Genomic DNA, 57,671 nt, shown 5'->3' with positions numbered 1-57,671 from the left:
CAGAGCCTGTCCCGCAGCCAGCGCAGGTGCCGGGCGTCGTCGGCGTCCACGGTGGTCGCCAGCTTGACCTCGATCGCCAGAACCTTGCCGTCTGGCCGCTGGATGATGATGTCCACCTCGCGGTCGCCCTTGGCGGTGCGCAGGTGAAACACCTGCGCACGTGCGGCGTCGGCGTAGGTGCGCACGCTGGATGTCACGAGGTTCTCGAACAGCCGGCCGAGGACGGACTTGGTCGCCCCCTTGACCGGAGGCAGGGTCGTGGAGCCTGATTCACCGCGTAGCAGGCGGGCCTCGTCCAGGTGCAGCAGTCGGGTTGCCAGGGCCGTGTCGGTCAGCTGGTGGGTCTCCTTCGAGGCCAGAGCAGGTAGGGCCGGATGTCCGGGCCAGGCAGGTACCGGCTCGAGCAGCCACAGGCTCTCCAGGGCCTCGCGCCACGCGATGGTGGTGTTCTTGGAAGGCTGGGAGTCCTTGGCGAACGCCGCCGCAGAGACGATCTTGGTGTAGTCGGTCTGCGTGCAAGTCGCCGCGGCGTAGGCAGCCAGCCAGGACATCAGGGCGGCGGGCCGACGCACGGTATACCCCTGCTCGGGGAACTCCTTGGTCACGACGTTGTCGAGATAGGCGTCGAGCTCGACCTCCCGCACCGGGGTGGGCAGAGTGCGCAGGTGGGGCAGTCCGGACGCGGTGATCTCCCGCACGTAGTCACGCAGGACCACCTCCGTGGCCCCCGTGAGGTCGGATCCGCCGTCGAGCAGGTCGGCCAAGGACACGGATGGTTCCTGGAGTCTGCGCTCGGCGAGGCTCAGCGGGCGCATGCGCAGCGGCACGATGCGTCCGGCCCCGGAGTGGATCTGCGCGCCCTGGGGGACCGAGGACCCCGCAAGGATGAAGTGTCCGGGCGGGCTGCCAGCGTCCACGGCGCGTTTGACCATGTCCCACACGGCAGGCAATCGCTGCCACTCGTCGACCAGTACCGGGCCGGGCGCGCTGGTCAACACACCGGGGTCGGCGGCGACGATCTCGCGAACCTGGTCATCGGAGAGGTCGTAGACCGTACGGGCCCGTTGGCTCGCGGTGGCGGTCTTGCCCACCGCCTTGGGGCCCTGCAGGGCAAGAGCCCGCAGGTGAGGCTGAAAGTCGTCGAGGAAGCTGTCCACGACGCGCCGCGCGTACTGGCTGCTCACGCCGTCTATGCAACCTTCTCAACCAGTTCTAGTCAACGTTTCTGACGCTTCCTACTGAACTTTTCTTACCCGAGCGACTCGACGCCTCGCCGAGCCGAGGTCACCGTTCGGGTCGGCATCGGCCGCTGACGTGCTTCAACGCCATCGCCAGAGAGCGTAGGTCGGCAGCGCCGGATGCATTCGCCGACGGCGACGGCCTCACGTTCAGTCTGTGGACCAGATGCAGGGACTCGTGCGAGGCGCTCGTACTGCTGCGCGGCCGGCGTCTTGCCAGGTCATCGGCGTTCTCGCCGTTCTGCACGATGATTCTCGCCAATCCGCAGCGATCGCCGGCCACGCACCTCAGGCCCGGCCGAGCCGCACCATCCCCCGCACCCCGGCCTCCGACACCGCCTTGAACCGCGCGATCGCCGCGACCACCTCGTCCCGCTCGCGATCAGCCGCCGTCACCCGCGTGGGGTTCAGCGGCGTCGAGTGCGACCACGCCGCCACGTCCGGCTCGGCCATGTAGGCCGCCGTCGCCAGGGCTCCGGCCGCCTGGATGCCGACCCACTCGGACGGAGTCGAGAACAGCGGGGTGGAGCGACACACTGCGTTGAGCTCCGCATCGCTCCACGCCGGCCGCGTCGCCTCGACGTACCCCACCAGCGCGGCCCCGAAGCACGGGAACCCCGCCCGCACGGGCTGCAGCACCATCCGCCCGGCAGACCAGATGGGCACGGCGGGCCGCTGCCGCAATCCCTGCGCCGCACAGTGCACGACGACGGCGCCCGCCCCGACCCGCACGTCCCCGCGGTCGAGCGACACCAGCCCCGGCGACACCCGCCGCACGTGCCCGAGCCGCACCACGTTCTCCACGGTCCGCAGCAGCTCGAGCTCCCAGCGCGCGAGCGTCGGCACGCGCGCCATGGTCGGCGTGACCCCACGATCAAGACGCAGCATCACGCCGTCGTCCTCGAGCCGCAGGAAGAACTCGTCCACCGAGGCCGCCGCGGCCCCCGCCTCCATCATCGACGCCGCCATCCCCAGGAAGATCGCCGGGTCAGGCTGCACCACGGCCCGGTTGAGCATCCACGGGTCGCGCGGCCGCACCCAGCAGATCGCGTCCGCAGACACCCCGCGCCCGAGCAGCCACACGATGGCATCGGTCGCCGTCTTCCCCGACCCGACCACCACGAACGACTCGGCCGACACGACCGACGGCAGCTCGCCCACCGGCACGCACGTCACGCCGTCGGACACCTCGAAGGGCGGCGGCTCCAGCGCGGGGATGCGCGGCGACAGGTACCGGGCATCGACGACGCGCCGCCGGACGCGCACGTCCCGCTCGGCGCCGGAACCGAGCGCGACCACCCGTCCGTCGTCGGACACGTCATGGCCGCCGAGAAACGTGAACCGGCCGCTGGGCTCGAACCGCTCGCGCCGCACGCGCTCGTAGTAGGCGCAGACCTCGGCGCCCGTGGCGCGCTCGCGCAGGCCGGCCTCCGGGCCGGACGTCTGGATCGCCCCGCCGAACGGCGTGGACGCCACCCCGTAGAACGGCGACGCCTGGTGCAGCCGGACGAACGGGTAGGCGTCCCGCCAGTGGCCGCCGACGTCGTCACGCCGGTCGACGAGCGTGACGTGCGCGTCGCTGTGGTCCAGCACCGCGTCGGTGAACGCCATGCCGGCGGCCCCCGCGCCGATCACGAGGTAGTCGGTCTCCCGGGCCTGCGCCATGAGGCCAGTGTCTCTCAGCGGGCGAGGTCGTGGAACGGCCCCTTCCAGGATCGCTCCACGACCGGGCGACCGTCAGTCGAAGCTGACGCGGAACGTCGCCTTCGCGTACGTGTCGTCGGCGCTGGTGGTCATGCCTGCCGCGCGCAGCGGCTCGAGGTAGCCGAGGGCCGTCGGGTCGGACTCCAGGACGGGACGCAGCACCTCCGTGAGCCGGTCGAGGTCCACGTACAGCACGCTGCTCACGTCCTCAGGACTGACGACGCTGCGGTAGGCGTCGGTGGACCCGAGGCCGCCGTCGCCGGCCAGCTCGTCGGCGTACGCGCCGTTCGTCGCGAACACGAACCCGTCGTCGGCGGGCGACGTGGCCAGCGGGTCCATGTCCGACTCGGTCAGGAGGCTGTCGATCCGGCCGGAGAGGTCCTGCAGGGCGTCGGTGTCGCCGACGGTGCGCAGGCCCGCCGAGACGTCGTCCATGCCTTCGACCGCGTCGAGCGACTCCAGCCCGCGGGAGTCGACGGCGAGCACGACCTGCTCGCCGACGAGCGTCTTGAGGTCGTCGGGCAGGCGGAGGTCGTACTCCTCCTCGAGGAGGGCCACCATGCCGTCGAAGTCCGGCTGGCCGGCCCCGCCCCAGGGGTCGTCCGCGACGGTCGTCGGCTCCTCGGCCGCCGCGCCCGTGCAGGCGTCCATGAAGACGTCGATCATCATCTGCTCGTCGTCCGAGAGGTCGTCGCCGGTGATCCCGAGGCTCTCCTTGGACGCCTCCAGGCAGTACTCCTCCAACGGGTCGACGTCACCGCCGACCGGCCCCGTGGGCGCGGTCCGGCCCGTCGGTGCGGTGACGCCGGCGCCGGTGCTCGACATCAGCGCGCCGCCACCGAGCGACGAGCCCATCGAGTCGTACAGCTCGCGGAACTGCTCCCAGGCGTCGTCGACGGCGTCCGGCGTGGTCGATCCCCCGAGCGCCAGCAGGGTGGTCTCGGGCAGCTCCGTGGTCACCGAGGTGCCGCTCGCCCGGTACGGCGCGACGACGGCCTCGTCCCCGGCGGAGAGGGTCTCGAGCTCGATCCCGTCCGGGTTGACGCGCAGGGCGCCGGCCGCGGTGGTGAGGGCTTCGAGGTTCTTCAGGTCGTTCTCGGGCAGCGCGCCGTCGGTCAGCTCCGGGATCGCGGCGAGCGACCAGTCGAGGGCGGCCTCGGCGTCGGCCCAGAAGGACACGAGCCCCGGGTCGCCGAGCGCTGCCATGTCCGCGGCGAAGGTCGCGTCGTCCGCGAGCGAGCCCTGCTCGGTGTCGGCCACGACGTCGGCGGCGGGCGCGCCGTCGGTGACGATCGCGTACCCCTCGGTGAAGGCGACCTGGTCGGCGCCGATCGTCTCGCCGCATCCCAGGCCGGACTCGAGCGCGGGCCGCGCGGCGTCCTCGTCGGTCACGGCCAGCACCCACACGGGCTGCGGCTCGCCGTCGGCGCCCGGGACGGCGGCGAGCGCGCCGCGGTCCCCGATCCACGGGGCGATGTCGGCGTCGTAGTCGAGGTCGCACTCACCGCTCGCGGTGACCGCCTCGGCGATGACCTGCTTGAGGTCGGAGTCCTCGTCGATCTCGACGCCCAGGTCCGCGGAGAGATCCGGCAGCCGGTCGGCGAGGCGCAGCAGGTTGATCTTCTGCTCGGCGGACGGGTCGAGGTCGACGCGCACGTACCCGATGGTGGACGCCGGCAGCGCCGCCTCGGGCTGAGCGCCACCGCCGTCCAGCATGGCGTAGGCGGCAGCGCCGGCGCCGCCGAGCACGAGGAGCCCGGCGGCGATCGAGCCGCCGATCACGAGGCCCTTGCGCGAGCGCCGCACGGGCGCCGCGGCTGCGGCCTCGGCGTGCGCCGCGGGCTCAGCGGTCCCGTCGGTCGGCGGTTCGGCGGGCGTGCCGGGGTACGGCGGCGGGTGGTCGGTCACGGATTTGTCCCCTTGGTGGTGGTTGGTGGCGGGATGCTGACCGTACCGAGCCGCCGACCAGGGCGGAAGGGGCGTCCACGGGCAGAACTACCCACCGCCCGTCATTTCACCCCGCGACGTCCCCGTCCACGTAGAACCACCGGCCGCCCTCGCGGACGAACCGGCTCACCTCGTGCAGCCGCCCGCGCCCGGCACCCGCACCCGCACCCGCACCCACCGCCGACCGGAACGTCGCGACGAACTCCACCTCGCCGTCGTCGTCGAACGGGCCGCCGCCGCGCGTGGCCAGGACGTCGAGCCGGCGCCACTGCTGGTCCGGGTCCAACGTGAGCGACGACGGCCGCGTCGTCGGGTGCCACGTCCGCAGAAGGTACGCCGCGTCGCCGACGGCGAAGGCCGCGTACCGCGACCGCATCAGCGCCTCGGCGGTGCCGGCCGCCCGTGCGCCGGCGTGCAGCGGCCCGCAGCACTCGCCGTACGGCAGGCCGGTCAGGCAGGGGCAGCGCGCGGCGTCGTCCATGGCGACCATGATGCCGCAGCGCCGTTGTTCACCTGGGTGAACTCGTCGCCGGTGCGGTCCGCGACCCCCGTGGTGCAGTAGACCTGGGAGCAGTTCCGTCGACGGGGGGCTCCATGGTCCGGGTGCGTGCGCAGGTCGAGGGCCGCGAGCGCACCGTCCCGCTGCTGTGGTGGGGGGACGAGTCCCGCATGCCGGCCGAGGGCGTGGCGGGCGTGCTCGCCCGCGAGGTACACCCGGAGGACGCCGCGGGGATGCTTGCGGAACTCCTCGGCCAGGTCCGGGGAGAGCCGCCGGCCCGCGCACTGACCGAGCGGCTCCTCCGGGAGGCGGCCGACTCGCACGTCGTGCTGGGGGAGAGCCCGGAGACCTGGAGCCCGCTCGGTTCCACGGAGCTGCCGTCCCGCGGCGCGCTCCAGCCGATCCAGGACGTCCTGCACCGCACGGGGGACCTGTGGTTCGACGCGGAGTCCCACGACGGCTGGCTGTGGACCCGCCTGCTCGACACGGAGACCACCCGCAGCGGTGTGACGATCTATGCCCCCGACGCGTTCGTCGCGGTGCTGCCGCCCGGGACCACCGGCGTCACCCTGGACCTCACGGAGGACGCCGACCCCGACGGCCCGTTCGTCCAGGAGGCGGTCGAGGTGGCGATGAGACGCGGGTGGGACGGCCCCTGGGTGGACGACGGCGACGTCGCCGTCGACTGGCGCGCCTATGTGGGCGCCGGCACGTCGGTGACCGACGGTGATGCGACCGTCCACCCCGGCGACGCGCGCGTGGACGTGCCGCTGTCCGTCGGGGGCCGGGCCGGCTACCTGGTGGGCCGTCTGCTGCGGCGGAGGTCGGGCAGCACCTTCACCGGTTCGCGGGACCCGAGCCGCAGCGCCCGCCTGGCGCGGCACCACCGGGCGCTGCCGCACGTCGCGGCGGCGGCGCCCGAGCTCGCCGACGCCGGTCCCCACGACCGGGCCGTCGTCGTCGTGCACGGCACGATGAGCTGCGCGATCCCGTTGGCGGAGACCGTGCTCGACGTCGTGGGCGCCGCGGGGGCCGACGTGCCCGTGCTGCGGTTCGAGCACGACACCTGGCTGCCGATCTGGGAGAGCGTGGACGAGCTGGTCGCCGGGGTGCGAGCGCTCGGGGCGGCGTCCGTGCTCCTGGTCGGGCACTCCCGCGGCGGCCTCGTCGCGCGGGACGCCGGGATCCTGCTGGCCGCCGACGGCGTCACGGTGCGCACGCTCACCCTCGGCGCACCGTTCGGCGGCACCCCGGTCATCGACGTGACGGAGCGTGGCCGCCGCGGGCTGGCCGCCGGTCTCGCCGCCCTGCGGTCGACGGCGGGTCCGGTCGTCGACGTCCTCACGCGGGCGGTGCTGCGCGAGCTGCGGTTCCAGCTGCCGGAGGGGATCCGTGACATGCACGCCCGGTCGAGCTGTCTCGGGCGGTTGCGCGCGACGCCGGGGCCGCCCTTCGTGGCCGCGGCCGGGTCGGTGGCTCCGGACGGCGTCGGCGGCGACTCGTGGGGTGCGTTCCCGGGGTTCTTCCGTGGCCTCTTCGACGGGGCGAACGACCGTGTGGTCGCCGTCGCCTCGGCGACCGCCGGCCGGGACGTCACCGCGCTCCACGTCCGCTGCGACCACTCGTCGTACGCGCGCGAGCCCGCCGTGCGCGCCGAGATCGCCGCTCTGCTCGCCGGCCTGTGAGCGGCGGCGGTCACGCGGAGAGGTCCTCCGCGACGACCTCGTCGACGGCCCGCCGTGCCACCGAGTCGAGCGGTGCGCACATCCGCTCCTCGACCAGCGCGACGGCGAGCGCCAGCAGCACCAACCCCGCGCTCACCAGCGGCACGGCCCGTACGCCGACCATCGACACCAGCAGCGCGCCGAGACCCGAGCCGGCCGCGATCCCCAGGTTGAACAGCGACGACGAGATCGCCTGCCCCATGTTGGTCCCGCGCGGCGCGACCAGCAGCACGCGGTGGGACAGCACGGGCGGCACGGTGGAGAACGCGAACCCGAAGAGGGCCAGGCACGCCACGGCACCGACCGGCGACTCACCCACGGCCCAGAGGCCCACCAGCGCGACGGCCAGCACGGTGGCCCCGACGAGGTAGGCGCCCACGGGGCGCTTGTCGAGGAACCGGCCGACGACGACGGCGCCCACCACGCCCGCACCGCCCTGCAGCAGGAGCAGGGCCGGGATGTCGGACTGCGTGTAGCCCGCGACGTCCTGCAGGTACTGGGTGACGAACGTGATCACGCCGAACGCGCCGGTGACCACCAGCACCGTGGTGACCATGAGGAACCCGAACCGCCGTCCCGACGGGAACGGCGCCTCGCTCGCCCCGCCGGCCGACGGCGCCACCGACGGGAAGAGCGCGATGACGATGACGGTGATGATCGTGGACAGCACCGCGACGGCGACGAACGTGACCCGCCACGAGGTGAGCTCGCCGAGCCAGGTCCCCGCCGGCACGCCCAGCACGGGGGCGAGCGAGTTGCCGATCGCGAGCCGGGCCATCGCCTTGCCGCGCTGTCCCGGCGGGAACAGCCCGGCGGTGGCGGGCACCACGGCGACCCAGAACAGCGCCTGGGCGAGCGCGGTCACCACGCGGGCGATCATGAGCTGCTCGTACGACGGCGTCAGCGCGGCCCACAGCGTGGCGACGGCGGCGACGCCGGCGCAGGCGGAGAGCACCCACCGGCGGGGGATGCTCCGGGTGACGTGCGCGAGCGGCACGGAGCTCACCAGCACCACGAGGGCGTAGGCGGTGACCAGCAGGCCGATCTGGGAGGTCGGCCGGTCGAGGTCCGGCGCCATGAGGGTGAGCAGGCCCGAGGGCAGTGACTCCACGGTCACGAAGAGGAACGTCGAGGCAGCCAGCGCGACCAGGATGATCGTGGCGCGGCGGGAGTCGACGGCAGGGCCGACGGTATTCATCGAAACGATTCTATGCGTGCCGAGCGGGGGTGTCCCGCCCTTGTGCGACGACCAGACGGCTCAGGGCCGCTGCCACTCGCGGGCGAGCATCCCGTAGACGAGGGTGTCGGTCCACTCGCCCTTGGACCACCAGTCGGCGCGGAGCTTGCCCTCGCGCACCATCCCGACCCGTTCGCAGAGCCGCGCGGACGCCTCGTTGCGGGCGTCGAGCTGGGCGACCACCCGGTGCATCCGGTAGCGGTCGAACGCGATGCCGAGCAGCGAGCGCAGCGCCTCGGTCGCGAACCCGCGCCCGCCGTGCTCCGGGTGGAACGCCCACCCCACCTCGCCGCGGGAGACGGTGTCTCCGGTGGTCCACAGGGAGATGTCACCCACGACCACCCCCTCGTGCTCGACGACGAGCGCCAGCGCGGACGCCGGCCCGTCGACGCCGGTACGCAGCTTGCGCAGCGCGAGCTGGGTCTCGGCGACCTCGCGCGTCCACGGCTCCTCCAGCAGGAACCGGGCGACCTCCGGGTCGGCGTAGTAGTCGAGCAGCGCGTCGATGTCGTCGTCCCGATAGGTGCGCAGCACGAGCCGGCTCGTCCTGACGGGCAGGAGAGCTGGCGGCGGCGGGGTCACCTCGGTCACGGTGACGAACCCTAACCCGAGCCGGCCCCGATCACCCTGCGGGAGCGCCACGGCACCGGGCGCTGCACGGCAGCACGTAGCGTGGTGACATGGCCGATCGCCTGCGCACCGCCACCAGCCCGTACCTGCGCCAGCACGCGGACAACCCCGTCGACTGGTGGCAGTGGGGAGAGGACGCGTTCGCCGAGGCGCGGCGCCGCGACGTCCCGGTGCTGCTCTCCGTCGGGTACGCCGCCTGCCACTGGTGCCACGTCATGGCCCACGAGTCCTTCGAGGACGACGGCGTCGCACAGGTGATCAACGACGCGTTCGTGCCGGTCAAGGTGGACCGGGAGGAGCGCCCCGACGTCGACTCCGTCTACATGACCGCCACCCAGGCCATGACCGGGCAGGGCGGCTGGCCCATGACGGCGTTCCTCACCCCGGACGGCGAGGCGTTCCACTGCGGCACCTACTTCCCCCGCGAGCACTTCCTCGGGGTGCTCGGCGCGGTCCGCGACGCCTGGGCCGACCGGCGTGACGCCGTCGTGCAGCACGGCGCCGCCGTGACCGAGGCGATCGCGCGGACGGCAGGCCCGCTGCCCGGAGCGCCGCTCGACGACGCGGCGCTCGCCGGCGCGGTCTCCGCCGTCGCGCGTGACGCGGACCGGGTCCACGGCGGGTTCGGCGGGGCGCCGAAGTTCCCGCCCTCGATGACGCTCGAGCACCTGCTGCGCCACCACGCCCGCACGGGCGACGCCGCCGCCCTGGCCCTGGTCGAGCGGACGTGCGAGGCCATGGCGCGCGGCGGGATCTACGACCAGCTCGGCGGCGGGTTCGCGCGCTACTCCGTGGACGCGCGCTGGGTGGTGCCGCACTTCGAGAAGATGCTCTACGACAACGCGCAGCTCCTGCGCGTCTACGCCCACCTGTGGCGGGCGACCGGCTCGCCGCTCGCCGAGCGCGTCGCCCGCGAGACCGCGGAGTTCCTCCTGCGGGACCTGCGCACCGCCGAGGGCGGCTTCGCCTCGGCACTCGACGCCGACACGGTCGTGGACGGTCACGCCGTTGAGGGTCTCACCTACGCCTGGACGCCCGCGCAGCTGCGCGACGTGCTCGGGGACGACGACGGCACGCGGGCTGCGGAGGTTCACGCGGTCACGGAGGCGGGCACCTTCGAGGGCGGGGCGTCGACCCTGCAGCTGCCCGAGGACCCGGATCCCGCCTGGTGGGCGGACGTGCGCGCCCGGCTGCTGGCCGCCCGTGACGAGCGCCCGCAGCCCGCCCGCGACGACAAGGTCGTCACCGCCTGGAACGGCCTCGCGGTCGCGGCGCTGGCCGACGCCGGAGCGCTGCTCGAGCAGGACGCCTGGGTGGGCGCGGCCCGGGAGTGCGCGGAGCTGCTGCTCGACCGCCACGTCGTCGACGGTCGGCTGCGGCGCGCCTCCCGTGACGGGGTGGTCGGGGCGCCCGCCGGGGTGGCGGCCGACCACGGCGACCTGGCCGAGGGGCTGCTGGCTCTGCACCAGGCGACCGGCGAGGCACGTTGGCTCGACGCCGCCGGCGAGGTGCTCGACGTGGCGCTGGACCACTTCAGCGATCCGCACGGAGGCGGCTTCTACGACGTGGCCGACGACGCCGAGCGGCTCGTGGTGCGCCCGCGCGACCCGAGCGACGGCCCGGAGCCGTCGGGTCAGTCGGCGCTCGCGGCCGCCCTGGTCACGTACGCCGCGCTCACCCGGTCGCCGCGGCACCGCGCTGCCGCCGAGGCAGCCGTCGCCGCGTCCGGGGCGCTCGCCCGCCAGGCGCCGCGGTTCGCCGGCTGGGCGCTCGCCGCCGCCGAGGCCCTCGCGGCCGGGCCGCTGCAGGTCGCCGTGGTGGGCACCGGCCCCGGAGCGGCCGACCTCGCGCGGACCGCGCGCCGCACGCCCGCCGCCGGTGCCGTCGTCGTGCACGGACCGCCCGACGCCGACGGCGTGCCGCTCCTGGCGGACCGGCCCCTCGTGGCCGGCGACCCGGCCGCCTACGTGTGCCGCGGGTTCGTCTGCGACCGGCCCGTGACGACGACGGCGGAGCTGGCGGCCGCGCTCGCCCGCTGAGCCGGGGCCTCAGAGGGCCAGGGCGCGCAGGTCCTCCAGGGAGCCGTCGAACACGTTCATGTCGATGTGCGTCTCCTCGCCGGCGTACCCGTCGAGCACGTCGCGGTCGGAGTACTGCCAGAACTCCCAGTCGCGGCGCGGCACCTCTGGGGTGAGCGCCACCGAGCGGATCCACAACGGGTAGCGGTCGTACTCCGCACCGAGGTAGACCTCCCGCACCTCCTGGGTCGTGTAGATGATGGGCGGCGCACCGTAGTGCTCCTCGAGCGCGTCGAGCATCGGGTCGAGGATGCCGCGCAGCTCGGTCACCGACGGCGGGTCCGCCGCGAAGTCGCCGTAGTACTCGACGTCGACGACGGGAGGCAGCGTGCCCGGGGCCGCCGGCACCTGCTCGATCAGGTGCGCCGCCTGGCCCGCGCCCGGGCTCTCGAAGCTGAGGAAGTGGTAGGCGCCCACCAACAGGTCCGTCTCCTGCGCGCCCGCCCAGTTCGCGGCGAACCGCTCGTCGACGTGGCTCGACCCCTCGGTCGCCTTGATGAACGCGAAGTCGAGGTCCTGCTCCGCCAGCACGGGCCAGTCGATCTCGCCCTGGTAGGCGGAGACGTCGACGCCGCGCACGTCGTAGTCGTCCGCGGCGAGCCGGTTCGGCCACAGGACGCCCTCCCAGACCAGGGCGGCCGCGACGGCGACCACCAGCACACCCGCCGCCAGCGCACCCAGGGCCCACCACCGACGTCGTCCGCTGTGCTCGCTCACCGGGCGATCATGGCAGACCGTCCGACGGTGGCAGGCCCGGCGCGGCCCAGGCGTGCGACGCGCTGCGGGTGGCGGCGAGCGACCCCAGCAACCGGAGGGCCTCGGCGCTCGACTCGTCGTGGGCGTGGTAGACCACGAGCTGCTGACCAGGGCTCGCGGGGACGTCGAACGTCTGCATCCGTAGCGTGAGCCCGCCGACGTCCGGGTGGTGGAACCGCTTGGTGCCGTGCCCCTTGCCGCGCGCGTCGTGGCGTGCCCACCGGTCGGCGAACTCGGTGCTCTGCGCGGTCACGGTGCTCAGCACCTCGCGGATCCGGGGGTCGTGGGGGAAGGCTCCGTGCAGGAGCCGGAAGCCCGCGACCGTCCTGCTCGCCACCTCGTCCCAGTCCGGGTAGAACGTGCGTGCCGCGGGATCGAGGAACACCGTGAGGACCAGGTTCGCGCCGTCGTCGAAGCCGTCGAAGAGCGCGCCGGCCAGGGCGTTGGTGGCCAGCACGTCGTAGGCGCGGCCGACGACGATCGCGGGAGTGTCCGGCCACCGGTCCAGCAGGTCGGCCAGCCCGGCGTCGACCTGCTCGGGCAGCGTCGCCCGTCCCGGTGCGGGGGCGAGACCGGCGATCCGGTACAGGTGCAGCCGGGCGTCGTCGTCGAGCTGCAGCACCTGGCTCAGCGCGTCCAGCACCTGCGCCGACGGGTGGCGCTCGCGGCCCTGCTCGAGGCGGACGTAGTAGTCGACGCTCATCCCGGCCAGCATCGCGACCTCCTCGCGCCTCAGGCCCGGCACGCGGCGCACCCCCACGACCGGCACCCCGGCCTCGTGCGGGGTCACGCGGGCGCGCCGGCCGCGGAGGAAGTCGCCGAGCGGGGTCGAGGCCATGGTCTCGATGCTAGGTCGGGGCGGGCTCGCGAGGGAGGGTGCGCCGCTCCCAGGCACGGCACGTCCTTCCGGGGCCGGCGGGCGGCGAGGAAGGTCGACGGCATGACGACCCACACGACGAACATGACGAGCACGACCGAGACCTCGACCGGCAAGACCGTCCTCGTGACCGGGGCCAGCAGCGGGATCGGCGAGGCGACCGCCCGCCGCCTCGCCGCGGACGGGCACCACGTGGTCCTGACCGCCCGGCGCACCGACCGGCTCGACACCGTGGTGGCGCAGCTGCGCGAGCAGGGACACAGCGCCGAGGCCCGCGGCCTCGACGTGACCGACCGGACCGCGGTGAGCACGCTGGTGGACGCCGTGGTCGCCGACCGAGGCCGCCTCGACGTCCTGGTCGGCAACGCCGGCGTGATGCTGCTGTCCCGGCTCGACGCGCTGCTGGTCGACGAGTGGGACCGCATGCTAGACGTCAACGTCCGGGGGCTCCTGCACGGCATCGCGGCCGTCCTGCCGCACTTTCGCGCCCAGGGCGGCGGGCACGTGGTGACCGTCGCCTCCATCGGGGCCCACGAGGTCGTCCCCACCTCGGCGGTGTACTCCGCCACCAAGTCCGCGGCCTGGGCGCTGACCGAAGGGCTGCGGCAGGAGTCCGACCCGAGCATCCGGGTGACGACGATCTCGCCCGGCGTCGTGGCGAGCGAGCTGGCGGACCACATCACGGACCCGCTCGCCGCCTCGGCGATGGAGACCTACCGGGCGGCGAGCATCCCGGCGGACGCCGTCGCGCGGGCCGTCGCCTTCGCCGTCGGGCAGCCCGCCGACGTCGACGTCAACGAGATCGTCGTGCGACCCGCGGCGCAGCGCTGAGCGCTGAGCACCGAGCGCTGCCGGCGGGCGTGGAACTCGCGCCCGCCGTCGGCCGTTGGACCCGGCGACCCCACCCGTCCCGGAAGGACACCCGCATGCCCGCGCCCGCCGACACTCAGCCTGCCGACGCCCGGCCCGCCGTCGCCCGTGCCACCGCCCCGACCCGGCCGACCGGCCTCGGCCGGCTCTACGTCGTCGTCGCCTGGATCGAGGCCTTCACCTGGGCCGGCCTGCTCGTCGGGATGTTCCTCAAGTACGTCACCGAGACCACCGAGGCGGGGGTCTGGCTGTTCGGGCGGCTGCACGGCGGGGCGTTCGTGGCCTACGGGATCGTCGCGCTGATCGTGGCCGTCCGGTATCGCTGGGGGATCTGGCGCACCCTCGTGGCGCTCGCGGCCGCCGTCCCGCCGCTGGCCACGCTGCTCGCGGAGTGGTGGCTGCGCCGCACCGGGCACCTCGCCGCGCCCCCGCAGATCCCCGGCGCGCCGGACCGCCGTCCGTAGTTTCCCCGATCGTTACCCGCCCGGTGCCCGCGGGTCGGTGGTGCTGGCTAGTGTGATGCCATCCATCTCGAACAGTGGGAGACATCACACATGCACACCACGCGCAAGCAGGTGGCCGGAGCCACGACGCTCGGCCTCGCGCTCGCCGGTGTCGTCACCGTGGGCGCCCTGCCGGCCCAGGCCGCCGACCCGGTCGACATCCAGATCCTGGCCACCAACGACTTCCACGGCCGCATCCTCGAGGACTCGTTCAACGGCAGCGCCGGCGCCGCCGTGCTCGCCGGCGCGGTGCAGGAGCTGCGCGGCGAGAACCCGAACACGGTCTTCGCCGCCGCGGGCGACCTCATCGGCGCCTCGACCTTCGAGTCGTTCATCCAGCAGGACAAGCCGACCATCGACGCCCTCAACGCCGCGGGCCTCGACGTCTCGGCGGTCGGCAACCACGAGCTCGACGGCGGCTACAGCGACCTCGTCGACCGCGTCCTCGGTGACTTCGACCCCGAGACCAACCCCTACGGCGGCGCCGAGTGGGAGTACGTCGCGGCCAACCTCAAGATGCGGGCCACCGGCGACGACGCCGTCCCCGCCTCGTACATCTCCTCCCAGGGCGGGGTCGAGATCGGGTTCGTCGGCGCGGTGACCGAGGACCTGCCGTTCCTCGTCAGCCCGTCCGGCATCGAGGACATCGAGGTCACCGACATCGTCGACTCGGCCAACGCCGAGGCGGACGCCCTGCGCGCCGAGGGCGTCGACGTCGTCGTCCTGCTGGTGCACGAGGGCGCCACGTCGAGCGACTGCGCGAGCGTCACCGACGGCGCGTTCGGCGAGATCGTCACCGGGCTCGACGGCGACGTCGACGCGATCGTCTCCGGCCACACGCACCTGGAGTACGACTGCCGGGTCCCCGTCGCCGAGTGGGCGGGCGAGGCCGTCACCGAGCGGCCCGTCGTCTCGGCCGGGCAGTACGGTGTGAACCTCAACCAGCTCGTCTACACCGTCGACCCGGACACGGGCGACGTGCTCGGCCTCGAGACCGACGTGCTGCCGCTGCTCGGCAACTACCCGGCCGACCCCGAGGTCCAGCAGATCGTCGACGACGCCGAGGACGTCGCGGCCGAGCTCGGTGCCGAGCCGCTCGGCGAGGTCGCCGGCGTCCACAACCGTGCGCAGCGCTGGGGCGTGGACTCCGAGACCGGCGATGAGGTGCTCGTCGAGAACCGCGGTGGCGAGTCCACCCTGGGCAACCTCGTGGCCGAGGTGCAGCAGTGGGCCACCGAGACGGAGGAGGCCGGCTCCGCGCAGATCGCGTTCATGAACCCGGGCGGCCTGCGCGCCGACCTGACCGGTGACCCGGAGTCCGAGCTGCCGCGCACGCTGACCTACCAGCAGGCCGCCGTGGTGCAGCCGTTCGCCAACACGCTGGTCAACATGCAGCTCACCGGCGAGCAGATCAAGACGGCGCTCGAGCAGCAGTGGCAGCGCGACGCCGCCGGCAACGTCCCGTCGCGGCCGTTCCTGCGGCTCGGCGTCTCCGAGGGCTTCACCTACACCTACGACCCGGCGCTCGCCGAGGGCGACCGGATCACCGGCATGTGGCTCGACGGCGAGGCGATCGACCTCGACGCCTCGTACTCCGTGACGGTGAACTCGTTCCTGGCCGCCGGTGGCGACAACTTCCGGGTCTTCGCCGAGGGCGCCGACGCACGCGACACGGGCAAGATCGACCTGACGGCGTTCGTCGACTACATGGCCGAGCAGGCCACGGACGAGCCGCTCGAGGTCGACGCGAGCCAGCGAGCCGTCGGGGTGTCCTTCAGCAAGAACGAGGCGCTGAAGGCGGGCAAGAAGACGGCGTTCGACGTCTCCTCCTGGTCGATGTCCACCGCCGCCGACGTCACGGACGAGGAGCTGGTCGTCGAGCTCGACGGCGAGGAGATCGGCCGGTTCGCCGTCGACAGCACCGTGGGCAGCGAGGCGTTCGACGAGGTCGGGACCGCGGCCGTGGAGCTGACCCTGCCGAAGAAGCAGGCGGGCACGCTCACGCTCGTCGGCTCCAGCACGGGCACCGAGGTCGTCGTCGGCGAGGTCGAGGCCCAGGGCGGCAAGCCGGAGTGGACGCCGGGCTCGGTGTACACGGCCGGGGACCAGGTGACCCTGGACGGCCGCCTCTTCGAGGCCATGTGGTGGACCACCGAGACCCCGGGCGCCTCGCCGTGGGGCTCGTGGCAGGAGATCGCCGCGACCTCCGACGGCACCGCCGTGTGGACGTCCTCGCGGGTCTTCACCGCCGGTGACGTCGTCGAGCACGACGGCGCCACCTACGAGGCGCAGTGGTGGACGCGGAACCAGGAGCCCGGCGGCTCGCCGTGGGGCCCCTGGCAGCTCGCCGGCTGAGCTGGGTCGCGTCAGTCCCAGCCGCAGGCCTCGCCGAGCCAGTCGAAGAACGCCGGCTGCGCCTCCTCGGGCATCGGCAGGTAGACCGGGGGCTGCTCGGCGCCGTCCACCGTGGCCAGGACGGGCACGAACGTGCCGCGCTTGTCCTCGGCCACGGCGTGCGGGTCGCACCGCTGCGGGGTGACGTCGAGGACGACGTCACCCGCGCCGTCCGGCTCCAGGGCCTCGCCGGTCCACGCCGCGGCACCGTCGGCAGGGGCCATGAGCGTGGTGCCGGTGACCCGGTCCAGCCTGACGGCTGGGCCACCGGGCACCGGCTCCACGCGCACGCGCAGCAGCAGCACGAGGTGGTCCCCGCGCTGCTCCGTCCCGAGGTCCGGCAGCACCCGCAGGTCGGCGCCCGACGCGACGAGCCGCCGTGCGCACTCCTGGGTGTGGACGGCGGCGAGACGCCCGTGCGGATCGGTCGCGGTAAGCCCCACCCGCCGCGGCGGTCCCGGTGCGGCGGCCTCGCCGAGCTCCACCGTCACCTGCACCGGCACCCCGCCCGCCGCGCCCGCGTCGGACCCGCCCGGGTCGGGCGCACCCGGGGTGCCCGACGCCGGAGGTGCGGCGTCGCAGTCCACCTCGCCGAGGGTGATCCGCACGTCCCGCGCCCCTCCTGGCCGCAGCGTCGCCGCCGGCGCGGAGCCGTCCGGGCCGCTCGGCCCGAACCCGCTGGCCTCCAGCCGTCCGGACAGGAGCGTGAGCGTCTCGGCGGAGCCGTTGGTCACGTGCAGCTTCGCGGTGCCGTCGGCGTACTGGGTGCGGTCCTGACGGACCTCGACCTGCAGGCTCGAGGCGACGTCGTCGGGCACCGTGGCCGGTGACTCGCCCGGGGTGCACGCCGCCGTCGCGGCCGCGATCGCCACGGCCGCGGCAAGCGCGGCGGCCGCACGGGCGGGGCGACGCCGGATCGTCACACCGACCCCGCGTCGGCGCGGGCCGGGCGGTCGATCACCCGGGACATGACGATCGCCGTGCGCGTCTTGTCCACGCGCGCGCCCACCCGGAACGACTCGACGATGCGTTCCACGTCGGCCATCGAGTCCGCCATGATCTGCACCAGCGCGTCCGCCTCGCCGGTGACGGTGTCGACGCGCACCACCTCGGGGATGGAGCCGAAGTCCCGCTCCAGGGCGGCGGGGGAGATGTTGCCGCGGCAGAACACCTCGACGTAGGCCTCGATGCGCCAGCCGAGCTGCTCGGGGGAGACCCGCACGGTGAAGCCGGAGATCTCGCCGCGGGCCTGCATGCGGTCGACGCGTCGCTTGACCGCGGGTGCCGACAGGCCCACGGCCTCGCCGATCTCCGCGTAGGAGGCGCGCCCGTCGCGCAGCAGCAGGCCCACGATCTTGCGGTTGGTGTCGTCCACAGCCCGTCCTCGGCGTCGATGCGGTGATTTGTTGTGATCAGAGTATCGAATGCTGCAAGAGTGGCCATGGATGCGCAGGATTCGGAACGTTCGGGGCAACGGCTCGCCCCCTACCGTCGCCGCATGACGTTGATCACACCTTCCGCCGCTCCCGCGGCGCCCGCGCCGCTGCCCGAGACCACCGCGACGCACCGCACCGCGACCCCGCGCCACTTCCTCATGTGCCCGCCCGTCCACTTCGACGTGGTCTACGCGATCAACCCCTGGATGGACGTCACCGTCCCCGTCGACGCCGGGTACGCCGTCGTCCAGTGGCAGGCCCTCAAGGCGGCCTACGAGTCCCACGGCCACACGGTCGACGTCATCTCTCCCGTCCCCGGCCTGCCGGACATGGTCTACGCGGCCAACGGCGGCGTCGTCGTCGGCGGCAAGGCCCTCGCCGCACGCTTCACGTTCCCCGAGCGTCAGCCCGAGGGCGTCGCGTACGAGGCATGGCTCCGCGACGCCGGCCCGGCGCGCGGACTGACCAGCCTCGGCCAGGCGGCCGAGCGCAACGAGGGCGAGGGCGACCTGCTGTGGGACGGCGAGGTCATGCTCGCCGGCACCGGCTTCCGCACCACGCGCGGCGCCCACGCCGAGGTCGCGGAGAAGCTCGGTGTCGAGGTCCTCACGCTCGAGCTCGTCGACCCGCGCTTCTACCACCTCGACACGGCGCTGACGGTACTCAGCACCGCCGGCAGCGGGCCCGACGGCGGCCCTCGCGCCGAGATCGCGTACTTCCCGGCGGCCTTCACCCCGGAGTCCCAGGCGGTGCTGCGCGAGCGGTACCCCGATGCCATCGAGGCGAGCGAGGCCGACGCCGCCGTGCTCGGGCTCAACGCCGTCAGCGACGGACGGCACGTGTTCCTCACCGACCGCGCCACCGGCATGCACGCCGCCCTGCGCGCGCGTGGCTTCGAGCCCGTGGGCATCGACCTGTCCGAGCTGCTCAAGGGCGGCGGCTCGGTGAAGTGCTGCACCCTCGAGCTGCGGCCCGCCCCGAGCGCCGCCGTCCCGACCCCCGCGAAGGAGGCCTGAGCATGACCACCGTGGACCTGCTGGACGTCCCCGCCGCCGCCCGCTGGATCGCCGCCCGCGGCCCCGAGCGGATCATCGCCGAGCTCACCGACGCCCTCGCGACCGACTTCCGCCGCTGGCCCGAGCTCGACAAGCGCCCCCGCGTCGCCTCGCACTCCGCCGAGGGCGTCATCGAGCTCATGCCCACCTCCGACGGCGTCACGTACGGCTTCAAGTACGTCAACGGCCACCCGGTGAACCCGTTGCGCGGCTTCCAGACCGTCACCGCGTTCGGCGTGCTCGCCGACGTGCACAACGGTTACCCGACGTTCCTCGCCGAGATGACGCTGCTCACCGCGCTGCGCACGGCCGCGACCTCGGCGCTCGCCGCCCGCGCCCTGGCCCGGCCGGACTCCCGCACGCTCGCGCTGATCGGCACCGGCACGCAGGCGGAGTTCCAGGCGCTCGGCATGCGCTCCGCCCTGGGCATCACCCACGTGCGGGCCTGGGACGTGGACCCCGCCGCGCGCGAGAAGCTCGTGCGCAACGCCCGCAGCCTCGGCTTCGAGGTGCACGAGGCGACCAGCGGCGCCGACGCCGTCCGGGGCGCCGACGTCGTCACCACCTGCACGGCCGACAAGCGCAACGCCACCGTGCTCACCGCCGACATGCTCGCCGACGCCGCACCGGGCGTGCACGTCAACGCCATCGGTGGCGACTGCCCCGGCAAGACCGAGCTCGAGGCGAGCATCCTCACCGCGCCGGGCACCGCCGTCGTCGTCGAGTACGAGCCGCAGACGCGGATCGAGGGCGAGATCCAGCAGCTCCCGCCGGACTCCGAGATCACCGAGCTGTGGCAGATCCTCACCGGTGACGCCCCCGGGCGCACCAGCCCCGACCAGGTCACCGTGTTCGACTCCGTGGGGTTCGCCGTCGAGGACTGGACCGCGCTGCGCTACGTGCACGCGGCGATGCTCGCCGACCCGGAGGCCCGCGGGCTGCTGCAGCAGGTCGACCTGATCGCCGAGCCGACCGACCCCAAGGACCTGTGGTCCCTGGTCTCCGCGGAGGCGCTGCAGCCCCTGGTGTGACGGTGCCGACGGCACGGCCGGGTCAGGTACGGACCGGCCGTGCCGTCGCGACGTCGTCCACGACGTCGACGATGGCCATCAGGTTCGCGATGAGCGCGCCGTAGAGCGGCCAGTACCGGCCCGAGAGGTCTTCGTCGGAGAGGTCGTCCGCCAGGCGGCTGAGGTCGGAGCGCAGCTCCGCGACCGAGGCGTCCGGATCCGCCACCCGGCGTCCGGTCTCGTCGAGCAGCTCGATGAACCGGTCGCGGAACCGGGGGTCCCACTCCTGGGCGTCGTGGTGCGAGCGCCGCACGTGGCGCGCGATGCTCCGCGCCTGCGCCACCCCCTCCTCGAGCCGGACGAGGACGCGCGGGTAGTCGTGGACCTCGTCGTCCGGGTGGTTCCGCCGGCGGGGGTTCCACTGGCCCGCCTCCTGTGCTCCGCGCACCAGCGACCAGGCGTGCTCGACGTCGCCGGAGATCGAGCGGGTGCGCTCGATCCAGTCGTCCTCCTCCTGCGACTCCGTCGACCGGCGCATCTGTTCGGCCATGTCGCTGAGCAGCCGGCCGAGGCGCTGGTCGACGTCGTCGATCTGGTGCTGGGCGCTGCGGTCGTTCAGCGGCGGGAAGACGACGAGGTTGACCAGCACGGCGACGACGACGCCGACGGCGGTGGCGAGGAGCCGGTCCGGCAGGAGGTCGATCGCCTGCTGGTCCGGGACGCCGTAGCCCGAGGTGATGACGAACAAGATGGTGGTCGCGACGGTGATCCCCTCGTCCCGCACCGCCTTGACCCGCCCCAGGACGAGGCCGACCAAGATCGCCAGCCCGAACGACCAGACGGTCGCCGCGAAGAGCTCGACGACGACGAACGAGACCAGGATGCCCGCTGCGACGGCGACGACGGTCTGGGCGCCGCGCCAGACGGTCCGGTACACCGTGGCGTGCACGGTGAGCAGCGCCATCCAGGGCGCCAGGAACGCCTGCTCCAGGCCGAGCACCATCTCGGCGAGCGCCCACGCGACCGTGGCGGCCACCGCCGACTTGAGCATCTGGAGGGCGTCGGTCTGGTGCGCGGGCGACGCCCACCACGTGACGAGGCGGGACCAGGGGCGGGGACGGGCGGTGGGCGGCACACGACCAGTCAACCCGAATGTGCACCGCGGTTCTCGTCGACGGTGCGGCGGCCCGGGCGCCGCCACCGCTGGGCCGACTTGCCCTCCCCCTGCGTTGCCCTGCGATCATGGGCCGGCGCGGGGTAGGGACCGCACGGGATGCGCCGGTCGGCCGGCAGAGAGCGAGGTCGCGTGAGCGCGTCAGGGAGTGGTCGGGAGCGTGCTCCCGACGACGGTTCGGCCCCGCGGAGCGATCCTGCCGTCGACGACGCCGTCCAGCGCCTGCGTGCCGTGGCCGCGGCTGCCGGGCACGCCGACGGCCCCGGCGCCGCCGGATCGGCCGACCCCGATATCGTCCGCACGGCGCTGGCGACCCTGCCGCACGAGGATCAGCAGCTCCTGTGGTCACAGCACGTGCTGGGCCGGGGCATCGACGTGGTCGCCCGCGAGCTGGGCCTCCACGTGCGCGCGGCGAAGCGTCGCCTGCGGTCCGCGGAGGACCGCCTCGGCCGCGCGCTCTCCGCCGCTCACGCGCGCACCCCGGGCCGCCAGACGTGCATGGAGACGCGCGGCGCGCTCCACGACTACGTCACCCACCGGCTCGGCGCCGGGCGTCGCCAGTCGCTCGAGGACCACCTGTTCGGCTGTGCCGGGTGCATGCGCGCGTTCATCGACGTGCGCCACGCCGCGTGGGCGCTGCGGGACACGGCGCCGCTGCTCGCCGGAGGCCTCGCCGTCGCGGGCGCGGCCGGGCCGGTCGTCATCGGTGCGGCCGGCGCCGCCACGGCGCACACCGGGCTGCTGGGCTGGCTCGGACCGGTCGGGGCGGCGCTCGCGGCCGCGGGGGACTGGGTCGCCCGTGCCCTGCGGCAGCTGTTCGGCCGCCCCGTCGCGGTGACCGCCGGCGTCGGTGTCGCCGCGGTGGCCGTGGCCGCGGTCGCGCTCGTGGGTGGGATCCCGGGCGGCGGTGCCCAGGACCTCCCACCGCCGGCGGTCGCGGGCCCCGCCCAGGCGTCCGACCCTCCGCAGGAACCGGTGGTCGAGGAGGCGTCCCCGACGCCCACGCCCGATCCCGTCCCGGAGCCCTCGGCGTCGGGCACGCCGCAGCCCACGCCGTCGGCCGAGCCCGAACCCGAACCCGGACCGACGGTGGAGCCGCAGCCTCAGACCGTCTGGGAACCCGAGCCGGAGGCGACGCCGGCCGCCGAACCGACGCGGGAGCCCGACCCGGACCCGACGACGGCGCCGGCCGTCGAACCGACGCGGGAGCCCGAGGCGGGAGATCCCGACCCCGTGGAGCCCGAGCCGACGACGGCGCCCACGAGTCCACCGCCGTCGGCGTCCCCGTCGCCGGTCCCGTCATCGCCACCGCCCGTCGAGCCGGAGCCCGAGGTGCGCACGCTGACGCTCACGGTCGAGGGCATCGGGTGGTTCCGCGTGGTCGCGACCGACGGTGCGGAGATCGTCGCGGTCGAGACGGTCGAGGGCTACACCAAGGCCGAGTTCGGCTGGAACGACCACTGGCGTGTGTGGACGGCGAACGCCAAGCGCGGCACCGTCGAGGTGACCGTGCGTGGTCCGGAGGGCTCGGCGCCGGGTGCGGTCCTGCGGCGCTGGGACCACGGCTGACGTCCTCCCTCACGGGGTGGGGCACTACCTCGCGCTGGCGGGTACTACCTCGCGCTGGCGGGTATTACCTCGCGCTCGAGGAGGACCAGCACCTCGTAGTGGTCCGTCTGCGGGAACATGTCGAGCAGCACGGCGCGTCGCGGCCGCAGCGACGGCATCTCGGCCAGGTCGCGGGCCAGCGTCGTCGCGTGGCAGCTCGAGTACAGCACGTGCTGCGCGTTCGAGGCCTCCAACCGCCGCGCCAGGTCCGTCCCGATCCCGCGCCGCGGCGGGTTGACGACCACCAGCTCCGGGTCCGCGTCCGTCCCGAGCGCGAACCCGGTCGCGTCGCCCGCGGCGAACCGCACGTCCGCCATCGCGTCGCGCCACCACGCGGCGTCCTGCCCGCCGACGACGGCGTCCGGCGGCAGCGCGGCCAGCTCGCCCGCCGTCGTCGTCGCCGACGCCACGGCCTCCGCCGAGATCTCGATGCCGGTCACGGACCGGCCCGGTGCCGCGCAGTGCAGCGCGAAGCCGCCGACGCCGCAGTACAGGTCCCAGAGAGACCCCGGGTCGACCTCGTCGACCCACTGGCGGGCCTGCCGGTACAGGGCCGCGGCCACCTCGGTGTTGGTCTGGAAGAAGCTCTGCGGGCGCAGGTGCAGGGTCACGCCGTCGACACCCATGGGCAGCGTCTCGCGGTCGGTGAGGACGATCTCCTGCTCGCCCTCGAGCACCGCGGCGTGCACGGGCTGGACGTTGACGCTGAGCACCGCCAGGCCGGGGAGCGCGGCCTGCAGCCAGGGGAGGTGCTTGCGGATCCGGGCGACGGCCTCGGTGGAGCGCAGCACGAGGCGGACCATCAGCTCGCCGTCGGGGGAGAGGGTCACCAGCACGTGCTTGAGCTCGCCGCGCCGGGCGGCGTCGCGCGGGGTGACCTTGCGGCGGCGGCGCGCGGCGTCGGGCGCGCCACCGTCCTGCGCCGCGGGCGAGAGGTCGTAGGGCTGGAGCAGTGCGCGGGTGACCAGCTCGGCCAACGGGCCGAACGCCGCCTGCAGGGCCGGCGGGTAGAGGCCGCAGTCCGTGAGGTCCACGCTCTGCCCGGCGAACGGTCCCGGCGGGCCCACGATCCCGAGCACCGGCTCCTCGACCGTGCCGGTGACCACCATCTTGGCCTTGTTGCGGAAGCCGCTCTCGGCCCCGGTGACGGCCGGGAGCCACGTGACGTCGTCGTACGCCGCGAGCAGCTCACGGACGTGCGCCTCCTTGCCGGCCACCTGTGTGGGGCGGTCGAGCTGGATCAGGGTGCACGAACGGCACCGGCCGGCGTCGTAGTGGGGGCACTGCACCGGACCATTGTCCCGCGGGTCAGCCCGGGAACTGCTCGGCGATCGACCGGACCTTCGTCACGTACGCGTCCTGGTCGATGTCGGGGATGTTGGTGGCGCGCGGGATCAGGCCGACGGCGCCGTCGATGCCCTCGCGCAGGATGTCGGCGTGCCCGGCGTGCCGGCTCAGGTCGTAGATGACATGCACGACGATCCGCTCCAGCGTGACGTCACCCCGCTCGCCCCACCACGGCACGCGGCCCGGCGCGTCCAGGGGCAGCTCGGTGATGGTGGCGTCCGCGAACTCCGCGACGCGACGGTACAGGTCGAGGATCTGCTCGGCGGACTCGTCGGCCGTCGCGTAGAAGTCCGCGTTCGGGTCGTCCTCGAGCAGGGCGTCCGAGGGCACCTCGTGCGGCGTCGGCCAGGGCCGTCCGAAGACCTCGCCGAAGTAGCCGGACTCGATGCTGGCGGCGTGCTTGACCAGGCCCAGCAGGTTGGTCCCGGTGGGCGTGCGCGGCATCCGCAGCTCCCGTTCCGAGAGGCCCGCCGTCTTCCACAGGAGCGACTCGCGGACCTCGTGCAGGTAGTGCAGCAGCATCTGCTTCGTGTCGGGCAGCGTGTTCACGCAGGGCTCCTTCGCCGTGTCGGGGATCGAGGGGTCAGACGGCCAGCAGGCCGCGGCGGGTGGCCACGGCGACGGCCTCCGCCCGGCCCGAGACCCCGAGCTTGGCGAGGACGTTGGACACGTGGACGCTGACCGTCTTGGTCGAGATGTAGAGCTGTTCGCCGATCTGCCGGTTCGACAGGCCCTGGGCCACGAGGGTGAGGACCTGCTCCTCCCGCTCCGTGAGCGTCGAGGACTCCCGGCGCGCGCCCGGGACGGCGAGGCGGGCGCGCCGGGTCCAGGCGAGCACGGTGTCGGTCAGGGGCCGGGCACCCATCTCCTGCGCCTCGTGCAGGGCCTCGGCGGCCTCCAGCTCGGCAGCCGACCGGTCTCCGACGGCTCGCAACGCCTGCGCCCAGCGGAACCGCGACCGCGCGGTCTCGTACCGGTAGCCGTACGAGAACTCGCGCACCGCGGCCTCCCAGAGGGCGGGATCGGCGGGCGTCCCGTCGGTGGCGGCGGCGAGCCGTGCGTGCTCGGCCTCGGCGCGCCGGAGCCACGCGCGGCCCTCGGGCCCGAGCACGCCGCCGCGCGGGCGCCCCCGCTCAGCGGTCTCGCGGGCCACGGCGAGCAGCGCGTCGCCGGCCTCCCGGCGCTCCGCCTGCTGTGCATCGGCGGGGCCGACGGCGGCCTCCTCCGCGGCGTCGGCCAGGGCGGCCAGGGCGAGCGCGGAGATCCAGATACGCCCGAGGAAGTAGGTGCTCCACACGGCGCCGAGGTGCGCGACGACGGCCTCGGCGAGGTCGACCGCCTCGTCGTACCGGCCGGCGTACGTCAGGGCGTCGATGCGGCAGCCGCCGGAGATCAGGGCGACGAACCCGTCGACGTCCCAGTCCTTCTGCAGGGCCGCGGTCCGCTCCAGGACCCGCTCGTCGCCGCGGGCGACCGCGGCGTACAGGCCCGCGCTCTCCAGGACCATGGCCTCCAGCGCGGGGACGCCGTCGCGCCGCGGGGCCTCGGTGAGGTCCCCGCGCACGTAACGCAGCAGCTCGGCGATCATGCGCATCGAGATGCCGGTGGAGCTGCGGGTCGTGCCCGTCTCCTCCGCTCGCGCCAGTCCCTGGCGCAGCAGCTCCTGCGCGTCGTCCAGGCGGCCCGCGTAGTACCAGGTCGTGGCGAGGTTGTACCGGCAGCGCATCTCCGCGGCGAGGCTGCCGGCGTCGATCGCGCGGTGCATCGCCGACTCGATGAGCCGGGCCGCCGTCTCCGGGTCGCCCACCTCGATCACGGCGAGGGAGGCGAGCGCGTCGGCCTCCGCCTGGGGAGCGCGTGCCCGGTGGGCCACGTCGACCGCCCGTTCCAGGAAGTCACGGGCCGCGTCGTCGGCGTCGCGGTTCATCTCGATCCGGCCGCGGACGGCGAGGGTGGCGGCGAGGTCCTCCGTCGGCTCCGCCGGGAGGGCCGCGAGCGCGAGGTCGGTCTGGCGGGTCGCCTCGGTCATGTCCTCCTCGACATCGAGCAGGTAGCGGGCCAGCACGTGCCGCAGGCTCGCCTGGCGTCGCCGGTCGGCGTCGAGCGACTCGACCGTGCGGCGCGTGAGCTGGACGGCGCGCTGGGGCTGACCGTTGCGCGAGGCGGCCGCCGCCGCGTCGAGCGCGACCTCGACCCGGTCGACACCGACACGTGCGACGGCGTCGGGCACGGAGTCCCAGAGCGAGAGCACCTGCTCGAGGTGCCGGAGCTCCTCCGTCGGTGCGAGCAGGTCCCGGGCGCGGACGGCGGCGTCGTAGGACGCGGCGAGCGCCGTCGGCAGGTCGTGGCCCTGCTGGGCGTGGTGCGCGCGCTCCGCGGCCGAGCCGAGGTCCGCGGAGTCGAGCAGCGCCGCGAGGTAGGACAGGTGCATGGCGGTGCGCTCGCCGGGCAGGAGGTCGAGGTAGAGGGCCTCGGCGAGCAGGGCGTGCCGGAACGCCAGGTGAGCGCCCTCGACGGCGAGGACCTGGTGGGTGACGGCGTCGCGCAGGGCCGTCGCGGTGGTGGCGGCGTCGAGCCCGGGCGTGCGCTCGGCCGCAGCGCGCAGCAGGTCCTCGCGCACCTGGCGACCGGCGACCGAGGCGAGCCGCACGAGCTGCTGCACCCCCGGGTCGAGGTGCTGCATGCGGGCGTGCAGGACGTCGGCGAGCGACCACGGCAGCATCCCGGAGGCGAGGCCGGCGGCGACCAGCTCCTCCGCGAAGAACGCGTTGCCCTCCGAGCGTCGCAGCACCTCCGTGAAGTCGGCCTCGGGCAGCGGGCCGTCGTTGAGGGCGGTGGTGAACTCGCGCAGCTCACCGGCCGTGAAGGGATCGAGCTCGACGTGGTCCACCCGTTCGGACCGGTGCAGCTCGGCCAGCAGCGGCCGCAGGGGGTGGCGGCGGTCGACGTCGTCGCTGCGGTACGTGAGCACGAGCAGCAGGTGCTCCGTGCGCAGTCGCGTCACGAGGAAGCGCAGCACGTCACGGGTCGAGGGGTCGGCCCAGTGCAGGTCCTCGACCACCAGCACGAGCGGCGCACCGGGCCTGCCGGCCGCCGCGAGGGTGCTCGCGAGCCCGTCGAGCAGCGGCAGACGTTCCGCGTGCTGGTCGTCCTGGGCGGTCCGGGGACCGGCCGGGTCGAGGAGCCGGGCGAGCGCGGGACGCTCGGCGATCAGCTCGGCCACGCAGGAGGCCACGTCGTCGTCCGTCCCGGTGGGCCGCTGGAGGTGGCCCAGCGCCTCGGTGAACGGCAGGTACGGGATGCCGATCTCGCCGAGGTCGACGCAGTGGGCGACGACGACGCGTCCACCCGTCTGCGCTGCCTGCGTGGCGAGGTGGGTCACCAGCCGTGTCTTGCCCACGCCCGCGTCGCCACCCACGAGGAGCACTCCCGGTTCACCGGCGGCCGCGCGGTCGAAGGACCGACGAAACCCGGCGACCTGGTGCTCTCGAGCGATGAGAGGGATCTGAGACGACCGGCGCACCCTCGCATCGTCCCACCCGCTACCGACAACGGCCGAGGGTAATTCGGCCGGGACCGCAGCCCGGTCCGCCGTCGTCGTCGGGCCTGGGATCACGCCGCGCGGTGGGTGCGGTCGGTCGTGGGACGGAGCGCGGCGAGGCCGGCCTCGATCTCCGCGACCCGGCGAGCCATGCGGGCGTCCCAGGCGGCGCGGTCGGTGCGGTCCGCCACGGTGTCGATCGTGTCGGCCAGGCGGTCGACGGCCTCGCGCGCTCGCGCTGCCAGCTCGGGGCGCCGGGCCTGCGCCCTGGTGGCGCGATACGCGCGCCACCGGGCCCAGAAGGACGGCGCGCCGAACGACTGCGCCGCACGCTCGCGTCGGTAGGCCAGCTCTGCCTCGAAGGCAGGTCCCTGCAGGTTCATGATGTTCCCCTCGCCGTGCGCCGGTCGTTCCGGCATGACTCCACACTCGTGCTGAGGTGGGGTCCGGCGGATCGGCCGGTCGCCCAGTCCTGCACGGCGGGGGTACCTCAGACGCGAGCCGCACGACGGCTGAGGTCGCCTGAGGTGCCTCAGCGCACGGCGGCCCAGGCCTCGATCTCGACGAGCTGGTCCGGGTACCCGAGCACGGTGACCCCGAGCAGGGTGCTCGGCACGGCGTGCTCGGCGAACCGGGCCTCGACCACGTGCCAGGCGGTGTGGAGGTCGCGCCGGTCGGTGGTGGCGACGAGCACGCGGGTGCCGAGCACGTCGGTGAGGGCGGCTCCGGCAGCGTCCAGCGCGGTGACGAGGTTGTCGAGGCAGCGGGCGGTCTGGGCGGCGACGTCGCCCGGGGCGACCGTCCGCCCGTCGGCGTCGAGCGGGCAGGCGCCGGCGAGCTGGACGGGCCGGTGGCCGGCGGCGGCCGTCGCGGCGTAGGCGTACGGGGCGGTCGGCGCGAGGCCGGGGACGTCGAGCAGCTGAACGGTCATGTCGGCACGCTAGATCGGCGTCGTCGGCGGCGTCACGGAGATACCGCCGCTGTCGCGTGCTTCGTTCGGCAGTTCGCGCTCCGTTCGGTCGTTCGAACTGCCGAACGGAGCTGAAGCTGCCGAACGAAGCGGTGAAGTCATCCGATCAGACGACGGCGGCCCCGCCGCCCCGGGATCTACCCGGGCGACGGGGCCGCCGCACTCTCGTCCGGTCGGTCAGTCGCGGTGCCTGAACACCGTGACCTTCACCGGCGTCTCGACGATCGTGGTGCCGGGCACCTCGTCCGCCACGAGCTCGGTGTGCACCACGCCCTTGCCCGGCCGCTTGGCCTCGAGCGTCACGTCGTACGTGAGGCTGCCGCCGGGGGTCGGGTCGGTCGAGGTGACCACCTGGGTGTTGCCGTCCGGCAGCTCCGCCACCATGTCGCCCGCGCCGGCGGCGTTCTCCGCCCCGACGAGGAAGTCCATCCCCGGGGAGGCCATCGGCTCGGCGTAGTCGAACGTGATGTCCTGCTCACCGTTGGTGCCGATCCACACCTGGAACGACCGCGCGTCCTGGGTGCCCCAGACGTACATGTCCCACTGGACCACGAGCCAGCTGTTCACCCCGTCGCTCAGGCTGCCGATCCGCACGCCCTCGGCCGCGGTGCCGTCGCCGGCCTCGCTGTTGAGGTCCGTCCAGAACGGCGCGAGCACCGAGTTGGGGCGGGCCGACGAGGCGCCGCCCGGCAGGTCGCAGCAGTTGTTGTCCTCCGACGTCCCGCCGCCGGCCACCAGGTAGCCGTTGGAGTCGACGCCGAGCGACGTGTACGTGCGGCCGTTGTACTCGTAGGCCGGTACGTCGTAGGTCGTCAGCGTCTCGTCCCCGAAGGCCTCCGGCGAGATGCCGAAGCTCTCGAGGTCGAGGAACCCGGAGGCGTCGAGCGTGTCGACGCTCGGCACGCCGAGCTCGGCGGCCGCGAGGGTCGCCGTCTCCGTGTGCTTGCCCCGCAGCGCCCGTTCACCGGTGGTGGTCGCCGACACCGACTGCTCGTTGAACGACTCGTTGGTCGCCGTCACCGTGCAGGTCACGTCGTCCTTGAAGTGGATCGACTCCTCCTCGCAGGACTGCGTCAGCGCCACGTTCCCCTGGGTGGGCACGAACGCCACCGGGATGTGGCCGTCGCCCCGCTGGGTGCGGAACGTGATCTCGGCGAACTTCTGCTCGCCGCTGGCCGAGGTGTCCGTGATGGTGATGTCGAAGTCCACGCTCTTGCCCGGTCGCACGGTCGCGATCCGCGGGCTGAACGAGATCTTCGTGCCCCGGGGCGTGTCCGCCGTCGGGCGCACCACGAGCGTGCGGCCCGAGGTGTTCTCGAGCGTGCGGGTGGTGGTCAGCCGACCGGGCAGGGTCGGTGCGTTGATCGACGGGATGTTGAGGTCCACGGCGTGCACCGGGTCCGTGGTCAGCGCCGCGAAGTTCTCCGTGGTGTCGCTGATCGTGAACGGCGGTGTCAGCGCCTCGCCGACGTCGACGCGCCCCGCACCCATGTCGAACGGGTCGGCCGGGGTGGTCAGGTCCTCCTTGACGACGTCGGTGGTCGACTGCGTCATGATGGCGGACTTGATCTGGCCGGGCGTCCAGTCCGGGTTCGCCGCCTGGAGCAGCAGACCCACGCCGGCGACGTGCGGCGACGACATCGAGGTGCCGTTGATCGCCTGGTAGTACTGATCGGACGGGCCGCTCTCCGGAACCTCCGGCGTCGGCGTCATGGCCGCGAGGATCTGCACGCCGGGCGCGGTGATGTCCGGCTTGATGAACGGTCCGGCCGGGCCGCGGGAGGAGAACGCCGCGATGACGTCGCCCTGTCCCTCGGACGGCGCGCCGTCCGTGAACGTCCCCGTCACGCCGGAGTGCTCACCGAACCACGCCATCATCTCGGTGCCGTCTGCGAGGTGCAGCGCCGGCAGGTAGTGGTTGTCGGTGGCCACGTCGGCGAGCGTGGGGTTGTAGAGGACCATGCCGGCGGCGTCGCCCTCCAGCACGTTGTAGCCCTTGAGCACGCGGGCGTTCTGACCGCGCTCGCAGAGCACGATCATGCCCTCGAAGGTGCCCTCGGGTGCCGGCTCGAGGCACATCGGGTCGGAGTAGGGCGGCTCGGAGGCGTGCACGACCGGCAGCGGCTCCTCGACCCCCTCCACGATGGAGGCCCCGTCGGCGGTGAACGTGGAACCGTCGTCCGCGGTCAGCGTGAGCGTCGAGCTGAACTCGCGCGTCTGCGTGGAGGCGGCGACCGTGGTGACCCACGGGCTCACGTGGTTCGACGTCGCCGCGGCAGGGCCGGAGTTGCCCGCGGACGCCGCGACGAAGATGCCGGCGTCGTAGGCGTTGAGGAACGCGATCTCGATCGGGTCGGTGACGGTGCTGCCGCCGGAGATCGAGTAGTTGATCGCGTCGACGTCGTCGACGATCGCCTGCTGCACCGCGGCCACCAGGTCGGAGGTGTAGCCGCCGCCCGGGCCGAGCGCCTTGTACTCGATGATCTTCGCGCCGGGGGCGACGCCCTGGATCCGCTCGAGCTCGGGCCCGATGGTCTGGACGTCCTCGACGACGTTGCCCGCCGTGGTGCCGGAGGTGTGCGAGCCGTGGCCCTCGGCGTCCCGGGCGGTGCCCTCGTACAGGTACCCCTCCGGGTCGAGCAGGTCGTACAGCTCGGTGAACGAGTACCCGCCGATGAGCTTGTCGTTGCACTCGAACGGGTCGACCGCGGCGGTCAGCGGGTTGTCGCCGTAGTTGCAGGCCACCGGCGGGCCGTCGTACGGGCTGAGGTTGCCGTCGTCGGCGAACGACGGGTGCTCCGGCCACAGCCCGGTGTCGATGTTGCCGAGCACCAGGCCGTCGCCGGCCTCGGAGGTGGTGCCCAGCTCGGAGTAGGCCGCGGGCGCGTCGATGAAGTCGGTGCTGGAGTCGGTCAGCGGCTTCTCGAGGGTGTTCTCCTGCACGGCGACGACGCCGGGCACGTCGAGCAGCGCCGGGATGTCGTCGCCGGGGACGAGCGCCGCGATGCCGCCGTAGACCACGTCGAAGGTGTCCACGACCTCGGTGGCGGGGACGGCGTCGGTGACGTCGGCGGTGATCGAGCGTTCCTGCTTCTTGACGTATCCGCGATAGCGCTTCTCCGCGGGCGCGTCCTCGGTCAGCGGCTCGCCGGTCACGGCCGGGCTGGTGGCGTCGTACTCCGGGATGGAGCCGTCGTAGGAGGCCACGGCGTCGTAGTCGTACTTGACCAGGACGGGGACCTTCTTGCTCGAGCTCAGCGAGAGCAGCTTCTTCGGCGTCTCGACGAGCGCGCTGGTCGGCGCCTTGGGGCCGTCCTCCCGCGACGTCGCGGTCGGTTGCGACTCGGTGAGGCTCAGGTCGTCCGGGTCCGCCGGCGCAGCGCCGGCTCCCGTGGCGGTGAGGGAGGTGATGACCAGCGCGGCGCCGGAGGTGATGGCGGCGAGCCGGGTTCTGGACTGGTGCTTCCGTAAGCGCATGTGAGCGCACCCTTCGTCTCGGTCCGTAACGAGACTCCCGACCCGGGGACCACCTCGTCGTGGCCCTTCCGTCGCCGGAGGTCCCTCGCAAGATAGCCCTTCTGTGATGCAGGCAACATTCGGGCGTGTGACGGGCGTGTGACGCGGCCCAGCAGGCATCCGGGCAATACGGGCAAAGACCTCAGGATGCACGGGCAATCAGAATCACGCACCATAGGGCGCATGTTGTGGTGGGGGGCTGTCCTGGTCGTGCTCGGCGTCGCGCTGGCCGCAAGGTCGGTGTGGACGGCGCGGCGCGGCTCGACGGGCGCGCACGGGCTGCTCATCGCCGTCGGTGTCGGTCTCGTCTTCTGGGGGCTCGTGCTCGGCGTCGTCGCGGCCGTGCGGGCGTGACCCCGACGGCGCAGGCCGAGCGCCCTGACGAACCTGACGGCGCCTTCCCTCGGGCTGCCCGCCCCCGTCGGTAGGGTGCGCTCATGGTCGCCCGCTACGCCGCCGCCGTGCTCGTCTGCGGTTCCGCCATCCTCCTGTTCGCCGTGCACGTCCGTCCGCTGGGCTACGTGCCCCTCGTGGCTGGCGTCCTGCTCGGGCTGCTGGTGGACCGGGCGCTGGGCAAGCACCTCGCGCTCATCGCGGCGGGCATGGCGATCGTGTCGGCCATCCCTCTCGCGGCAGACCTCTCGAACGCCGGGATGACGCGGTTCACCGTCGCGCTCTCGCTGGCCGTGCTGGTGCCGTGGGCGCTGTCCCGGTTCGTCCTGCGGGACGACGACGGCGCGGGTGCGGTGCGCTTCCCCGTCGCCACGGGACGGCGCTGGACCAGAGGGCAGTGGATCTACCTCGCGGCCGTGGTGGTCATCGGCTACCTGATCCTGCCGCCGTACTTCCTCGGGTCCGGGGCGTACCTCAACTGGCCGTCGCTGGAGGGCGACACCGACATCGCGCGGCTGTTCGTCGGCGTGAACGCCGTCGGGCTGTGGGACGAACTGTTCTTCATCTGCGTCGTGTTCGCCCTGCTGTGCCGGCACTTCCCGGTGCAGGCCGCCAACGTGCTGCAGGCGATGGTGTTCGTGTCGTTCCTGTGGGAGCTCGGCTACCGCGAGTGGGGGCCGGCGCTGACGATCCCGTTCGCGCTGGTGCAGGGCTGGATCTTCGCGCGATACAAGTCGCTCTCCTACGTGGTGGCCGTGCACCTGCTCTTCGACGCGGTCGTCTTCGGGGTGCTGGTCCACGGCCACCACCCGGAGCTGCTGGACGTCTTCGTCACCGCTCCCTGACGCACGAGCGTCTCTGTCCGTCCGGAATCAGGCCGTGATTCTGGACGGACAGAGACGCTCGTGGTGCGGGCAGCGGGTCAGGAGGCGGGCTGCCAGGGACCGCGGGACGAGGCGCCCGGTGCCTGATTGCGCGTCCACCACCTCGCCTCGTACCGCCTGCCGTCGTGCACGACGACGTCACCGGCGTCGAAGATGCGCGACGGCGTCCAGACGGCGGTGCCGTCCTCGGCCGTCGCGATCTCCTGCCACGGGCCGTGCACCGAGGTGCCCGGTGCCTGGTTCCTGGTCCACCAGGTGGCCTCGAAGACGGCGCTGTCGTGCGTCACCCGGTCCCCCTCGTCGTAGACGGTGTCGGCCTCCCAGCTCTCCGGGGCGGGCTCGGCCGCCCGGGCCGTGAGCCACTGCTCGGGGCCGGTCGGATGGTCGACGACCCGGGTCTCGCCGATGCAGCCGTTCCACCCGTTGGTCGCGCGGTCGTCGACCCAGTCGGTGCCGAACAGCCACGGCATACCCTCGTTCAGGCTGTGGCCGAGCGTGTCGGTGGCGTTGCGCAGCACCGGGGCGCCGTCGACGTACATCGTGGTCGCCCGGTCGGTCGGGTCGTTGACCAGCGCCACGTGCACCCACCGGTCGAGGATGATCTCGCCGGACCACGAGGTGCGGTCACCCTTGGTGGTCTCGACCGGGACCTCGGTCCACTGGAGCTCGCGGAGGTTCGACAGCCCGAGCGCGACCGGCGACGCCGTGTAGTCCCAGCGCGACCACGGCATGCCCGGCAGGGTGGAGCGGTTGCCGGAGCGGGTGATGGCCTTCATCCAGGCGTTCGAGCCTTCGGTGAAGCTCTCGTCGATCTTGAGGAAGGTCTCGATCGTGTAGCCGTCGGCGAGCTCCGCGTCGTTCACCGCGGCGTCGGCCTCCGTGCGCAGGTAGCTGAGTCGCCCGCTGGTCCGATCGGCGTTCGCGAAGCAGACCGCTGCGCCGTCGGACGACAAGGGAGCGGCGTCGTGCGAGACCACGACGTCGGCGGGCTCGGCGTCGGTCGACCCGCTCTCCTCCGAGCTTGCCCGGACGAGGTCCGCGCCGCTGACGATGTCCGGGACGACGGTCCCGGCGTCGACCACGCCTTCCAGGCCGCCGAAGCGCCAGTGCGCGAGCGTGCCGTCCACCTGCGGGTAGTCGTCGCGCGAGGCCGGGGGTTCAGTGGTGATCGGGTCGGGGCCCTCGAAGCCCTCCAGCAGGAGGTCCCGGGCTCGCTGGGAGAGCGAGGGCTGGTGCGCCTCTCCGGCGGTGAAGCCCGGGGCGAACCCGTCGAACCGCTCGGAGAAGTCGATGTCGATCGTGTACTGCTGGTGCTCTCCGGTGAGGAACGGCTGGTCGTACGCGGTGAGCACGGCTGGGTCCTTGGCCACGACCCACGGCGAGGCCGTCTGGACCTCGATGCGGTCGTGCGTCAGGTCGAACTCGAACAGCCCGAGGTAGCCGTTCCCACCGTCGTACGCCATCTGGTAGTCGATGAGCACCTGGGTGACGGTGTTGCCGGCGTCGTTGGTGCGCGTCTGCTTCGTGGCGCCGTGGGAGTGGCCGTTGAGCGTGAGGAAGATCTGGTCGTTGGACCGGACGAGGTCGTTCCAGAGCTTCTCGCCGTAGGGGGTGTCCTCCGGCGAGGTGGCGTCGCTGCCGATGGCGAGCATCGAGTGCGTGGTCAGCACGACGGGCACGTCGGGGTGCTCGGCCATGACCTGGTCGGCCCACGCGATCGTCTGGTCGGAGGCGCGCCATGTCAGGGCGAGCACCATGAACTCCTGGCCCTCGGCCTCGAAGACGTGGTACTGGTTCATGCCGGTCGGGTCCGAGCCGCCGTACGTGGACTGGGACGCGGCCCGCTCCGGGCCGAACCACTTCAGGAACGGCTCGGCCCCGAGGTCGTAGTCGACGTCCGTGAGCTGGTCGCTCGAGTTCAGCACGTCGTGGTTGCCGGGCAGGACGGAGTACGGCACGCCTCCCTCCTCGAGCGCGGACATCGCGCGGTCCGCGACCTCCCACTCGCCGGTGACCCCGGCGCGGTCCACGACGTCGCCCAGGTGGGTGACGAACGGAATGTCGAGGTCGTCGGCGTGCTCCGCGAGCCATGCGGTCTGCGTGTGGAACGGGTCGTCGCCGTAGCGGGGCACGAACTGGTCCGTCGCGTACCGCGAGTAGAACTGGGTGTCGGGCAGGACGGCGAGGGTGAAGCGCGAGGCGAGCTCGTCGTCGGGCGCGGTGGTCGCCGCCGTCGTCGAGGCGGGGGTCGGCGCGGCGCCGGCAGGACCGCCGACGGCCAGCACTCCGGCGGTCAGCAGACCGCTCAGGGCCGTGACGGCACCGACCCGGGCTGGGCGCCCTTGAGGCATGAGAGGCACGCGAGTCTCCGATCGGGTGGGACGCGCCCGGACGGGCGCGTCCCCACGATGGGAGGTTCGGCGCAACGTCCGGCCAACGACGGGTGGTGACGCGTGAAACCTTGCGTGAACCACCTGGTGCCGGGCCTGCGACGGGGGAGCGCCGCACCGCATCGGCGGCCCGGACCGTCCGGCCTCACAGCCCGTCGAGGAGCTCCTGCATGCGGCCGATCTCGGCGAGCTGACCGGCGCCGATGTCGTTCGCGAGCTCGTGGGCGCGCTCGTCGACGCCCTCGGTCATCACCGTGGTCGACATCGTGATCGCGCCCTCGTGGTGCTGGATCATGCCGGCGAGGTAGAGCTCGTCGAACTCCGCACCGGAAGCCTGCTCCAGCTCGGTCAGCTGCGCCTCGCTGAGCATGCCGGGCATGCCGTCGTGGTCGTGGCCGGCGTCGGGCTGCCGGGGGCCGGATCCGTCCCCCTCCTCGACCTCGACGGGGACGGGCAGGTCGCGTTCCTGCAGCCAGGCCGCCATCCCGTGGATCTCGGCGCCCTGGGTGTCGTAGATCCGGCTGGCGAGCGAGCGGACGGCCGGGTCCTGCGCGCGGTCGGGCGCCAGCTCGGACATGTCGAGGGCCTGGCGGTGGTGCAGGATCATCCCGGTCACGAAGTCGGCGTCGGCCTGGTTCCACTCCGGGCTGCGGTCGCGCGCCTCGTAGTCCTCGGGCTGGACGGTGGTGTTGTCCTCGCCGGGACGGCCCGGCTGGACGACGACGCTCGACGGCGGGACGGCGTCGTCGGCGGGGTCGTCGGCGGTGCACGCGGCGACGGGCGCGGCGAGCACGAGAGTGACGGCCAGGACCGCGACCCGTGGCGGGCGCCGTCGTCGGGCACGCTGGACGAGCCTGGGCGGAGGCTGGAGGTCCACTGTCACCATCCCGTTAATTCTCGGCGCTTCGCCTGGTGACTCACGTCACATCAGGCCAGAGTGGGGTGACACTACCAAGGAGGTGTGACGCCAGTGCGTCAACTGACAACGATGCAGCGACGCCGAGCGCTGGGTGCCGGGGCGATGACCGGACTCCTGGCGCTCGGCTCGTTCGCCGTCGCGGCACCGGGCTCGGCCGAACCGAGCGACGGGTCGGAGCTGCCCGCCCAGAGCATCGCCGCTCTGGACGACTCCAGCGCTCCGGCCTCCCTCACCGACCCGGGCACGACGGACTCGCTCAACATGGAGCTGCTCGCCAACATCCCGAAGAACGGTGCCTTCGCGTCCGAGGGCTCCTACAGCTCCGACCTGGCGTTCCAGGGGGACTACGCGTTCGCCGGGAACTACGACGGCTTCACGGTGTACGACATCAGCGACCCGGAGAGCCCGGAGCAGGCCGCGCAGGTCGTGTGCCCCGGATCCCAGAACGACGTCTCCGTCTACGGCGACCTCCTCGTGCTGTCCACCGACTCCTGGCGCACGGACGACTCCTGCTCGAGCTCGTCGATCTACCCCGTCGGCGTCGACTACTGGGAGGGCCTGAAGATCTTCGACATCTCCGACCCGACCGACCCGCAGTACGTCTCCGCCGTCGAGACCAAGTGCGGCTCGCACACCCACTCCCTCGCGCCGACGAAGAATGGCAAGACGCTCTACGTCTACGTCTCGTCGTACTCGCCGAACGCGCTGCTCTCCGGGTGCCAGCCGCCGCACGACAAGATCTCCGTGGTGAAGATCCCGACCAAGACCCCGGCGGACGCGGCCGTCGTGTCCGAGCCGGTCCTCTTCCCCGAGGGCGGCTACACCAACACCTCCGGCTGCCACGACATCACCACCTACGTGAAGCTCGACCTCGCGGCCGGCGCCTGCATGGGTGACGGCATCCTCATGGACATCTCCGACCGGGAGAACCCCGAGGTGATCTCGAACGTGCGCGACACCGAGAACTTCGCGTTCTGGCACTCGGCCACGTTCAACAACGACGGGACCAAGGTCGTCTTCACCGACGAGCTGGGCGGCGGTGGCGCGGCCACCTGCAACCCGGACGTCGGCGAGACGCGGGGCGCGAACGGCATCTACGACATCGCCGACGGCGAGCTCGAGTTCCGCAGCTACTACAAGATCCCGCGGACCAACACGAACACCGAGAACTGCGTGGCCCACAACGGGTCGCTCATCCCCGTCAAGGGCAAGGACATCATGGTCCAGGCCTGGTACCAGGGCGGCATCTCCGTGTTCGACTTCACCGACTCGGCGAACCCGACCGAGCTGGCGTGGTTCGACCGCGGCCCGCTCTCCACCGAGCGGCTGGTCCTCGGCGGCTCGTGGTCGGCGTACTACTACAACGGGTACGTCTACTCGAACGACATCCAGCAGGGCTTCGACGTGCTGGCGATCGACGACGCGGCCGGCGTCGGCAAGCAGAAGCCGAACACCTACAGGGAGCTCAACCCGCAGCAGCAGGTCCGCTTCCACGGCTGACAGCCTGCAGCCACGGCTGACAGCTCGGTGCACGACGACGGCCGGCCACCCGTCGCTCCCACGGAGGGGAGCCGGGTGACCGGCCGTCGGTGCGCGCCGGACGACGTCGGGGACGTCAGCTCACGTCGCGGACGTCAGCTCACGTCGCCGCGCCAGGCGCCGGTCTCGGCGCCGCGCGACTCGATGAACGACTTGAACTTCTTCAGGTCGCCCTCGACACGGCGGTCGTCGAAGTTGAGGGCGGCGCCGACCTTCTCCTTGGCACCCTCCGGGTCCCAGTCCATCTGGACGGTGACCCGCGTCTGGGCGTCGCTCAGCCGGTGGAACGTCACGACTCCCGCATGGTCGGGGCCGGTGGTGCTGCTCCAGGCGACACGCTCGTCGGGGTGCTGCTCGGTGATCCGGGCGTCGAACTCGTGCTCCGTGCCACCCACCTTCGTCTTCCAGTGCGTGGTCGTGTCGGTGAGCTGACGGATCTCCTCCACACCCTCCATGAAGTGCGGGAAGTCCTCGAACTGCGTCCACTGGTTGTAGGCGGTGCTCACGGGGACGTCGACGTCGATGGACTTGGTGACGCTTTCCATGGATCCTCCTTCGTGTCGGTGACCCCACCGTGACCCGGATGCGGGTGTGCTCGCACGTCGAGCCCGACGGCCCCGGGTCTCCGCTGGTCAGCCTCGGTTTTCGGGATTCAGCGCCGCCGTCGGCGGAGCAGCCGCGCCTCGACGACGGGCACCGTCACCGCCACGAGGGTCAGCGCGGCCCCCGCGAACATGGCGGGCCCGGGCGTCGCCACGCCGGGGACGACGACGTCGAGCAGCAGCGCCCCGACGATCTGCCCGGCGATCATCCCCAGCGCCAGCAGCAGCACCCCGATCCGGTGGACCACGGCGGCCTGGATGGCGATGAACACGATCCCGAGCAGCCCGCCCGAGTAGAGCACCAGGTCGAGCGGCCACTGCGTGGGCAGCGAGCCGGTGGGTGGTCCGACGGCCAGCACGGACACGCCGAACGCCACCGCCAGCGCCGCCGTCCCGACGACGAAGTTGCCGAACGTGGCCGCAGCGACGCCGGCGAACCGGTCGCCGGGCGCGGCGGCCACCCCGCGTACGCGCCCGTTCATCGCCTGCTGCCACGACTGGAACGCCCCGGCCAGGAACGGGATGACGGCGAGGCCGACGGACGGCACCGTCCCCACCGAGCCCGAGACGGCGATCCCCACCGCCACGACGGTCAGGAGCGGGCCCAGCGCCCGTCCGAGCGTGATCAGCCGCACGCCGCCCGGGGCGAGCCCGATCCGGTCGACCAGCAGCGAGCTGGTCGACTGCCCCGCCACGACCGCCACCATGAACAGGGCCACGCCCAGCGTCGCGGCGGTCAGGCCCTGGGCTGCGACGTAGAAGCCGCCGGCGGTCCCGCCCAGCACCTCCCACCACCGCAGGCGCCGGGTACGCAGGCCTGACAGGATGCGTCCGACGGCGCCGCGCGCGGCGGGCCAGCAGGCCAGGGCGAGCAGCAGCCACAGCAACCCGGACCCGAACGAGACGACCGCCGCGCCGAAGCCGCTGCCGACGTGCTCGGCGAGGGAGCCGTTGACGCGGGTCTGGAGCGCCGCACAGAGTCCGCCCACCACGGCGGCTCCGACGCCGACGATCGCGGCGGTGGAGGGCGCGGGGACGGCGGCGTCGGTCACCACGGGAGTCTACGGCGCGGGCTCCCGACGGGTCCCGGGCCGCGTGGCAGCATGACCGCGTGACGACCGAGCTGGAGCCCCGCCGGGCACGCCACGCCGCCGCTCCGCGGGACGGCTCGCCGGACGACGGCCTGCCGCCCGGAGGCCATGCGCACTCCCACGGCGGGCCCGTCCCGCCGGCCCCGTGGCGCACCCGACTGGTGCTGGCGCTGCTGGTGCTGCCCGCCCTGGTCGCCACCGCGTTCGGGCTGTGGACCCTGTGGCCGTCCCCGGCCGACGTCCCCGAACGCATCCCCGTCGTCGTCGAGGGCAGCGAGCTCGTGGTGGTCACCGTCGTCGGGCCGCTCGAGGAGACGGCGGACGAGTCCTGGCCCACCATGGAGGACGCCACGGCCGGGGACGTGGCGATCCGGTTGCCCGACGGCGGCACGTCCGGCATGCAGGCCGACCCGCGGTTCGAGCTGGAGCCCGGCGAACGTGTGACGGCGCTGTACATCGGCGACTTCGCGGACACGGTGACGCCGTACGTGTTCATGGACCACCAGCGCGACGTCCCCTTCGGCGTCCTCGCGGCGGTCTACGCGCTGGTCGTGCTGCTCGTGGCGCGGTGGCGCGGGCTGGCGGCGATCGCGGGGCTGGCGGTGGCGTTCGCCGTGTTCGTCGGCTTCACGTTCCCGGCGCTGCTGGCGGGCGAGAGCGCGATGGGCGTGGCCCTCGTGACGTCGTCGGCGGTGATGCTGGCCGTCCTCTACCTGGCGCACGGCCTGACGGCGCGGACCACCGTGGCGCTGCTCGGCACCCTGGCCGGGCTGGCGCTGACGGCGGGCATCGGCACGTGGGCGACGGGTGCCGCGCACATCACCGGGGCGTCGGACGAGCTGGCGCAGAACCTGACGATCATCGCGCCGTCGGTGGACCTGCGGGGCATCGCCCTGTGCGGCCTCGTCCTCGCGGGGATGGGCGTGCTCAACGACGTGACGATCACCCAGGCGTCCGCGGTGTGGGAGCTGCGCTCGCTCGCCCCGACGGCCCCGCGACGGGTGCTGTTCGCGCGGGCGATGCGGATCGGCCGGGACCACATCGCCTCGACGGTGTACACGATCGCGTTCGCGTACGTCGGCGCGGCGCTGCCGCTGCTGCTCACGGTCTGGCTGCTGGACCAGACACCGCTGATGACCATCACCTCGGGCGAGATCGCCGAGGAGGTGGTCCGCACGCTCGTCGGGTCGATCGGGCTGGTGCTGGCGATCCCGATCACGACGGCGATCGCGGCGGTGACGGTGCCCGGCCCGGACCCGGGCCCGGGCCTCGACGCGCGCACCGCGCCCGGCTCGTCCACGATGGGGACGAACCCATCCCTGGAGGACGCCGTGCAGGACCGCCCGTGACCAGCCCCGACGCGGGCGGCGACCCGGACGCCCATCCGCGGACCGACGCTGACCCGCACGCTGGCATCGATCCGCACCTGGACGGTCCGCGGGGCTTCTTCGCCCGCCGGCAGCAGCCGCCGGAGGACGACCCCTACATCGACCCGCGCTCGCGGTGGGTCGACCGGTTCGGGCTGCTGCTCGTCCTGGCGGCCCTGACGGTGGCGTTGCTGTCGCTGGTCGACCTCCATACCGGGCCGGCGGCTGTCGGCGCGCAGGTGGCTGGTCTGGTCACCACCCTCACGGTGGGGGCGACGCTCGCTCTTGCGCTGCGGGCGTCCGGGCTGCGGGCGCGGTGGCGCCGCTGGGCCTACGTGGTGGTGGGCGCACTGATCGTGCTGTCCCTGGTGGTGGTCCTCGTCCTCGAGACGCCCGACGAGGTGACGTCGGCGCCGCCACTGCTCCTGCTCATCGCGGCGTGCGCCCCGGTGGTGGTGGCGCGGCGGCTGGTGCAGCACCGCGTCGTGACGCTGGCGACGCTGCTGGGGGCGGTGTCGGCCTACCTGCTGATCGCGCTGGCTTATTACTACGCGTTCCTCACGGTCGACAACGTCACGCAGGGACACTTCTTCGGCACGGAGCAGTCCACGACGTCGTTCATGTACTTCAGCCTCACCACGATCACGACGCTGGGGTACGGGGACCTGGCGGCGGTGACGCCGCTCGGGCGGCTGCTCGCGACCAGCGAGGCGATCATCGGGCAGGTGTACCTGGTGGTCTTCGTGGCGCTCATCGTCAGTCTGGCCGCCGGGCGGCGCCAGCGCGCGCTCGGCTGAGCCGGGGCGGAGTCGGAGCCCGTCTTGATAACCGTTCTCATGCGTGGTTGACTCGGCGGAGCATGATGCGAATGGTTCTCGTTCGCATCCTGGTCCCCTGTCGCTGAGATGGAAAGTCATCACCCATGAGCTCCCGTTCCCGCGCCGCCACGGCGCTCGCCCTGGCCCTGCCGCTCGCGCTCGTCGCGGCCTGTGCCACCGAGTCCGAGGACCCGGCATCCGCCGGGTCCGCGGGCAGCACCGCCGACGAGTCGGCCCCCGCGGCGCCCACCGAGGTCCAGGGCCGCAGCCCGCGCCTCGCCGTCACCTACGACGGCGGCATCAAGGTGCTCGACGCCCAGTCGTTCGAGGAGCTCGCCGACCTCGAGCTGGCCGGCTTCAACCGGCTCAACGCCGCCGGTGACGGCCGGCACGTGCTCGTCTCGACCACCGGAGGGTTCCAGGTGCTCGACACCGGCACCTGGGGCGAGGGGCACGGCGAGCACTTCCACTACTTCACCGCCACGCCGGACCTCACGGACGTGACCTACGCGGCGCAGCAGCCCGGCCACGCCGTGGTGCACGACGGCGTCACCGCCCTCTTCGACGACGGCACCGGCCTGGTGCAGCTCGTCGAGTCCGCCGAGATCGCCCATCAGGAGGGTGTCGAGGACGTCCAGCTCCCCGAGGCCCACCACGGCGTGGCCGTCCCGCTGAGCGACGGCTCGTTGCTGGTCACCGACGGCAACGAGGACGAGCGTTCCACCGTCCGTGTTCTCGACGCCGACGGCGAGGAGATCGTCGCCAGCGACGACTGCCCCGGGGTGCACGGCGAGGCCGTGGCCGAGGGCGAGGCCGTCGTCGTCGGGTGCGAGGACGGCGCGCTGATCTACGCCGACGGCACGATCACGAAGGTCGAGACGCCGGACGACTACTCCCGCATCGGCAACCAGGCCGGCACCGAGGCGTCGCCGATCATGCTCGGCGACTACAAGACCGACCCGGACGCCGAGCTCGAGCGCCCCACGACCGTCAGCCTGATCGACACCCGCGACGCGAGCCTGGAGCTCGTCGAGCTGCCGGCCTCGTACACGTTCCGGTCGCTCGCCCGCGGCGACGACGGCGAGGCGCTGGTGCTCACCACCGACGGCGACCTGCAGGTCATCGACCCGGAGACCGCGGAGATCACCGCGTCCATCCCGGTGCTGGACGAGTGGGAGGAGCCGATGGAGTGGCAGGAGCCGCGCCCGGCCGTGCTCACGCTCGACGGTTCCGTCTACGTCACCGACCCGGCGAACGACGCGATCCACGCGGTGGACCTTGTCGAGGGCGAGGTCTGGGCCACCGGCGAGCTCGGCGTCACGCCGAACGAGATCGCCGGCGCGCTCGGCGAGCCCGAGCCCGAGCACGACCACGCGGAGGGCGAGGACGACCACGCGGAGGGCGAGCACGCGGAGGACGAGCACGCCGACGAGGACCACGACCACTGATCCGTGCGGCGCCCCGCGCGGCACCTCACGTGAGGTGGTCGAAGTCCCCGCGCACCCATGCCGCGTGCCGTCGTGCTGATCTCAGCACGACGGCACGCGCGTCGGCCGGGATCACGCCGTCGAAGTTGTTGTACATCCGGTCGAAGGGTCGCCGGGCCACGTGCCCGGCGACCCGCAGCGCCACCGCCCCCGACAGCGGGATCCGGTTCGGGTAGCTGCGCAGGAAGCTCGCCGTGCGGTCCGGGTTCGCGAAGATCGTGTCGCCCGACAGCAGCACGCCCCGACCGTCGGCCCCCGCGGCCCAGTGGACGACGGCGGAACCCGGGAAGTGCCCGCCCGGCTGGCTGAGCGTCACTCCGGGCAGCACCTCCCGCTCGCCGGACCACGGCACGATCGAGTCGTCCGGGCGGGCGACCCAGCCGGCGTCGGCCTCGGCGACCAGGACCGGGACCGGACCGGCGTCGCCCGCGAGGCGCCGGCTCCACTCCGCCTGCACCCCGAACATGTGCGGATGGCTCGCCGCCACGGCGACGACACCCGCGCTGCCGGCCAGGTCGCGCACGGCCGCGGCACCGTCGTCGTCCACGAAGCCCAGCGGGTCCCACAGCAGCGACCCGGCCGGGGTGCGCAGGAGCTTGGCCTGCTGCCCGATCCCGACGCCGGGCGTGGTCTGCAGCCCGAACAGGTCGGGCTCCAGCTCCTCGACCTCGATGTGCTGGCCCTCGGCGGCGAGCTCGTCGAGCGTGGTCCAGGACTGGCCCGACGCCGGGACCCACTGGCGCTCGTCGGCGCAGATCGCGCAGACCTCGGGCCGTGTCGCGTGCTCGACGGCGCAGGTGCGGCAGATCCAGAAGGACGTCATGGCCACAGGCTGGCACGGCGCCGGCCGACCCACCCGGCGGGCCGACGCCTCCGTCGTGCGACGGATCCCGCCGCACCGCCGACTCCCTAGGCTGAGGGGATGCCGCGCCCCCACCCCGCCGAGGTGATCGCCGAGTGGTTCGGCGTCGACGCCGACTTCGAGCGAGTCCCTGCCGACCCGCCCACGGCCTACCGCCGCGACGTGTGGCTCGGCCTGGCGCTCACCGTCCTCGCCGTCGGCGGCATGGAGCTGACCCGCTCGGCGGGCTACCTCGCCCAGTCCGACGACAGCCCGGCCTGGCTGCTCTACGTGCTGGCGGGGGCGGGCGCCCTGCCGCTCGTGGTCCGGCGCCGGTACCCCCTGACGGTGCTCGCCGTCGTCTACGCGCACTTCCTGCTGGTCGGTCTGACCGTGCCGGTGGTCCCACTGAGCCAGGTGCTGCAGGTCGTGTACTTCATGACGCTCTACACGGCGGTGGCCTGGGCCCGTGACCGCCGCGCGATGATCATCGTGGTCGCTGCCTGCCTGGCCGCGATGTTCGGCTGGCTGTTCTGGCAGGTGGCGGTCAGCACGGGCATGCAGCAGTACGCCGAGAGGGAGGGCCTGCTCGACGACCCGCCGGGGTTCCTCTCGCCCCTCGACGCGATGATCGCCCAGACCTGGCTGACGAACATCGCCTACTTCCTCGGGGCCATCGCCCTCGGCCAGGTCACGTGGCACGCCGCCCGGCGGCGCGCCCAGCTCGCGGAGCAGGCCGCCACCATCGAGCGGCAGGCCGACGAGCTCGGCCGCCGCGCCGTCGTCACCGAGAGGCTGCGCATCGCGCGCGAGCTGCACGACGTCGTCGCGCACCACGTGTCGGTCATCGGCATCCAGGCCGCGGCCGCACGGCGTCTGCTGGCCAAGGACCCCGGCTCTGCGGCGGTGCCGTTGAGCACGATCGAAGCGGCCTCGCGCGACGCCGTCGAGCAGATGCGCGGGCTGGTCGGCACGCTGCGCGACATCGGGGACGACGGCGGCACGGCGGGCGGCGGGGACCGCTCGCCCGAGCCGGGGATCGCCGACATCGAGCGGCTGGCCGGCGCGGACGGCGGGCTCGAGGTGACCTACGCGCTGGTCGCCGAGCCGGCGGGTGCTGAGGCGGCGGTGTCCGGGCCGATGGGTCTCAGCCTGTTCCGCACGGCGCAGGAGGCGCTGGCCAACGTCCGCAAGCACTCCACGGCGCGTGCCGCGAGCGTCACCGTGCGGGTCGACCGGCGCCCGGCCGCCGATGACGCCCGGTTCCGCGGCGGGTACGCCGAGGTCGAGGTGATCGACGACGGCCGCGCCCGGCCCGGGTCGTCGGGCTCGGGCCTGGGGCTCGTGGGCATCCGCGAGCGGGTCGCGACGCACCACGGGGTGGCGGAGATCGGCCCCCGCGTCACGGGTGGGTACCGTGTGCGCGTCCGCCTGCCCCTGCCGCTGGAGGAGTCATGACCACCGTCCTGCTGGTGGACGACCAGGCGCTGGTCCGGTCGGGGTTCCGCCTCATCCTGTCGGTGGAGGACGACCTGGAGGTGGTCGGCGAGGCGGCCGACGGCGCCCAGGCCGTCGAGGCGGCCCGCAGGCTGCGGCCGGACGTCGTCCTCATGGACGTGCAGATGCCCGTCATGGACGGGATCGAGGCGACGCGGGAGATCGTGGCGCAGGACCTGTCCCGGGTGCTGGTCCTGACCACGTTCGACGACGACGCCTACGTGTTCGACGCCCTCGGCGCGGGTGCGTCCGGGTTCCTCCTGAAGAACTCCGACGCCGAGCACCTCGTCGAGGCGGTGCGCACCGTGGCCGAGGGGCAGGCGCTCCTGTCTCCCCAGGTGACGCGCCGCGTGGTGGACAGGATGGTGGGCCGGGGCTCGGCGGCGTCCGGCGACTCACCGGCCGGTGCGGTCGGACCCTCCCCGGCCGCCGACTCGCGCACGACCGGTGCACCGGCGTCGGCGCCCGGTGTGCAGCTCCTGACACCCCGCGAGCGCGAGGTGCTGGTGCACGTGGGACGCGGGCTGTCCAACGCGGAGATCGCGGCTGAGCTGTTCCTCGGCGAGGCCACCGTCAAGACGCACGTGTCCAGCGTGCTGTCGAAGCTGCACCTGCGCGACCGGGTCCAGGCGGTGGTCTACGTCCACCAGCACGGGGTGACGTAGCGGAACGTCCGGCATCACGCCCGGACGGCTGAACCAGCACGACGGCGGTCCGTCTCGCGGGGGAGACGGGCGATTCCGTCTGGCGACGGATCCGCGCCGGGGCCTGGTTCCGTAGCGTCGGTGCCATGACCACGCTCGAGGTCCACGACCTGACCAGAACCTTCGGAGACCGCCGCGCCGTCGACGCGGTCTCCTTCCAGGCGCCCGGAGGGATGCTCACCGGGTTCGTCGGCTCCAACGGCGCCGGCAAGACCACCACCATGCGCATGATGATGGGCGTCCTGTCCATCACCTCCGGGGAGGTGCGGTTCGGCGGGGCGCCCGTGACCCGCGCCGACCGCCGCACGTTCGGGTACATGCCCGAGGAGCGCGGCCTCTACCCGAAGCAGCCCGCCATCGACCAGCTCGTCTACCTGGCGAGGCTGCGCGGCATCCCGGCCGCGGCCGCCCGGACCGAGGCGATGGAGCACCTCGACCGGCTCGGGCTGGCCGAGCGGGCCAAGGACCACGTCGAGAAGCTCAGCCTGGGCAACCAGCAGCGCGTGCAGATCACGGCGGCGCTCATGGGCCGGCCGCGTGCCCTCATCCTCGACGAGCCGTTCTCCGGCCTGGACCCGGCGGCCGTCGACGGCATGGTCGACCTGCTGCGTGAGCACACCGCTCGCGGCGTCCCGGTGCTGTTCAGCTCGCACCAGCTCGACCTGGTCGAGCGCCTCTGCGAGCGCCTCGTCATCCTGCGCACGGGTGAGGTCGTCGCCGACGGCACGCCCACCGAGCTGCAGCAGGCGGGCACGGTGCGCCACCGGCTGGTCCTCGACTCCGACGCCGGGTGGGTGCGCGGGGTGCCCGGCGTGCACGCGGTGGACGTCGACGGTCCGACGGCGCTGGTCGAGCTCGTCGACGACGCCACCACGCAGCGCCTGCTCGCCACCGCCCTGGAGCGCGGCCAGGTCCGCGAGCTCAGCCCTGTCCGGCCTTCCCTGGCCCAGATCTACCGTGAGGTGACGGCATGACCACCCTGATGGAGAGCCCCTCGAACGCACCGGCCCAGGACCCGCCGGACGACGGCTCCCGGGGTGCCTGGCTGCTGGTGGCCCAGCGCGAGATCGTGACGCGGGTGATGAACAAGGCGTTCGTCATCGGTCTGGTGGTCTCCCTCGCCGTGATCGCCCTGCTCGCCGCGTTCTTCACGTGGCAGTCCACCCGGGTCGACACGTACACGGTCGCGGTGGCGGGTTCCGACGCCACGGCGGTCGGGTCGGTGACGGCCGCGGCCGAGCTGGCCGACGCGGAGGACGGTGGCACCGAGCTCCAGCTCCTCGAGGTGGCCGACGACGACGCGGCGCGCGCCGCGCTGTCCGCGGGCGACGCGGACGTGTGGCTGCACCCGGGCGGCGACGGCTGGGTGCTGGCGGGCGAGGGTCAGCCGGACAGCACCGTCTCCCGCCTGGTGGGTACCGCCGTCGAGCAGGAGGTGCTGGCGGCCAACGCCGAGGCCGCCGGGACCACCCCGGCGGAGCTGTCGGAGGGCGCCGCGCTCACCACCGAGGCGCTGGACCCGGACGCCATGGGCGAGGACACGCTGTTCTTCGCGAGCTTCGCCCTGTCGTTCCTCTTCTTCGCCGGCGCGATCGGTTCGGGGATGATGATCGCGAGCTCGGTGGTCGAGGAGAAGCAGTCGCGGCTGGTGGAGATCATCGCGACGGCGGTGCCGCTGCGCCAGCTCCTGGCCGGCAAGATCGTGGGCAGCTCCGTGATCGCGGCGGGGCAGAACCTGCTGTTCGCGGCCGTGGGGCTGGCCGCCGTGGCCGTCAGCCCGATCGCGATCGCGCTGCCCGCGCTGTCGACGTCGCTGATCTGGTTCGTCGTGTTCTTCACGGTGGGCTTCCTCGCGCTGGCCGCGCTCTACGCGGTGGCCGGGGCGCTGGCCAGCAGGTCCGAGGACCTGCAGTACACCTCCACGCCGATGACGATGCTGGTGATGGGCGTCTACTTCCTGACGTTCACGGCCTCGGGCTCCTTCCTCACGGTGCTGTCGTACGTCCCGGTCGCCAACGTGGTCGCGATGCCGGCGCGGGTGCTGTCGGGCGACACGTCGTGGTGGGAGCCGGTGGTCTCGCTGCTGATCCTGGCGGCGTTCGCGGTGCTGGCCCTGCTGGTCTCCGAGCGCGCGTTCCGCGGGGCGCTGATGCAGACCGGCGGTCGGATCTCCTGGAAGCAGGCGCTGCGCGCGGAGGCCTGACCTGCACATGGGGTTCGTGACCAGCCGCTGGTTGGTACGTTGCCCTGGTGGCCCGACGACGTGACCCCGGCATGGTCTCCTTCGACGTCTCGTCCGACAACGAGACCGAGGGGGCCGACGGCGGCGCGCCGGCCGGCCCGCACGGCCCGGCCGGCCCCGGGTCGGACGACGGCTGGTTCGTCCGCCGGGTCGGCCGACCCGTCGCCCGCCGCTGGAGCGCGGTCCCGCGGCGGGTCCGGCGGATCACCGTGACCGCCACCGCCGCGGTCCTGGTGCTCGGCACCGGCGCGGCCGTCGCCGTCGACCACCACCGCGACACCGAGCACGCCGAGCGTCTGGCGGCCGCACCCGGCGGCGTCGTGGATCTGTCGGCCCCGGTGGAGCCGACCTGGGAGGTGGCGAGCGACCAGGGTGTGCTGGCGGTGCTGCCCGACGGCGTGGTCGTCACCACCGCCGGGTCGGAGGTGCTGGCGGTCGAGGCCGCCAGCGGCGCCGAGGTGTGGCGCCACGACCTGGGCGTCCAGCCCGACTGCGGCCCGCGGCAGCGGACGCCCGCCGATCTGACCAGGCCGGTGGACCGTGTCGTCTGCCTCAGCGGGGCGCCGTCCCGGACGGTGACCGTCGTCGACGCGAGCGGTGAGGTGCTCGGTCAGCGGGACATCGGGCCCGCGGCGACGACCCAGGACGGGCAGATGGCGGGCGAGGGGGACGGCCCCGTGCGGGAGGCGGTGCCCGCCGCCGGCGGTGCGGTCGCCGTCCTCGAGCGGAGCGATCTGGTCCTGGACTCCGCGACGTCCCCCGCCGAGGCGTTCGCCGTGCTGGAGGAGCGCCGCGCGGAGGGCACCTGGCGGGACCCCGTCCTGCGGATCGAGGACGCGCGGACCGGGGAGGTCCGGGTCGAGGAGACGCTCGAGGTGGGGCGGGACGACCTGGAGGGCTGCGGCCTCGGCAGCTGGAGCGACGAGCCGGGAGGGCAGGTCTGGTTGACCGCGCATCTCGGTGTGGAGCCCGCGGGCACGGGGTTCTCGTTCTGCGGTCTCGGCGTGTGGATCGCCGCCGACGGCACGGTGCAGGACGCCTTCCCGCGGGGGACGGTCGACGGTGACCTGCTGGAGTACACCGAGGCGGGCACCCGGATCGTCTCTGGCGACGACGCGGACGACGACCTCGTCCTGCCGGGGTTCGTCCTCGAGCCGCACGCCACCGACGGGACGGACGGCCCGTTCGTCGCTCAGGACGGCGACGGTGCGCTGGCTGCCTTCACGAGGTCCGGCGAGCGCCTGTGGACGAAGGACATGACGGTGTGGGACGTGCTCGCCCGCGCCGGTGGGACCGCCGTCGTGTCCGGCGACGCCTCGGGTCTGACGGGCCTCGACCTGGCCACCGGGGAGGAGCTCTGGTCCCGGGACGACCTCGTCGAGGGCGCAGGGGGCTACGGCGTGCCGGGTACCGGCGGGGCGGTCACCGACGGCACGGTGGTCGCGGTCATGGTCCCGGGCGATCCCCGTCTGGTCGCGCTCGACCTCGCCGACGGCAGCACCCGCTGGAGCGCGGACGGCGAGGCCGCGACCGGCCTCGTCGCGGTCGACGGCCACCTGCTCGAGCACGACGCCGGCGGCATCCCGTCCGGCGGCAGATCGGCCGCGACGGTCAAGGGAGTCCTGCGGGGCCTGGGCTGACCGGCCGGGGCCGGCCAGGAGTTCGCCCGCCGTCGGGCGGGCCTCGCGCACGGCGGCGGGCTACGTTGCTCCCGTGGCCCGACGACGTGACCCCGGCATGGTCTCCTTCGACGTCTCCTCCGACGCCGACGCCGGTCTCGAGGGGGACGACGGCGGTGCGCCCGCGGTGGCGGAGGCGCGCCCCGGGTGGTGGTCGCGCGCCGGCGAACGGTGGCACCGCGCGGACCCTCGGCAGCGCCGGCTGTTCGCGGGCGTGGCGGGCGGGCTCGCGATCGTCCTGGTCGGCGGCACGGCCGTGGGAGCCGCCGTCGCCTCGCACACGCAGACGGAGCGGCTCCGGAACTCTCCCGGGGGAGTCGTCTCGCTCGAGGGTGAGCTCGCCGCGGTGTGGCGGGTCGAGGGTGGCGGCGTGCCGGTGGTGCTCCCGGACGGGCTCGTCGTGCTGGCGGAGGGCGACGACGCGGTCGCGCTCGACGCCGGCACCGGCGAGGAGCGCTGGCGTGCCGCGCTCGGGGCGGACCCGGTCTGCGGCCCGCAGCCGCGCCTGGAGAGCGGCGTCGAGTGGGCGATGCCGAGCGAGCTCGTCACGTGCCTGCACGGACCCACCGACGAGCGCGCCGTGACGGTCCTCGACGCGGCGGGAGACGTCGTCGGGCAGCGCGAGCTCCCGGGCGCGGAGTACGGCGGCGAGGACCGCGACGTCGCACCGGCCGCCGACGGCGGCCTGCTCGTGGTGGAGCACGACACCGACATGCCCGACCGCCTCGACCACGCGACCCAGGCCGGGGCGCGGGCGGCGATCCGGCGGGTCGATCCGGAGGAGGCGAGGGTGCACGTGGAGGACGCCGTGACCGGTGACGTCCGGTTCGAGGTGCCGACCGGCGCACCCTCCGGCCGCCTCCTGGACGAGTGCGCCTTCGTGTGGGACCGGTCCGACGGCAGCTTCCCGCGGAGCTTCGACCAGGCGACACCCTTCCGGATCGAGGTGTCCCCGCCGCGGAGCCTGGTGGCGTCACCGGCGCTGGTCGGCTACCAGTGGTGCGACGTCGGCGGGGCGACCACGACGACCGGGGCGGTGCTCGTCGAGAGCACGGGCGAGGACGCGGTGTTCCTCGGGGGTGTCGCAGCCGTCGAGGCGTACTCCGCCGACCGGTTCGTCGTCCCGTCCCAGGATCCGGCCAGCGGTGAGATCGGCTCGGACCTGGTCGGCGCCGACGGGTCCGTGCTCCTCGAGAGCCCGACGCGCCAGGTCGCGACGCCCGGGGCGTCGGTGGACGCCGACGAGTCCGTCGTCCTCGCGACCGACGGCTTCGGCCAGGCGCTGACCGGCCTGGACCCGGCGGGGGAGGAGCTCTGGCGCCTGGACCACGAGGCTGCCGGCGTGCTGGCGCGGGCCGGCGACGTGGCCGTGGTCGCGGGCAACGAGGACCTGGTCGGGGTGGACGTCACCGACGGCACCGAGCGGTGGCGCGTGGCGATGAGCGCTCCGGAGGGCCGGCCGTACGCCTGGCCGACGTCGGCCGTGACCGACGGCGACCGGGTGACGGTCGCGCTCACGGCGGTCACGGGTGACGACGACCAGGTGGGCGAGCTGCTCACTGTGGACCTCGCCACCGGGACCGCGAGCCGGGAGCGGCTCGGCGCCGGGACCGTGCCGTACCTCGCCGCCGTCGACGGCCACCTGCTGCTGCAGGAGCTGACCGTGCCCCCGGACTCGTGGGTGGAGGAGGCCGACCTCACCTCGGTGAGTGTGCTCGCTCCGCGCTAACGTCGAGGGGTGGGGCGGCGGCGTCGAGCCCCTGAGGGGGCCTACACGTTCGACCTCGTGCCCGACGACGGCGCGGAGGCCGCGGGCTCCCCTGCGGCCGGCCCGGCCGCACCGGCACCTTCCGACCCGCCTGCCGCCGTCGGCGCCGGACCCGCCGTGCCGTCGTCTCCCGGGCCGGGCGCCCTGTCCCGCGCCGGTCGGCGGTGGCGCGGCCTGTCCCGCGGCGTCCGGCTCGGTGCCGTCGTGGTGGCCGCGACCCTGGTGGCGACGGCGGTGGTGGTCGACGGCGTCCTCGACCGCGGGCGGTCGGCCGAGCTGCGGGCCGCCGCGGGCGGCGTCGTCGACCTGTCGGTGCCGCCGACCGAGGCCTGGCGGCTCGACGACGCGGAGGCCGGGGTGCAGATGCCGGGCGGGCTCGTGGCGGTCGCGGGCGGCGTGGCGGCCGTCCACCGCAGCGACGAGCTCCTCGGCATCGACATGCTGACGGGGCAGCGACGCTGGACCGTGGACCTCGTGGACCGGGCCGCGGCGTGCGGGCCGGGGCTGGCCTTCTGGGCCGAGACGGTCGAGCTGACCCCGACGGCCCAGGTGGTGTGCGTGGGCGAGGCGGTCTCGGGGGAGGTGATGGTGACCACCGTGGACCCGGACGGGACGGTGCTGGGACGTCGCGCGGTCGCGGAGGACCACGACGTCGTGGTGCCCGGACCGCAGGGCACGGTGCTCACGGCGACATGGGTGGGCGAGGCCCGCGCCGTCGACGTCCAGCTCCGCGGCAACCCGATGACGAACCTGACGGTCGTGGGCACGATCGACGACGGGTACGACCTCGAGGTGCGGGCGACGGACGCCGTCACGGGTGCGGAGCGGTGGTCGGAGGTGGTGCCCTTCGGCGAGGTGATCGACTCCACCCAGTGCGTGCGCTGGAACACCGGAGGCCGCACCGTCGAGCTCGACCGCCGTGGCGACGTCGACCACATGGTCAGCGGGCGCCTGGTCGGGTTCTCCGGCTGCGGCGTGCTGGCGTACTTCACCCCGGACGGGCAGCGGCTGGACCTGACCGGCCTGGAGGACGCCGAGGGGGAGGTGGTCCGGCGCGTGCGGCCGCTGGCGGACGGCGGGTACGCGGTCTCCGCCGGGCCGTGGGGTCAGGCGTCGTGGGAGTTCCAGGTGCTCGGCGCCGACGGCCGGCACCGGTTCGACCTCGAGGGCCGGCTGCTGGACCCGCTCGCCACGGACGGGCGTCCGGACGGGCAGCGGCTCGTCACCGGACGGGGTGAGACCCGCGCCGTCGGGCCTGAGGGTGCGACGACGTGGTCGGTGCGGCTGGCCGCCACGCGCTACCTCGCCCGGGCGGGGGGCACCGCCGTCGTGCTCGACGAGCGTGACCGGGTGGTGGGCCTCGACCTCGCCACCGGCGAGGTCCTGTGGTTGCGCGAAGACCTGTTCGAGGCGTACGCGGCGCTGAGCGACGGGCCGGACGGCCAGGTGCAGTCGGTGTTCACCGACGGGAGGGTGGTGGCCCTCGTGGTCCCGACCTACACCGACACCGGGGTGGTCTCGCGGTGGCGGGCGATCGACGCCATCACGGGGGAGGACCTGTGGTCCACCGACCTGCCCGAGGACGGCTGGGGCGTCGACGTCGCCGTGGACGGCCACCTGCTGCGCTGGTGGCCCCTGGGGCTCGCGGGGTTCACCACCTCGTAGGCGGGCGTCAATCGCCGGCGAGCAGCAGGTAGAGGTCGCGGCGCGCCCCGGCCAGGATCGCCGCGGCGGCCGTGGCCTGCTCCGGCGTGCCGGTGCGGGCGACCTGCTCGACGGCGCCGGCGAGCGAGCGCATCGCCCCGTGCAGCTCGCGGCCCGGTCCGCGCGGGCCGGTCGGCGCCCAGGGCGTGCCGAGCTCGTCCCGGTGCGCCTCGACGTGCTCGCGTCCGGCGTCAGTGAGGGACGCGAGACGACGACCTCCGTCGTCGGCGACCTCGACGAGGCCCTCGTCCTGGAGCTGAGCGATCGCCGGGTAGACGGCGCCCGGGCTCGGGCGCCAGCCGCCCTCGGAGCGGTCGGCGAGCTCGGTGATGATCTGGTAGCCGTGCTGGGGCGCCTCGGCGAGCAGGAGCAGGATCGCGGCGCGCATCTGGCCGCGGCCGCGCCGGCTGCCGCCGCGACGGCCGCCGGGGCCTCCCGCGCCGGGGCCGCGGCCGCCGCGCGGGCCGGTCTCCCAGCCGACGTCGAAGCCGCCGCGTCGTCCACGGCCGCCGCGCGGGTGGTCGCCGCGGCGGTGCGGGCCGCCGGGCAGGTCGAAGGGATCGGGGTGGGGGGTGCGAGGGGTACGCATGGTGGTTCTCCTGTCGAGCGCGGGGAGCCGGATGCTCACCCGACGTATCGAAGATACATCAACGATATATCGTTGACAATGGATCGGCCGGACGTGGTTGGCTCGCACCTGTGACCGGCTACGACGCCCAGTTCCTCGGCCCCGACGAGGCCGTCCGCGTACCCCTGCCCACCGCCGGGCGTCCGCTGCGGCAGCTCGACCACCCCCGCTTCAGCGTGCTCCTCGACCCGCAGCGCCGACTCGCCGCCGCCACGGCCTGCACCGTGGACGGGGCACGGCTCCGGCCACTGCCCAGGTCCGGGAGCTGGCGGCTCGACCCGCAGGCGCCGCCGCACGAACAGGCGGGCAACGAGCTCTACCGCCACAACCCGCTCGACCGCGGGCACCTCGTCCGGCGGCTCGACCCCATGTGGGGCACGATCGAGGAGGCCCGCGAGGCCGGCGAGGCCACGTTCGTCTACACCAACGCCGCGCCGCAGGTCGCCGAGCTCAACCAGTCGAAGGAGCTGTGGAACGGGCTCGAGGACCACGTGCTCGAGTACGCCGACGCCCACGACCACCGGGTCGTGGTCCACACCGGTTGCGTGTTCCTCGGCGCCGACCCCGTCTACCGGGGCGTCGCGATCCCGCGGCAGTTCTGGAAGGTCGTCGCCTGGGCAGCGGCGGGCGACGGGCCGGGGACGGGCAGCCCCGCACCCACCCTGCAGTCCGCCGCGTTCGTGCTCGACCAGACGCCGTTGCTCACCGACGCCGAGCTGAGCACCGCGACGGGACGGGCGCTCGCCGTCGGGCACGTGCCGCCCCTCGGCCCCTTCCGCACGTTCCAGGTGCCGGTCGCCGACGTCGAGCGGCTGACCGGCCTGGGCCTCGGCCCGCTGGTGGCCGCCGACGTCCGTGGCCCGGCGCCCGACCGTCCGCTCGAGCCGAGGACCGTCTCCCACCGGCCGCCGTCGGGCTGGACGGAGCTCACCCGCCCCGCCGACGTCGTCCCGGCCCCGCCGAGGTAGTGCGAACTCCGCCGAGGTAGTGCGAACCTCGCCGAGGTAGTGGCGCCCCGCTGCCGAGCGGGACGAACCCGCCTACCTTGAACGCCATGGACGTCATGCTGGTCGCGGTCGCCTCGGTGGTGATCATCATCGCCGTCACGGCGCTCGCCCCGCGGGCGGGGGTGGCGGCCCCGCTGATCCTCGTCCTGATCGGGACGGGCATCAGCCTCCTGCCGACGACGCCGGCCATCGAGATCGATCCCGAGCTGATCCTGGCCGGCGTCCTGCCCGCGCTGCTGTACGCGGCGGCGGCGTCCTTCCCCGCCATGGAGTTCCGCCGCGAGCTCACGGCGATCGGCGGCATGTCGGTGCTGCTCGTCGTGGTGTCCGCGGTGGTGCTCGGTGCGGTCTTCGCGGCCGTCGTCCCCGGGATCGGGCTCGCCGCCGGCATCGCGCTGGGCGCCATCGTCAGCCCCACGGACGCCGTCGCCACCTCCATCATCAAGAAGCTCGGGGCGCCACGCCGCGTCGTGGTGATGCTCGACGGCGAAGGGTTGCTCAACGACGCCACGTCCCTCGTCCTCCTGCGCTCCGCCATCGCGGCGACCGCGGCGACGGTGTCCGTCTGGAGCGTGGTGGGGGACTTCCTGCAGGCGGTGGCGATCGCCGTGGTGTGCGGCGTCGTCGTCGGCCGGCTGGGTCTGTGGGTACGGGCCCGGGTGCGCAACGCGGCGCTGTCCACCGCGGCCTCGTTCGTCGTGCCCTTCGCCGCCTACGCGCCCGCCGAGGCCCTGGGTGCCTCGGGCATCGTCGCCGCGGTGGCCGCCGGGCTGGTGACGGGCACCCTCGCCGCGCGGCACCTGCGGCCCCAGGACCGGCTGTCCGAGGAGTCGAACTGGCGCACGGTCGAGGTGCTGCTCGAGGGCGGGCTGTTCCTGGTCATGGGGCTGCAGATCTTCGGGCTGGTCGAGGACGTCCGGGCGGAGCACGGCTCGTTGGCGCTCGCGCTCGGCGTCGCGACCATCGGCGCGGTCGGCATCGTGCTGGTGCGTGCCGCGTTCGTGCTGCCGCTGCTGGCGCTGCTGGAACGGCGTCGTCGGCGCGCCGAGCAGGTGCGGGAGGTCGTCCACGGGATGCAGGCCCGGCTGGAGGCCGGGCGGGCATCGTCCGAGGAGCCGGGCCGCGGCCTGACCGCGGCGGCCGTCGCGGAGGCGTACGCCGCCAGCCTGCCCGCCGGGATGGACCCACGACGACGGCGCCGCGCGGTGCAGCGCATGACCCGACGCGTGGAGGCCGAGCAGCGACGCCGGGCCGCGCCCCGCACCGAGCGTCGCGAGGCCGGCATGGCCACCCGCATGGCTCAGTTCCAGCGGCGGATGCTCCGCAAGCTGGCCGACGTCGACTACCTCATGGCCGCACCGCTCGGGCCGCGGGAGGGCGTGGTGCTGGTCTGGGCAGGGATGCGCGGTGTCGTCACCCTGGCGGCGGCGCAGACGTTGCCGGCGGACTTCCCGCAGCGGTCGCTGCTGGTGCTGGTGGCCTTCGGCGTGGCCGCCGGGACCCTGCTGGTGCAGGGTGGCACGCTGCCGTGGGTCGTGCGACGCCTCGGTCTCGCGGGCAGCGCGTCACCCCGGCACGCCGAGGGCATGGAGGGGCTGCGCGCCGTCCACGACGCCGCGTCGCGCGCCATGCTCGACGACCCCGGCCTGCGGCGACCCGACGGCGGCACCTACGCCCCGGTGGTCGTGGCCCGGGTGCGCGACCTCGTGCTGCGCGACCAGGAGGACCAGGTCGAGGAGGAGCAGACGCCGGAGGAGCTGGCGACCCAGTTCTTCGAGCTGCGGCTCGCGACCATCGGTGCCCAGCGCGCGGCGCTCCTCGAGGCACGGTCCGTCGGCAGGTACGACTCCGTGCTCCTGAACCGCGCGCTGGAGCTGCTCGACGCGGAGCAGATCGCCGTGGAGATGCGCGCCGAGTAGCCCCGCCGCCGAACGTGTCGGTGCCGAACGTCTCGGTGCCGAACGTCTCGGTGCCGAACGTGTCGATCCGGACCGCTT

46 protein-coding genes (1 of these 46 running past the window's edge) are annotated in these 57,671 nt (G+C 73.6%); 23 read left to right on the top strand and 23 right to left on the bottom strand.

The genetic code is table 11. The annotated features are described in order from the left end of the window. The 4 genes from MWU57_RS10965 to MWU57_RS10950 all read right to left on the bottom strand — a co-directional run. Nucleotides 1-1,184, bottom strand: partial view of an ATP-binding protein gene (locus MWU57_RS10965; protein WP_246909212.1) — the 5' portion only. It extends 100 nt beyond the left edge of the window; only the first 1,184 of its 1,284 coding nucleotides appear in the window; the start codon lies at nt 1,182-1,184; its stop codon lies off the left edge, out of view. A gap of 342 nt (nt 1,185-1,526) precedes the next feature. Then, nucleotides 1,527-2,903 carry an NAD(P)-binding protein gene (locus MWU57_RS10960; protein ID WP_246909211.1) on the bottom strand — a complete coding sequence of 459 codons (1,377 nt, stop codon included), beginning with the start codon at nt 2,901-2,903 and terminating at the stop codon, nt 1,527-1,529. A gap of 72 nt (nt 2,904-2,975) precedes the next feature. Continuing rightward, nucleotides 2,976-4,850: a DUF3352 domain-containing protein gene (locus tag MWU57_RS10955; RefSeq protein ID WP_246909210.1), complete on the bottom strand. Its 1,875-nt coding sequence runs from the start codon at nt 4,848-4,850 to the stop codon at nt 2,976-2,978. 106 nt (nt 4,851-4,956) lie between these two features. Further along, on the bottom strand, nt 4,957-5,370 hold the full coding sequence (locus MWU57_RS10950) for a YchJ family protein (protein WP_246909209.1): 414 nt from the start codon (nt 5,368-5,370) through the stop codon (nt 4,957-4,959). A 113-nt stretch (nt 5,371-5,483) separates the two neighbouring features. On the opposite strand from MWU57_RS10950, the gene MWU57_RS10945 reads away from it, so the two are divergent. After that, nucleotides 5,484-7,073, top strand: a complete 1,590-nt coding sequence (locus tag MWU57_RS10945; protein WP_246909208.1) for a hypothetical protein — start codon at nt 5,484-5,486, stop codon at nt 7,071-7,073. Between the two features lie 10 nt (nt 7,074-7,083). Here MWU57_RS10945 and MWU57_RS10940 read toward each other — a convergent pair whose 3' ends face one another. Both MWU57_RS10940 and MWU57_RS10935 read right to left on the bottom strand, forming a co-directional pair. Next, nucleotides 7,084-8,310, bottom strand: coding sequence for an MFS transporter (locus tag MWU57_RS10940; protein WP_246909207.1), 1,227 nt, complete (start codon nt 8,308-8,310; stop codon nt 7,084-7,086). A gap of 60 nt (nt 8,311-8,370) precedes the next feature. Beyond that, nucleotides 8,371-8,940, bottom strand: coding sequence for a GNAT family N-acetyltransferase (locus tag MWU57_RS10935; protein WP_246909206.1), 570 nt, complete (start codon nt 8,938-8,940; stop codon nt 8,371-8,373). A gap of 89 nt (nt 8,941-9,029) precedes the next feature. Here MWU57_RS10935 and MWU57_RS10930 point away from each other — a divergent pair, with 89 nt between their 5' ends. After that, entirely contained in the window at nt 9,030-11,018 is a 1,989-nt protein-coding gene (locus MWU57_RS10930; protein ID WP_246909205.1) for a thioredoxin domain-containing protein, read from the top strand. Between the two features lie 9 nt (nt 11,019-11,027). On the opposite strand, the gene MWU57_RS10925 is transcribed toward MWU57_RS10930, so the two are convergent. Next, entirely contained in the window at nt 11,028-11,774 is a 747-nt protein-coding gene (locus MWU57_RS10925) for a GH25 family lysozyme (protein ID WP_246909204.1), read from the bottom strand. 7 nt (nt 11,775-11,781) lie between these two features. Continuing rightward, nucleotides 11,782-12,651 carry a helix-turn-helix transcriptional regulator gene (locus MWU57_RS10920; protein WP_246909203.1) on the bottom strand — a complete coding sequence of 290 codons (870 nt, stop codon included), beginning with the start codon at nt 12,649-12,651 and terminating at the stop codon, nt 11,782-11,784. A gap of 102 nt (nt 12,652-12,753) precedes the next feature. Here MWU57_RS10920 and MWU57_RS10915 point away from each other — a divergent pair, with 102 nt between their 5' ends. From MWU57_RS10915 to MWU57_RS10905, 3 genes are all read left to right on the top strand, one after another. Beyond that, nucleotides 12,754-13,521, top strand: a complete 768-nt coding sequence (locus MWU57_RS10915) for an SDR family oxidoreductase (RefSeq protein WP_246909202.1) — start codon at nt 12,754-12,756, stop codon at nt 13,519-13,521. A gap of 95 nt (nt 13,522-13,616) precedes the next feature. Next, entirely contained in the window at nt 13,617-14,024 is a 408-nt protein-coding gene (locus MWU57_RS10910) for a DUF3817 domain-containing protein (RefSeq protein WP_246909201.1), read from the top strand. Between the two features lie 90 nt (nt 14,025-14,114). Next, nucleotides 14,115-16,418: a 5'-nucleotidase C-terminal domain-containing protein gene (locus MWU57_RS10905; protein WP_246909200.1), complete on the top strand. Its 2,304-nt coding sequence runs from the start codon at nt 14,115-14,117 to the stop codon at nt 16,416-16,418. A gap of 11 nt (nt 16,419-16,429) precedes the next feature. On the opposite strand, the gene MWU57_RS10900 is transcribed toward MWU57_RS10905, so the two are convergent. Together MWU57_RS10900 and MWU57_RS10895 are read right to left on the bottom strand one after the other, a co-directional pair. Beyond that, the gene (locus MWU57_RS10900; protein WP_246909198.1) at nt 16,430-17,380 is read right to left on the bottom strand and encodes a hypothetical protein; all 951 of its coding nucleotides are present in this window, start codon (nt 17,378-17,380) and stop codon (nt 16,430-16,432) included. Next, nucleotides 17,377-17,832 (bottom strand): Lrp/AsnC family transcriptional regulator, encoded by a 456-nt coding sequence (locus MWU57_RS10895; RefSeq protein WP_106265423.1) that lies wholly within the window; start codon nt 17,830-17,832, stop codon nt 17,377-17,379. Before MWU57_RS10895 ends, MWU57_RS10900 begins: the two co-directional genes overlap by 4 nt. A 123-nt stretch (nt 17,833-17,955) precedes the next feature. On the opposite strand from MWU57_RS10895, the gene ddaH reads away from it, so the two are divergent. Together ddaH and MWU57_RS10885 are read left to right on the top strand one after the other, a co-directional pair. After that, on the top strand, nt 17,956-18,909 hold the full coding sequence (gene ddaH, locus MWU57_RS10890; RefSeq protein WP_246909196.1) for a dimethylargininase: 954 nt from the start codon (nt 17,956-17,958) through the stop codon (nt 18,907-18,909). A 2-nt stretch (nt 18,910-18,911) separates the two neighbouring features. Next, nucleotides 18,912-19,979: an ornithine cyclodeaminase gene (locus tag MWU57_RS10885; protein WP_246909195.1), complete on the top strand. Its 1,068-nt coding sequence runs from the start codon at nt 18,912-18,914 to the stop codon at nt 19,977-19,979. Between the two features lie 22 nt (nt 19,980-20,001). Here the strand turns inward: MWU57_RS10885 and MWU57_RS10880 are convergent, their stop codons facing one another. Beyond that, nucleotides 20,002-21,093, bottom strand: coding sequence for an aromatic acid exporter family protein (locus MWU57_RS10880; RefSeq protein ID WP_246909194.1), 1,092 nt, complete (start codon nt 21,091-21,093; stop codon nt 20,002-20,004). A 171-nt stretch (nt 21,094-21,264) separates the two neighbouring features. Between MWU57_RS10880 and MWU57_RS10875 the strand changes: the two genes are divergently transcribed. Next, complete coding sequence (locus MWU57_RS10875; RefSeq protein ID WP_246909193.1) at nt 21,265-22,701, top strand: zf-HC2 domain-containing protein; 1,437 nt, start codon at nt 21,265-21,267, stop codon at nt 22,699-22,701. 44 nt (nt 22,702-22,745) lie between these two features. Here MWU57_RS10875 and rlmC read toward each other — a convergent pair whose 3' ends face one another. From rlmC to MWU57_RS10845, 6 genes are all read right to left on the bottom strand, one after another. After that, nucleotides 22,746-24,029 (bottom strand): 23S rRNA (uracil(747)-C(5))-methyltransferase RlmC, encoded by a 1,284-nt coding sequence (rlmC, locus tag MWU57_RS10870; RefSeq protein ID WP_246909192.1) that lies wholly within the window; start codon nt 24,027-24,029, stop codon nt 22,746-22,748. A gap of 19 nt (nt 24,030-24,048) precedes the next feature. Next, nucleotides 24,049-24,636: a DinB family protein gene (locus tag MWU57_RS10865; protein WP_181340710.1), complete on the bottom strand. Its 588-nt coding sequence runs from the start codon at nt 24,634-24,636 to the stop codon at nt 24,049-24,051. Nucleotides 24,637-24,670: 34 nt separating this feature from the next. Beyond that, on the bottom strand, nt 24,671-27,610 hold the full coding sequence (locus MWU57_RS10860) for a helix-turn-helix transcriptional regulator (RefSeq protein WP_246909191.1): 2,940 nt from the start codon (nt 27,608-27,610) through the stop codon (nt 24,671-24,673). A gap of 89 nt (nt 27,611-27,699) precedes the next feature. Further along, complete coding sequence (locus MWU57_RS10855; RefSeq protein ID WP_246909190.1) at nt 27,700-28,047, bottom strand: hypothetical protein; 348 nt, start codon at nt 28,045-28,047, stop codon at nt 27,700-27,702. Nucleotides 28,048-28,160: 113 nt separating this feature from the next. Beyond that, on the bottom strand, nt 28,161-28,559 hold the full coding sequence (locus MWU57_RS10850) for a RidA family protein (protein WP_246909188.1): 399 nt from the start codon (nt 28,557-28,559) through the stop codon (nt 28,161-28,163). A gap of 216 nt (nt 28,560-28,775) precedes the next feature. After that, complete coding sequence (locus MWU57_RS10845) at nt 28,776-32,075, bottom strand: S8 family serine peptidase (RefSeq protein WP_246909187.1); 3,300 nt, start codon at nt 32,073-32,075, stop codon at nt 28,776-28,778. 222 nt (nt 32,076-32,297) lie between these two features. On the opposite strand from MWU57_RS10845, the gene MWU57_RS10840 reads away from it, so the two are divergent. Continuing rightward, nucleotides 32,298-32,468: a hypothetical protein gene (locus MWU57_RS10840; protein WP_246909186.1), complete on the top strand. Its 171-nt coding sequence runs from the start codon at nt 32,298-32,300 to the stop codon at nt 32,466-32,468. An 83-nt stretch (nt 32,469-32,551) separates the two neighbouring features. Further along, complete coding sequence (locus MWU57_RS10835; protein WP_246909185.1) at nt 32,552-33,352, top strand: type II CAAX prenyl endopeptidase Rce1 family protein; 801 nt, start codon at nt 32,552-32,554, stop codon at nt 33,350-33,352. A gap of 77 nt (nt 33,353-33,429) precedes the next feature. Here MWU57_RS10835 and MWU57_RS10830 read toward each other — a convergent pair whose 3' ends face one another. After that, nucleotides 33,430-35,742, bottom strand: coding sequence for a carbohydrate-binding protein (locus MWU57_RS10830; RefSeq protein WP_246909227.1), 2,313 nt, complete (start codon nt 35,740-35,742; stop codon nt 33,430-33,432). A gap of 184 nt (nt 35,743-35,926) precedes the next feature. Further along, the gene (locus tag MWU57_RS10825) at nt 35,927-36,667 is read right to left on the bottom strand and encodes a DUF305 domain-containing protein (RefSeq protein WP_246909184.1); all 741 of its coding nucleotides are present in this window, start codon (nt 36,665-36,667) and stop codon (nt 35,927-35,929) included. 102 nt (nt 36,668-36,769) lie between these two features. On the opposite strand from MWU57_RS10825, the gene MWU57_RS10820 reads away from it, so the two are divergent. Beyond that, nucleotides 36,770-38,200, top strand: a complete 1,431-nt coding sequence (locus MWU57_RS10820) for an LVIVD repeat-containing protein (protein WP_246909183.1) — start codon at nt 36,770-36,772, stop codon at nt 38,198-38,200. Nucleotides 38,201-38,334: 134 nt separating this feature from the next. Here MWU57_RS10820 and MWU57_RS10815 read toward each other — a convergent pair whose 3' ends face one another. Together MWU57_RS10815 and MWU57_RS18420 are read right to left on the bottom strand one after the other, a co-directional pair. Further along, nucleotides 38,335-38,784, bottom strand: a complete 450-nt coding sequence (locus MWU57_RS10815) for an SRPBCC family protein (RefSeq protein WP_106265399.1) — start codon at nt 38,782-38,784, stop codon at nt 38,335-38,337. A gap of 107 nt (nt 38,785-38,891) precedes the next feature. Beyond that, a complete protein-coding gene (locus MWU57_RS18420) occupies nt 38,892-39,893 on the bottom strand; it encodes a DMT family transporter (protein WP_246909182.1) in 1,002 nt (333 codons plus the stop codon). A gap of 59 nt (nt 39,894-39,952) precedes the next feature. Here MWU57_RS18420 and MWU57_RS10805 point away from each other — a divergent pair, with 59 nt between their 5' ends. From MWU57_RS10805 to aztD, 3 genes are all read left to right on the top strand, one after another. After that, nucleotides 39,953-41,281: a YibE/F family protein gene (locus MWU57_RS10805; protein ID WP_246909179.1), complete on the top strand. Its 1,329-nt coding sequence runs from the start codon at nt 39,953-39,955 to the stop codon at nt 41,279-41,281. After that, on the top strand, nt 41,278-42,096 hold the full coding sequence (locus MWU57_RS10800; RefSeq protein WP_246909177.1) for a potassium channel family protein: 819 nt from the start codon (nt 41,278-41,280) through the stop codon (nt 42,094-42,096). The genes MWU57_RS10805 and MWU57_RS10800 overlap by 4 nt, the downstream gene beginning before the upstream one ends. 125 nt (nt 42,097-42,221) lie before the next feature. Continuing rightward, nucleotides 42,222-43,565, top strand: coding sequence for a zinc metallochaperone AztD (aztD, locus tag MWU57_RS10795; RefSeq protein WP_246909175.1), 1,344 nt, complete (start codon nt 42,222-42,224; stop codon nt 43,563-43,565). Nucleotides 43,566-43,590: 25 nt separating this feature from the next. Here aztD and MWU57_RS10790 read toward each other — a convergent pair whose 3' ends face one another. Next, nucleotides 43,591-44,427 (bottom strand): MBL fold metallo-hydrolase, encoded by an 837-nt coding sequence (locus tag MWU57_RS10790; protein WP_246909173.1) that lies wholly within the window; start codon nt 44,425-44,427, stop codon nt 43,591-43,593. 99 nt (nt 44,428-44,526) lie between these two features. Between MWU57_RS10790 and MWU57_RS10785 the strand changes: the two genes are divergently transcribed. From MWU57_RS10785 to MWU57_RS18410, 7 genes are all read left to right on the top strand, one after another. Next, the gene (locus MWU57_RS10785; RefSeq protein WP_246909172.1) at nt 44,527-45,903 is read left to right on the top strand and encodes a sensor histidine kinase; all 1,377 of its coding nucleotides are present in this window, start codon (nt 44,527-44,529) and stop codon (nt 45,901-45,903) included. Further along, nucleotides 45,900-46,607: a response regulator transcription factor gene (locus MWU57_RS10780; protein WP_246909171.1), complete on the top strand. Its 708-nt coding sequence runs from the start codon at nt 45,900-45,902 to the stop codon at nt 46,605-46,607. The genes MWU57_RS10785 and MWU57_RS10780 overlap by 4 nt, the downstream gene beginning before the upstream one ends. Nucleotides 46,608-46,732: 125 nt before the next feature. Further along, complete coding sequence (locus tag MWU57_RS10775) at nt 46,733-47,620, top strand: ABC transporter ATP-binding protein (RefSeq protein ID WP_246909170.1); 888 nt, start codon at nt 46,733-46,735, stop codon at nt 47,618-47,620. After that, nucleotides 47,617-48,849: an ABC transporter permease gene (locus MWU57_RS10770; protein ID WP_246909169.1), complete on the top strand. Its 1,233-nt coding sequence runs from the start codon at nt 47,617-47,619 to the stop codon at nt 48,847-48,849. The genes MWU57_RS10775 and MWU57_RS10770 overlap by 4 nt, the downstream gene beginning before the upstream one ends. 47 nt (nt 48,850-48,896) lie before the next feature. Then, nucleotides 48,897-50,528 carry a PQQ-binding-like beta-propeller repeat protein gene (locus tag MWU57_RS18415; protein ID WP_246909168.1) on the top strand — a complete coding sequence of 544 codons (1,632 nt, stop codon included), beginning with the start codon at nt 48,897-48,899 and terminating at the stop codon, nt 50,526-50,528. 73 nt (nt 50,529-50,601) lie between these two features. Then, nucleotides 50,602-52,296 carry a PQQ-binding-like beta-propeller repeat protein gene (locus MWU57_RS10760; protein ID WP_246909167.1) on the top strand — a complete coding sequence of 565 codons (1,695 nt, stop codon included), beginning with the start codon at nt 50,602-50,604 and terminating at the stop codon, nt 52,294-52,296. A gap of 57 nt (nt 52,297-52,353) precedes the next feature. Further along, nucleotides 52,354-54,000 carry a PQQ-binding-like beta-propeller repeat protein gene (locus tag MWU57_RS18410; protein WP_246909166.1) on the top strand — a complete coding sequence of 549 codons (1,647 nt, stop codon included), beginning with the start codon at nt 52,354-52,356 and terminating at the stop codon, nt 53,998-54,000. Between the two features lie 7 nt (nt 54,001-54,007). On the opposite strand, the gene MWU57_RS10750 is transcribed toward MWU57_RS18410, so the two are convergent. Beyond that, the gene (locus tag MWU57_RS10750) at nt 54,008-54,628 is read right to left on the bottom strand and encodes a PadR family transcriptional regulator (RefSeq protein ID WP_246909164.1); all 621 of its coding nucleotides are present in this window, start codon (nt 54,626-54,628) and stop codon (nt 54,008-54,010) included. A gap of 110 nt (nt 54,629-54,738) precedes the next feature. Between MWU57_RS10750 and MWU57_RS10745 the strand changes: the two genes are divergently transcribed. Both MWU57_RS10745 and MWU57_RS10740 read left to right on the top strand, forming a co-directional pair. Beyond that, nucleotides 54,739-55,635 carry a DNA/RNA non-specific endonuclease gene (locus MWU57_RS10745; RefSeq protein WP_246909162.1) on the top strand — a complete coding sequence of 299 codons (897 nt, stop codon included), beginning with the start codon at nt 54,739-54,741 and terminating at the stop codon, nt 55,633-55,635. 86 nt (nt 55,636-55,721) lie between these two features. Beyond that, on the top strand, nt 55,722-57,593 hold the full coding sequence (locus MWU57_RS10740; RefSeq protein ID WP_246909160.1) for a sodium:proton antiporter: 1,872 nt from the start codon (nt 55,722-55,724) through the stop codon (nt 57,591-57,593). Nucleotides 57,594-57,671: the final 78 nt, after the last annotated feature.

The sequence above is a fragment of the Isoptericola sp. S6320L genome, from assembly GCF_023015685.1.
Taxonomy (GTDB): domain Bacteria; phylum Actinomycetota; class Actinomycetes; order Actinomycetales; family Cellulomonadaceae; genus Isoptericola; species Isoptericola halotolerans_A.
The sequence above is the reverse complement of the archived record's forward strand: the minus strand, read 5'-3'. Positions and strand labels throughout refer to the sequence as shown.

What these genes read in the sequence shown, in the direction of transcription:
- MWU57_RS10960 (WP_246909211.1), bottom strand. Translation starts at nt 2,903, where the DNA reads ATGGCGCAGGCCCGGGAGACCGACTACCTCGTGATCGGCGCGGGGGCC.
- MWU57_RS10785 (WP_246909172.1), top strand. Translation starts at nt 44,527, where the DNA reads ATGCCGCGCCCCCACCCCGCCGAGGTGATCGCCGAGTGGTTCGGCGTC.
- MWU57_RS10820 (WP_246909183.1), top strand. Translation starts at nt 36,770, where the DNA reads ATGCAGCGACGCCGAGCGCTGGGTGCCGGGGCGATGACCGGACTCCTG.
- MWU57_RS10845 (WP_246909187.1), bottom strand. Translation starts at nt 32,075, where the DNA reads ATGCGCTTACGGAAGCACCAGTCCAGAACCCGGCTCGCCGCCATCACC.
- MWU57_RS10945 (WP_246909208.1), top strand. Translation starts at nt 5,484, where the DNA reads ATGGTCCGGGTGCGTGCGCAGGTCGAGGGCCGCGAGCGCACCGTCCCG.
- MWU57_RS10850 (WP_246909188.1), bottom strand. Translation starts at nt 28,559, where the DNA reads ATGACCGTTCAGCTGCTCGACGTCCCCGGCCTCGCGCCGACCGCCCCG.
- MWU57_RS10855 (WP_246909190.1), bottom strand. Translation starts at nt 28,047, where the DNA reads ATGCCGGAACGACCGGCGCACGGCGAGGGGAACATCATGAACCTGCAG.
- MWU57_RS10790 (WP_246909173.1), bottom strand. Translation starts at nt 44,427, where the DNA reads ATGACGTCCTTCTGGATCTGCCGCACCTGCGCCGTCGAGCACGCGACA.
- MWU57_RS10770 (WP_246909169.1), top strand. Translation starts at nt 47,617, where the DNA reads ATGACCACCCTGATGGAGAGCCCCTCGAACGCACCGGCCCAGGACCCG.
- MWU57_RS10780 (WP_246909171.1), top strand. Translation starts at nt 45,900, where the DNA reads ATGACCACCGTCCTGCTGGTGGACGACCAGGCGCTGGTCCGGTCGGGG.
- MWU57_RS10920 (WP_246909203.1), bottom strand. Translation starts at nt 12,651, where the DNA reads ATGGCCTCGACCCCGCTCGGCGACTTCCTCCGCGGCCGGCGCGCCCGC.
- MWU57_RS10910 (WP_246909201.1), top strand. Translation starts at nt 13,617, where the DNA reads ATGCCCGCGCCCGCCGACACTCAGCCTGCCGACGCCCGGCCCGCCGTC.
- MWU57_RS10940 (WP_246909207.1), bottom strand. Translation starts at nt 8,310, where the DNA reads ATGAATACCGTCGGCCCTGCCGTCGACTCCCGCCGCGCCACGATCATC.
- ddaH (WP_246909196.1), top strand. Translation starts at nt 17,956, where the DNA reads ATGACGTTGATCACACCTTCCGCCGCTCCCGCGGCGCCCGCGCCGCTG.
- MWU57_RS10815 (WP_106265399.1), bottom strand. Translation starts at nt 38,784, where the DNA reads ATGGAAAGCGTCACCAAGTCCATCGACGTCGACGTCCCCGTGAGCACC.
- MWU57_RS10905 (WP_246909200.1), top strand. Translation starts at nt 14,115, where the DNA reads ATGCACACCACGCGCAAGCAGGTGGCCGGAGCCACGACGCTCGGCCTC.
- MWU57_RS10835 (WP_246909185.1), top strand. Translation starts at nt 32,552, where the DNA reads ATGGTCGCCCGCTACGCCGCCGCCGTGCTCGTCTGCGGTTCCGCCATC.
- aztD (WP_246909175.1), top strand. Translation starts at nt 42,222, where the DNA reads ATGAGCTCCCGTTCCCGCGCCGCCACGGCGCTCGCCCTGGCCCTGCCG.
- MWU57_RS10740 (WP_246909160.1), top strand. Translation starts at nt 55,722, where the DNA reads ATGGACGTCATGCTGGTCGCGGTCGCCTCGGTGGTGATCATCATCGCC.
- MWU57_RS10885 (WP_246909195.1), top strand. Translation starts at nt 18,912, where the DNA reads ATGACCACCGTGGACCTGCTGGACGTCCCCGCCGCCGCCCGCTGGATC.
- MWU57_RS10840 (WP_246909186.1), top strand. Translation starts at nt 32,298, where the DNA reads ATGTTGTGGTGGGGGGCTGTCCTGGTCGTGCTCGGCGTCGCGCTGGCC.
- MWU57_RS10830 (WP_246909227.1), bottom strand. Translation starts at nt 35,742, where the DNA reads ATGCCTCAAGGGCGCCCAGCCCGGGTCGGTGCCGTCACGGCCCTGAGC.
- MWU57_RS10950 (WP_246909209.1), bottom strand. Translation starts at nt 5,370, where the DNA reads ATGGACGACGCCGCGCGCTGCCCCTGCCTGACCGGCCTGCCGTACGGC.
- MWU57_RS10915 (WP_246909202.1), top strand. Translation starts at nt 12,754, where the DNA reads ATGACGACCCACACGACGAACATGACGAGCACGACCGAGACCTCGACC.
- MWU57_RS10775 (WP_246909170.1), top strand. Translation starts at nt 46,733, where the DNA reads ATGACCACGCTCGAGGTCCACGACCTGACCAGAACCTTCGGAGACCGC.
- MWU57_RS10930 (WP_246909205.1), top strand. Translation starts at nt 9,030, where the DNA reads ATGGCCGATCGCCTGCGCACCGCCACCAGCCCGTACCTGCGCCAGCAC.
- MWU57_RS10750 (WP_246909164.1), bottom strand. Translation starts at nt 54,628, where the DNA reads ATGCGTACCCCTCGCACCCCCCACCCCGATCCCTTCGACCTGCCCGGC.
- MWU57_RS10825 (WP_246909184.1), bottom strand. Translation starts at nt 36,667, where the DNA reads ATGGTGACAGTGGACCTCCAGCCTCCGCCCAGGCTCGTCCAGCGTGCC.